Consider the following 57,671-nt stretch of genomic DNA (forward strand, 5'->3'; position numbering starts at 1 on the left):
CTCCCTGTTATCGATGCCGACATTATTGCAAGGGAAGTTGTTGAGCCCGGTGAGCCAGCATTAGACGAAATCGTCCATGTCTTTGGTGAAGAAATGAGAAATCATGATGGTAGTCTTGATCGGAAGAAATTGGGATCAGTTATATTTGGGGATGATGAAAAGAGATCGAAACTCAACAAAATCATCCATCCCGCTATACGGAAGCGTATGCTCAATGATGCAAAGACGTATAAAGAGAATGGACATAAGCATGTTGTTTTAGATATCCCACTTTTATTTGAAAGTGAGCTTGAATACCTTGTTGATCGTATCCTGCTTGTTTACGTAGATTCCGAAACACAATTAAAGCGATTGGTCGAACGTGACAGTAGTTCAAGAGAAGAAGCGGCTCAGAGAATACGTTCACAGATTCCGATTGAGGAGAAAAAGAAATTGGCCGATGAAGTACTTGATAACACGGGTTCTCGAGAAGATACTGAGGAACAATTGAAAGTAATCCTGGAAAAATGGGATATAGAATAAGTCAAAACACGTCGAAATGACGTGTTTTTGTTTTAGGCTGAAAACCTTTAAGTTATTATTTTTGAGGGTTAATTACCTATATCTCCCCCTTTTTGGGTAAATGGTGTAAATAAATCTTTTAAAATGCATATTATATGTTATACTAATCGTGAGAAAAATAAAAAGAGTATAACACATAAATGGTGGGAGGAACGCTGGATGAAATCAAGAATAGCGATTAATGGCTTTGGACGAATAGGGCGTATGGTATTTAGAAAGGCGATTACTGAAGAGAGTTTGGAAGTAGTAGCAATTAACGCCAGTTATCCACCTGAAACGTTAAGTCATCTAATTAAATATGACAGTATTCATGGAACGTTTGATGGAGAGGTTACTCCTAGTGAAAACGGGATTAAAATAAACGGTAAAGAAATCAAAGTAATAAGTGATCGCGATCCTAGTAATCTCCCATGGAATGAACTCAATATAGATATTGTGATTGAAGCTACTGGAAAGTTTAATTCGCGCGACGGTGCAGGACTTCATCTAGATGCTGGAGCTAAGAAAGTTATTATTACCGCACCTGGTAAAAATGAAGATCTAACAATTGTTATGGGCATAAATGAAAGCGAATACAAACATGAAGAGCATCATGTATTATCAAATGCATCATGTACAACGAATTGTCTAGCTCCAGTTGTTAAAGTTCTAGACAAATCATTCGGCATCTTAACAGGGATGATGACAACAGTTCATGCTTATACAAATGATCAGAAAAATATTGACAACCCTCACAAAGATTTAAGAAGAGCGAGAGCGTGTGGGCAATCCATCATTCCTACAACAACTGGTGCGGCAAAGGCCATTTCCAAAGTTTTACCTCACCTTGATGGAAAGCTTAATGGTATGTCACTTCGAGTGCCGACACCAAATGTATCCCTAGTGGATTTAGTGGTCGATTTAAAGAAAGATGTAACTGTTGAAGAAGTAAACGATGCGCTAAAAGCAGCTTCAGAAGGTCCACTTCGTGGAATTTTAGGCTTCTCCGATGAGCCGCTTGTTTCGATCGATTACAATGGAAACGCTAATTCATCTATTGTTGATGGTCTTTCAACGATGGTGGTCGAGAATAATAAAGTTAAAGTATTAGCTTGGTACGATAACGAGTGGGGCTACTCATGTCGAGTTGTCGATATGGCGAAATATGTTGGCGAGAAAATACCCAGTCAATCCGAAGTAAGCGTTTAAGTAAGAAGCAGGGCTAAATTCCCTGCTTCTTTTTTTTGTATTATGACAAAATTTCAGCTATAGATAGAAGTAGAATACTATTCCTCTTATTGATGAAATTTTGTAGTTGCAAATCTATTTTAAAAGCATTATACTATTTTTCGTGAACTTCTTTTATAGCAAATTGGCGTTGAAAACTACTTAAAGGGTTAGGACCTCATCGGACTAACTTTCCCCCGTGGTGGATTTTCAATACCGCATGCTAATCGCATGAGTAAAATTAAAGGGGGATATTTAAAATGGAAACAATTGGACGACATGTTATTGCTGAATTATGGGGCTGTAACATCGAAAAGCTTAACGATATGAAACTTATTGAAGAAACGTTTGTAGAAGCAGCACTCAAGTCTGGAGCGGAAGTCAGAGAAGTGGCATTTCACAAATTTGCACCCCAAGGTGTAAGTGGTGTTGTTATTATTTCTGAATCACATTTAACGATTCATAGTTTTCCTGAGCACGGCTATGCAAGCATCGATGTATATACTTGTGGTGATCTTGATCCTAATGTCGCGGCTAACTATATTGCAGATGCACTTGGTGCCGATACTAGAGAGAACATTGAATTGCCACGTGGAATGGGACCTGTGAAACCAAGACTTAGAGAACAAGAATCAGCGTTTACTTCATAAACTATATTAGAATGACTAAAGGAGTGCTATTGCACTCCTTTTTCTTATGTTTTAAATCATTAAACGGATTTGTAGTGAATTGATTTCTTTCACTTTTCTTGCTATTCTAATAAAAAATAAAGGAGGAACACGGTGGGGATAAAAGACTTTTTTACTAATAGAGCGGAAACAGGAGAAATGCATCCGAACGAATCACTTAAAACACATTATTTTAAAACAACCAAGGAACAAGGCTATAAAGCAGCTAAGGAAATGTTGCAAAAGCAATATAAAGGCGAAGTAGTCACAGATTCTCTTGATCGAGGAGAATTTGTGTTTCAGATAAATGAAGGAAAGAAAGCTCTTATCGTTGTAACAGTCGTCTCAGTACGAGCGTACAGCACGGCGATAGACTTCTCTGTTTCTACAGAAACCCCTTTACCAGTTGATTTTGGCTATAGTAAGAGAGTTATAGAATCAGCTTATCAAGCGCTCCAAAAACAGCTTACTTTCTTAGGAACTGGACACTCAAATTAGTTTTAGGAATAGTGAACTTCTTTAATCTGTGCTAAAATAGGAAATAGAAATCTTGTTCGTTTGGTGGAGATGATCTGATGCGTTGTCCCAACTGTAATAATAATGGAACACGAGTGCTAGATTCCAGGCCTGTCCATGAAGGTAGGTCTATTCGTAGACGTCGTGAATGTGAATCTTGTACGTACCGTTTTACTACTTTTGAAACGGTTGAAGAAATTCCGCTTATTGTTGTTAAGAAAGAAGGAACAAGAGAGGAATTCAGTAGAGACAAAATTTTGCGTGGTTTAATCAAAGCATGTGAAAAAAGACCAGTTCCTTTAGAAACTCTTGAAAAAGTAGTGAATGAAATTGAACGTGAATTGCGAAATCAAGGGGCTTCCGAAATAAGCAGTGACGTTGTTGGTGAGCTTGTTATGGATCAACTCGCCAGGGTAGATGAAGTTGCCTATGTAAGGTTTGCTTCAGTATATCGTCAATTTAAAGATATCAATGTGTTCATTAAAGAACTGAAAGAATTGATAAACAGAGCAGAGTAAAGAAAGAGAGCTTAGACTAAGCTCTTTTTTTGTACGTAAAGAAGACTAATTATAGTAGTGAAGTACAATAATAAGAAAGAAAATAAAGGTGAAGCATATGCATTGGAAAGAACTGCTACCTGTTGATACGTTCCAAGTGGAGGCTGCGGGCCTTTTGCATGAATATGACAGGAAGATATTAACGCTTTTGTATCAGCCTCTTATTGGTGCTGAAGCCTACAGTTTATATATGACGCTTTGGAGCACGTATGAACATCAAGTCTCTAGCCCTTCTACTATGACTCATCATAGTTTAAAGGTTATGATGAGGTGGGATTTAAAGAAAGTTCTTGAAGAAAGAAAGAAGTTAGAGGGGATCGGTCTAATTAAAGTTTACTTGAAAAAAGGTGACGATCCGAGACATTTTGCATACGAATTACATCCTCCTCTAACACCAGAGCGCTTTTTTAATGATGGTGTATTAAATATATACCTTTATAATAGACTCGGAAAAAATCGCTATAATGAGCTAAAAAAACATTTCTCGAATCAGTACATCGATTTCGAAGAGTACACTGATGTGACTGCATCGTTTAATGACGTTTTCGATTCACTTCATCCATCGGAAATGGTATTAGCAGAAGAAAGTGAAGAGACAGATGTTTCTGCTGTTGGGCGCAGTGACAATAAAGGACTCGTGTTCAGTTCGCCTCAATTTGATTTTGAAGTGATGAAGCAGCATATTTCTGATATGATTGTATCAAATCAGATGCTCACTACATCTGTTAAACAGACAATTGAGCGTCTTGCTTTCGTCTACAAAATCGAGCCATATGAGATGGCCAGAATTGTTGAACAGGCTGCTATCCATCATGATCAGCTAACTGAAGATTTATTACGTAAGGAAGTTAGTAGCTGGTTTGCGCTAGAAAACAAAGGAAAAGTACCTGCGTTACAAATGAGGAAACAACCAACAGAATTACAAGAGTTCCATAAAAAAGAACCATCAACAAATGAAGAAAAAGCTGCTCAACGTTATGAACAGATGACACCATATGATATCTTGCAAAGAGCTGCTGCCGGAGGGAAACCTTCACAAGCTGATATGCGAATGGTTGAGCGAATTATGGATGAGCAAAACTTAAATCCAGGTGTGATGAATGTTCTCTTGGATTTTATTTTAGAAACACAGGACAAGAAGCTCTCTAAGAATTACGTCGAGAAGTTTGCGAGCCATTGGGCGAGAGCAAATGTGAAAACGGTTAGAGAAGCTATGAATTTAGCGATTAAAGAATTGGAACAACCTTCTCCTAAGAAAACTGGGAAGCAACCTTCGAACCGAAATAGACCTTCGACTAGAACTGATAAAGTACCGGAGTGGATTTCGAATCCAAAAGAGCCTGAAATGGACGAAGGAGAGCGTGCTGAAAAGCAGAAGCAGCTTCAGAAATTCTTAAGTAAATACAAAAAAGATTAGAATGAAATGATGAAAGCGGGTGAAATTTAGATGGAATCCATTCAAGAATCTTTTAATAAAATGCCTGCCAACAATAAAATTCAACAGCAATATAAAGAAATGAAGAAGGCGATTATGGCTGACTCTCATATCCGAGCTTTTTGTGAAGAACACGAAGAAGTCGATGATAAAATGATTGATCGAAGTCTCGCAAGACTCTATGAATTCACAACACAAACGAAGGGGTGTGAAGGATGCCCTGGACTTTCAGAGTGTATTAACATGATGGATGGATATGAGCCGGAATTATTTATAAACCGAACCGTGATTGATATTCGGTACAACCGATGTCCTACAAGAATTCAAGAGGAAGATAACAAGAAGCGTAATGAAATGGTGAAAAGCTATTATATTCCTAAAGAAATTCTTAATGCTACTTTCGCTGACATCGACGATGATGGTGGGAGAATTGAAGCATTTCAAGCAGCTGATCAGTATGTTGAAGATTTTGTTCCTGGTGAGACGTCGAAAGGACTTTATATCCATGGAGGCTTCGGAGTAGGAAAAACCTTTCTCCTTGGGGCGATTGCGAATCAGCTCGCGAAAGAAAAAGGGGTTCAATCTCAGTTTATTTATACCCCCGACTTCTTTAGACAAATGAAGAGTGCGATTCAAGATCAATCCATCGATGAAAAACTTAACTTTTTAAAAGAAACGCCGCTTCTTATATTAGATGATATTGGTGCAGAAAATATATCGACATGGGTGCGAGATGATATATTAGGAACCTTGCTTCAATATCGTATGACTGAGGGACTCCCTACACTGTATTCGTCCAATCTTGACTATGATTTGCTCGAGGAACACCTTGCTTATTCTAATAAAGCAGGTGTTGAATTAACGAAAGCAAAGAGAATTATGGAACGAATAAAACATTATACGACGCCTGTTTTTCTAGAAGGGAAAAACAGACGGAAGTAAGCCCTCCCTTTCGGAAGGCTTCTGGCTGTCGAGAAAGTCTCGGCAGCTTTTTTATGGACTGTTCCTGCTAAAAATTCTCTTCAAGTTGTAAACCTTCCACTACTGGTGGAAGTTTTTTTATTTTCTTTCATTCATCTTTTATGTAGTAAGACCATATAGTTGCTAATAAGAAGGTGGACAGGAGGGAGAAATGTTGATTTCACTGACGTTCAAAAATAAAGCAGACTTTGAATTTGTACATACAGCGTTAATTACTCGTCTTAAAAGAAGCAATAAAAGCACACTCATAGATGAAGGAGAATTGGTTTTATCGGTATCGGTCGAACCATATGATTCCAGAACGTGTTTTGAAATTGCTGATTGCCTCGCTCTCTGTATTAAGACCACCTATGAAAAGGCATGGATGCAGAATATATTAACTTCTGCCTATTACTTTAAAGATATGGAAGAAATAGATGAAATCTGCGCTTTAGCTAGAAGTATTGGAGATGGTGATCGTATCGACGTTCCGAGAACAGAAGCATATCGAGAGCGCTTCACTATTCTAAGAGATTCAGCTTTTTGTTGCGTCGAACAAGGTGGCACGATTTCGTTTGATTCCTTTCTAGTTTTTCGTACAAGACAGTATAAGAAACTCCTCTCAAGCTTGGTAGCAGAAGCAATTGATGAATATAAACTCGAGCAGGAATATCAAAATTTCATCGAAGATCTGAGACAATTGCTTCAGCTTCGATCATCTAAGAAAGAAAAAATGAACCTTCTGTACGACGGGAGTTATCACCTGATAGATGAGAATGGGAATAAGTTCAAAGTAAAACAATGTGAGATGTGTTTTGAGGAGCTTCCGAATGCATTAACAACCGATGAAATAGATCCCGAAATTTTGTTGCCGCTTTTATATTTTGCTCCTGAGAAAATCAATGTCTTTACAGATCAAATGGAAGAAGGTTTGACGCAAACAATTTGTAATGTCTTTCAAGAACGGCTGCGTTTTTTCCCATTTCATATGTCTAAAATATTTTTTTCGGGAAATCATTAGAAATAGGCTTGATTTTATGAAGGCGACTACTTATAATACCTACATAAACATATATTGAGAATCGTTATGATAAGGATACGAGATGCTTTGTCAACTTTCAGAGAGGGATGAAATGGTGCGATCATCCTAGTGTGAAGAGTATACTTACCACCTTTGAACTCCGCTCAGGAAATAGTGCGGCGTTTGTGCTACGTTACAGCAGTCTGAGCCGCCGCGGAGTATCTCCTGGCGGGAAGCAGGGTGGAACCACGAGATCAACACTCGTCCCTTTTGGGATGGGTGTTTTTTATATGCATAAAAAAAGGAGTGAAGAACATGGCTGAATTAGTAAATATTACATTTCCTGATGGTTCTGTTAAGGAATTTAATAAAGGAACGACTACTGAAGAGATTGCGAGTTCTATTAGCCCAGGTCTTAAAAAGAAAGCTGTTGCAGGTAAATTAAACGGTGAAACGATCGACTTAAGGCGTGAAATTGAGGAAGACGGCACAATCGAAATCGTAACTCCTGATAGCGAAGATGGACTAGAAGTTCTTCGCCATAGTACTGCACATTTGATGGCACAAGCGATCAAGCGTCTGTTTAAGGATGTAAAGCTTGGTGTTGGACCTGTAATCGATAGTGGTTTTTATTACGATATTGATTGCCCAGAGTCTATTACACCAGAGGATCTTCCGAAGATCGAAAAAGAAATGAAGAAGATCGTGAATGAAAATCTCGAAGTCCAACGTAAAGTTGTTACGCGTGATGAAGCAAAGAAAATGTACGAAGAAATCGGCGATGACCTTAAACTAGAGCTTCTTGAAGCTATTCCAGCTGATGATAAAGTTACAATTTATGAACAAGGTGAGTTCTTCGACCTTTGTCGTGGACCTCATGTTCCATCTACTAGTATGATTAAAGCCTTTAAACTGCTCTCTATAGCGGGTGCTTACTGGAGGGGCGATAGTGATAACCAGATGCTTCAACGTATTTATGGTACTGCTTTCCCGAAACAGTCCCAGGTGGAAGAATACCTTCAATTGTTAGAAGAAGCGAAAGAACGAGATCATCGTAAGCTAGGAAAAGAATTGAAGCTCTTCACAATTTCCCAAGAAGTAGGTCAAGGTTTGCCAATCTGGCTTCCAAGAGGAGCGACGATTCGCCGTACAATCGAGAGATACATCGTAGACCTTGAAGAACGTTTGGGATATAACCATGTGTATACACCTCACTTAGCAAACGTAGATCTATATAAAACAAGTGGACACTGGGAGCATTATCAAGAAGATATGTATCCACCTATGAAAATGGATGAAACAGAGGAATTGGTTTTACGTCCAATGAACTGCCCTCACCACATGATGATTTACAAAAATGATCTAAAGAGCTATCGTAGCCTTCCATATCGTGTGGCGGAACTAGGTACAATGCATCGTTATGAGATGTCTGGAGCACTAGCTGGTCTTCAGCGAGTACGTTCTATGACTCTTAATGATGCGCACATCTTCTGTCGTCCTGATCAAATCAAAGAAGAATTCATTCGCGTAGTTAAATTAGTTCAAGAAGTGTATGAAGACTTCCAAATTAACGATTACTATTTCCGACTTTCTTACAGAGATCCTGAAGATAAGAAGAAGTATATCGATAATGATGAAATGTGGAATAAAGCACAGGCGATGCTGAAAGACGCGATGGATGACCTTGACGTCGAGTATGTTGAAGCAGAAGGTGAAGCGGCATTCTACGGCCCGAAATTAGACGTACAAGTTAAAACTGCATTAGGTAAAGACGAGACGCTTTCAACAGTCCAGCTTGATTTCCTACTTCCAGAACGCTTTGACCTCTCTTACATCGGAGAGGATGGCGGTCAGCATCGTCCGGTTGTAATCCACCGTGGTGTTGTTTCAACAATGGAACGTTTCGTTGCTTTCCTAATTGAAGAATACAAAGGGGCATTCCCTACATGGCTAGCACCTATACAGGCAGAAATTATACCTGTGTCAGAAGTACATCTTGACTATGCGAAGAAAGTTCAAGAGAAACTTCAGCGCGAAGGTATCCGTGTAGAAGTTGATGAGAGAAATGAGAAGATTGGTTACAAAATCAGAGAAGCTCAAATGCAAAAGATTCCTTATATGCTTGTTGTAGGTGATAAAGAAGTCGAAGCTGAAGCGGTTAATGTTCGCCGTTATGGACAGCAGGATTCTGAAACAGTTGCCCTTAGCGAATTCACTTCGAATATAGAAAAAGAAATCAAAGATAAAAAATAATTATAAAAGTCGGCTTCTTGCCGGCTTTTTTATGTTATGCTAGGATAGTCATCTGGTAATTCCCTTAGACAATATCAATTTTCAAAAAACCCTTGTCAGCGTCAGGAAAATCAGATATGATAATCAAGTGCGCTTCAAATGAATTCTTTCATGTCGCCTTGACATAGTTTGAAACAGCATGGTATACTGTCTTAGGTAATTAAATATCGGGAAACAAAGCAAGCAGAAGCGCCCGCTTCTCACCTGATTGACGCCATTACGGTAGTTTGCAGGTACCATTGTTTATGTACTATGTAGAGAATGTGTGGGTGTCGTATGCGCCGACGCTTTTTTTTATGCTTTGAACCGAATAGATAATTTAAGGACATCTTGTTAGATGATCACATCGAACAATTAACCATGGAGGTGGCTGATTATTAGTAGAGACATGAACGTCAATGAGGGCATCCGTGCCCGGGAAGTACGTCTCGTTGGTGCAGACGGAAACCAAATTGGTGTGAAATCAAAAAATGAGGCATTAGATATGGCTCGAAACGCAAATCTTGATCTGGTTATGGTTGCTCCAACCGCAAAACCTCCAGTATGTCGTATTATGGACTACGGAAAGTTTCGCTATGAGCAGCAAAAAAAGGAAAAAGAAGCGCGTAAGAAACAAAAGATTATTACCGTTAAAGAAGTTCGCTTAAGCCCGAATATCGAGGAACATGACTTCAATACGAAACTTCGTAATGCTCGTAAGTTTCTTGATAAAGGCGACAAAGTGAAGGCATCGATCCGTTTCCGCGGTCGTATGATCACACACTCTGATATCGGTAAAAAGGTGCTTGAGCGCCTTGCAGAAGATTGCAAAGATATCGCAACTGTTGAGTCCAAACCAAAAATGGAAGGGCGCAGCATGTTCCTTATCTTAGCACCAATCAGCGAAAAGTAATTCTTTAAGGAGGAACTCACTCATGCCAAAAATGAAATCTCACAGTGGAGCTTCAAAGCGTTTTAAGAAAACTGGATCAGGTAAACTTAAGCGCAGCCGTGCTTTCACTAGCCACATGTTCGGTAATAAGACTCAAAAGCAGAAGCGTAAGCTTCGTAAAGCTTCTCTTGTGTCTGCTGGTGACTTCAAGCGTATCAAAGCGCTAATCTACAACAAAAAGTAATCGTTTAAAATCATACATTGATACACAATTAGGAGGGGTTTAGTATGCCAAGAGTAAAAGGTGGCTACGTAACACGTCGCAGACGTAAAAGAACGTTAAAACTTGCAAAAGGATATTTCGGATCTAAGTCTTTGCTTTTCAAAGTTGCTAATCAGCAAGTTATGAAATCAAACATGTACGCTTATCGTGACCGTCGTCAGAAAAAGCGCGACTTCCGTAAGCTTTGGATCACTCGTATTAATGCTGCTGCTCGCATGAACGGTCTTTCTTACAGCCGTCTAATGTTCGGTCTTAAGACAGCTGGTATCGACATTAACCGTAAAATGCTTGCTGAGCTTGCAATTAGCGATGAAAAAGCATTCGCACAACTTGCATCTAAAGCAAAAGAAAACTTGAAGTAAGTAGAAAAGCCATCCTCATCATGTGAGGATGGCTTTTTATGTGAGGAGATAAAATTGATGAATCTATTAATACTATACATCCTACTTATGAATGTATGTAGTTACATAATGATGGGAGTAGATAAAAGAAAGGCAAAAAAGCGTAAATCGAGAATATCGGAAAGAACGTTATGGACATCTTTTCTTGTAGGAGGGGCCATAGGCGGTTACGTTGGTATGAAGCGTTTCAAACACAAAACAAAGCACGCTACGTTTGTTTATGGGTTACCTTTTGCAATTCTTTTAAATATAGCATCCTTCGTAGGTTTTTATTATTTAGGGTAGTGTTTTGAAAACATAGGAGTAGAAATCATAATTCCCAAAATATAACTATTTCGTGATTCTGTTCTGCGAGCAACTATAATAGCGTAATATTTGTATTTAGTACATCAGTTTAGCCAACATGACGATGAGAGATAGACCAACACTTACGGCGGCATAGATAAGATGTCTCCCATTGTCATACCAAAAAGTGATCATAGTGGTGACAAGCTTATCCATTCCAGTTGTCTCCTTTTCCCGACTTTGTCTACGTATGACTAAGAAATATTCCAATAGCTTACCGCGGGTTTTGACATAACTGCTCGTCTCATGTCATAAAAGTAAAGGAGAAGGGGGGAACATCATGAATGAGCTTGTCCTGCCTCTCGTTGAAGTTGTTTCGAACAGTGGAGTCTATGCCCCGCTTTATTTTATTGTTCTTCATTTTCTACGACAGTTTATATTTGTGCCAGTAAGTGTGATTTGCATGGCAGGAGGCGTCATGTTTGGCGCGGTGTATGGAACGATATATTCTGTAATCGGGATCACGGTCGTAAGTATCGCTTTTTACTTCGTTATCAAGCGCTCTCCATTTTTGTTTAAAAAAATAACTAAAATAAAGAAAAAATGGATGAAAAAACGAATGCCGATGTCGGTTGGTCAAATAGCAATTTTACGATTAGTACCTTTTGTGCATTTTCATTTTATTTCACTTTGTCTAATCGAAGTTTCGAAGGATTTTCAGGGGTATTTAAAATCATCTTTTCTTACTAATATACCGCTTGCGTTACTTTATTCTTTTTTTGGAACGGCCATCAGAGGGCTTGAACCTCAGTTAATTGTTTTATTAATGCTAGGATTAGCGATCTTATTTCATTTATTAAGAAGAAGAGAGTGGATTATGAAGTGGGAGGAATTTTTTCAGCCAGTAAGATAAAAAAACGTCCTTGCCACTAGTGGCGAGAACGTTTTTTTACTATGAGTTTTCTCGATGACGAAGAAATTCTTTTACTGGACTCTTCCATTTAATTTCAGCACATGGATACCGCAGGTCCATTTCTTTTTCAAGGAAATAAAAATCTTCTTTTTCGAGCAAATATAGTTCAGAGGCATTTTTTACGCTCACTGAAATGGTAATGATGTCAAAGGAGTTATCTGTTGTACCAAGGTATTTCTCACCTTCGAATAAAGCACCTTTGTACGTGACTAGAAAGTTCTTTCTTGCGTTAGTCGTGTCATCTAAGAAATAATACTGTTTATGATCGTGGGCTTTTTCAAGTTTCCTTTTTGGATCAGCAAAAAAACGGATTACTGAATACGCAATAAGTACCATTGCAGCAAGAATAACTAAACGAAACAGAACAATAATCATTTGGCAGCACCTCGTTTTCACTATGCTTCATTACTATTTACGTTTATGATTAAGAAAGGTTTCAAAAAAACTATTATTATTATATGGAGAGGACGATAAACTTGAACTTTGAACGCTTACTTGAACTTCAAAAAACATTAGATGATCGAATCTTAGATGAGCATCATCTTCATACTAGCGATCTCTTTAGTAGAAAACTTCTTGCTCTACAGGTCGAAGTGGGGGAGCTAGCTAATGAAACAAGGTGCTTTAAGTTTTGGAGTACTAAATCCCCTGCTCCAAAAGAAATCATTCTAGAAGAATATGTAGATGGTATTCACTTTATCCTATCGTTAGGTCTTGAACTTGGTATCTCAGAAGTCTCGTCATATGAGCAAAAGGACGTTAGTCAATCGCCAGTTATAGCGTTCCAAGAAGTATACCATGCAATCGACATTCTTAGGGAAAATCAGAATGTAGAATCATTTCATGTATTGCTAGAGAAATATTTGCAACTTGCGATAGCAATCGATCTTAACATCGATGCAATCGAACGTGCATACTTAAAGAAGAACGAAATAAACCATCAAAGACAAAATCAAGGGTATTAGATGTAAAAACGTTCTCAATTGTGTAACATTTCCAAAAACGTTATAATGAACAGTGAATGTATACATATTAAGGAGGAACTACATATGACGAAGCTAGATGAAACATTACAGATGCTTAAAGAATTAACGGATGCAAATGGTGTGCCAGGTAACGAACGCGAACCTCGTGACGTTATGAGAAAGTACATTGAACCACTTGCTGATGAAATGATGACTGATAATCTTGGCAGTTTGATCGCTATGAAAAAAGGAAGTGCGCAAGGACCTAAAATCATGGTAGCTGGTCACCTTGATGAAATTGGCTTCATGGTAACTCGCATTGATGACAAAGGTTTCTTGTGGTTCCAAACAGTTGGTGGCTGGTGGGAGCAAGTAATGCTTGCACAGCGTGTTAACGTTATGACAAGAAAAGGAAATATTATGGGAGTCATCGGTTCAAAGCCTCCTCATATTCTTCCTGCCGAGCAGCGCAAGAAATCGATCGACAAGAAAGACATGTTTATCGATATTGGCGCATCAAGTAGAGAAGAAGCGATGGAATGGGGAGTAAAGCCAGGTGATTCGGTAGTTCCTGTTTGCGAATTCACTGTCATGAACAATGAGAAAATGCTAATGGCTAAAGCGTGGGACAACCGTATTGGCTGTGCGATCGCAATTGAAGTTCTTCGCAAACTACAAGGAGAAGACCATCCTAACACAGTATATGGTGTAGGAACGGTACAAGAAGAAGTCGGTCTTCGCGGAGCAACGACTGCTGCAAACATGATTAAACCGGATATCGGCTTTGCTGTCGATGTAGGTATTGCTGGAGATACTCCAGGGGTATCAGATAAAGACGCTCAATCCAAAATGGGTAAAGGACCTCAAATCATTATGTACGATGCATCAATGGTTAGTCACAAAGGGTTACGTGACTTCGTTACAGATACAGCTGACGAAAATAACATCCCTTACCAATTCGACGCGATTGCAGGTGGTGGAACAGATTCAGGTAAGATTCACCTAACAGCAAACGGTGTACCAGCACTTTCCATCACAATCGCAACACGCTACATCCACACACACGCAGCCATCCTGCACCGTGACGACTTCGAAAACGCAGTTAACCTAATCGTAGAAGTTATTAAGAAAATGGATGATGAGAAAGTTAAGGAAATTACGTTTAACTAAGAAAAGCGAAGACGAGCGTTTAGAAACGGAGATATTGGAACTCTTGAAATAGAACACGCTTTTTGTGTTCTGTTGAAAGAGTGAAATATCGTAGTTTCTGCGAGTCGTAGCTGGACAAAAGAAAAGCGAAGTTTCGCGTTTAGACACGAAGTCATTGGAGCGCTCACAAAAGAACACGTTTTTTGTGTTCATTTGTGAGAGCGAAATGGCGTAGTGTCTGCGAAACGCAGCTGGACAAAGAGAAAAACGAAAGCCCATCTCTGCTCTGAGGCGATGTCTAGCTCCAGGAACCAGGTCCTCGGGTCGCTTCAGCTTTTCAAATGAACACAAAGAACGTGTTCATTTGAAAAGCCTCCAGCGCCTTTCGGACCTAACCGGTTCCTTCCGCCTTTCGATGTCTAGCTGCAGTGGGCCAAATCCTCCGGTCGTTTCACCCTTGCGATTGAGACACAAATCGTCTCATTCGCAAGGGCTCCAACGCCCTGCGGATTTAAACGGCCCCCTTCCGCCTTTCAATGTCTAGCTGCAGGAACCAGGTCCTCGATCGCTTCACCTTTCAACCTGAACACAAAAAGCGTGTTCAAATTGAAAGGTTCCAGCGCTTGTCGGACCTAAACGGTTCCTTCCGCTTTTCAAACACAAAATCCGGTGGCATTTGCCACCGGATTTTGCTTATTGTACGCCTTGAGCCATATAAGTGAGCATTTGCTGACGCTCTTCTTCTGGTGCTTCTTTCCAAAGAATTTCGAAAAGGACACCAAGACCTGGTAACATTTTTTCTTCTCCGCTTTGCATCGCATCGAGAATCGTCGCCTCTATCTGATCCTCATCGTTACCAGATACGTTAGCAAGGATGGCTTTTCTTAAGTTAAGGTCCATGCTTTCCACCTCACCTTTCTCATTCGCTTGGAAACCAAGCAACCTTAGTATGAACGAAAGAGTCATTTTTCATGAATTGTATTGGAAACTTCTTGTTGATGCGTCTATAATGGAATCATTGAAAAATGAAGGAGAGCACTATGCTTATTGAATCTGTTAAAAACCAAAAAGTGAAAGACTGGAAGAAACTCCAGACAAAAAAAGGGCGAGAGAAAGCTTCTGCGTTTCTAATTGAAGGACCTCATATTGTTGAAGAGGCAGCAAAAGCAAACGCACTTGTGAAGGAAATCATTTTATCGGAAGGTACGGACTTTGAAGTTGATTTGTTTAATAATCAACCAACAGTCTATACTGTTACTGAGAAAGTGATGAAGGAAATAACAGCGACTGAAACGCCGCAAGGTATTATTGCTGTATGTGAAATGACTGAATCAGTTATAGCGGATAAAGGCAAATTTATTCTGTTAGATGCCATTCAAGACCCAGGTAATCTTGGAACGATAATACGGACTGCTCATAGTGCTGGATACGATGGTGTTTTGCTTGGAAATGGAACGGTCGATCTTTATAACAGCAAGGTTTTACGTTCTACCCAAGGATCACTTTTTCATATACCAATCAAAAAAGTTGATCTGCAAGAAGCAGTACAAGGCTTTAATCACGCAGGGCTTTCCATTTATGCAACTGAAGTAAGTGGAGGTACACCGTATAATCAGCTTCAAGGTCCTGAGCACTACGCAATCATTATGGGAAATGAAGCGAACGGTGTTTCGAAAGATCTTCAAGAACTCGCACATGAGAACGTATATATCCCCATTTACGGTGGAGCAGAGTCATTAAATGTTGCTGTTGCAGCTGGAATCTTGATGTATGGATTGTTACCGTCATAATCAGGCTTGCAGACTTTGCGTTTTTTTTCTATAATTATAAAGAACTTCATTATATAAAAAACTATGATAGAGAGTAGTAAACTGCCTCTTCCTATGCAGGGAAGAAATGCCTTGACTGAAAGCATTTCTATAGGAACGCTTTTGAATTCACTCTGGAGTTGCCGCTTGATAACCAAGAGCGGACCGGTTACGAACCGTTATCGTTTACCAAGGCTGATGTTACATATCAGTGAATTAGGGTGGTACCGCGAACTCAAATCTTCGCCCCTTTCCAGTGGGGTGAGGATTTTTTTATTTCCTTAAAACCCGAAGGATGGGGTCGAGCATTTATAAGATATTGTTTTTACACTACCTTAGTGGCTAAGAAGAACAAACATTGAAACGGAGGTAAAAAGTTATGCAAGAACGGTTACAAACACTAAAGGAAGAAGCACTAACTCAAATCGAAGCAGCTTCCTCTATGAAAGAATTGCAAGACATTCGTGTCGCATACCTGGGTAAAAAAGGTCCAATAACAGAAATTTTGAGAGGCATGGGGAAACTTTCTGCTGAAGAACGTCCGAAAATGGGACAATTAGCAAACGATATTCGTGCTGCAATCTCAGAAAAGCTAGATGAGAAAACACAGGTGATGGAAAAAGCAGCAGTTGAAGAAAAGTTAAAAAAAGAGACGATCGATATTACGTTACCAGGTCGACCTGTTAAGAAAGGGAATCATCATCCTTTAACAAGAGTGATTGAAGAAATTGAAGATCTTTTCCTTGGGATGGGCTTCTCAATAGCTGAAGGCCCTGAAGTTGAAACAGATTATTATAATTTCGAAGCGTTAAATTTACCTAAAGATCATCCAGCACGCGATATGCAAGATTCCTTCTATGTGACAGAAGAAACGTTACTTCGTACTCACACGTCTCCAATGCAGGCAAGAACGATGGAAAAGCTGAATGGCGAAGGTCCTGTTAAGATCATCGTTCCAGGAAAAGTTTATCGTAGAGATACAGACGATGCTACGCATTCACACCAATTCATGCAGATCGAAGGACTTATGGTTGGCGAAGATGTGCGCATGAGTGACCTGAAAGGTGTACTTCAATCCTTTGCTAAAAAGATGTTTGGAGAAGAAAGAGAAATTCGTCTACGTCCAAGTTTCTTCCCATTTACTGAACCTTCCGTGGAAATGGACATTTCATGCTTTAACTGTGGAGGAAGTGGTTGCTCTGTTTGTAAAGGAACAGGCTGGATCGAAATACTAGGCGGTGGAATGGTACATCCAAATGTGCTTCGTATGTCTGGTTTTGACCCTGAGAAAGTGACCGGTTTTGCATTTGGAATGGGACCTGAAAGAATTGCAATGCTTAAATATGGCATCGATGATATTCGCCATTTCTATACAAATGACAGTAGATTTATTAAGCAATTTAACCATATATAAGCGTAAGGAGGAGAAATCATGCTCGTATCATTGAACTGGCTAAGTCAGTATGTAGACCTTGAAGGGTATTCAGCTGATGAATTAGCAGAACTGATTACTAAAGGCGGTATTGAAGTCGAAACAGTAGAGAGTTTGAACAAAGGGATCAAAGGCGTAGTCATTGGGCACGTGCTTGAATGCGTCGGGCATCCAGATGCAGACAAACTTTCTGTATGTAAAGTAGACATAGGGGAAGATGAACCCGTACAAATTATTTGTGGTGCAGCTAACATAGCTAAAGGACAGTATGTAGCTGTTGCAAAGGTTGGAGCAGTACTTCCTGGTAACTTTAAGATCAAAAAGGCAAAACTTCGTGGAGAACCTTCTCATGGAATGATTTGCTCTCTACAAGAACTTGGAATCGAATCCAAACTTGTTCAGAAGGAATATGCTGAAGGAATCTTTGTATTTAGTGATGAGGTTACCCCTGGTGAAGATGCATTAGAATACTTGAATTTGAATGACAACGTTCTTGAACTTGGTCTTACTCCAAACCGTGCAGATGCTATGAATATGATTGGCGTAGCTTATGAGGTTGGTGCTGTCTTAAATCGTCCGATCTCTCTACCTTCCCCAGAGCTTGTTCGTTCTGAAGAGAATGCTGAAGACTATGTATCAGTTCGAGTTGAAAACGAAGAAGATACCCCATATTATGGCGCTACTATGATAAAAGACATTACTGTAAAGCCTTCTCCACAGTGGCTTGCAAACAGACTTGTCTCTGCTGGTATACGCCCGATTAACAATGTGGTAGACATAACGAATTTCGTACTTCTTGAATATGGTCAGCCATTACATGCATTCGACTTTGACCGTTTTGGCTCAAAAGAAGTGGTTGTCAGGCGAGCTAATCAAGGAGAAAAAATAGTAACGCTCGATGATACAGAGCGCACGCTTTCAAGTGACCATCTTGTTATTACAAACGGAACGAACCCAGTTGCGGTTGCAGGTGTTATGGGTGGAGCTGATTCAGAGGTTCAACAGGATACCACCACTGTATTGCTTGAGGCAGCTTATTTTAATAGTAAGCTCGTTCGTCAATCATCAAAAGATCTTGGGCTACGAAGTGATTCTAGTGCGCGGTTCGAGAAGGGAATCGATCGCAATCGCGTATTACCAGCAAGTGAAAGAGCAGCACAGCTCATGCAAGAACTTGCGGGTGGAACTGTCTTAAGAGGCGTTTCTGAACAGGGCGCTCGTCACGTTGAAGCGAAAGATGTGACTGTAGAAGTTTCTAGAATCAATCAAGTGCTTGGAACTGAGATTTCCGAATCCGACGTTGCAGCAATCTTTGATCGTCTGCAGTTTTCTTATAAAAACTTCGGCGGAACGTTTACTGTACAGGTTCCTCCAAGACGTCCGGATATTACGATTACAGAAGACTTGATTGAGGAAGTTGGTCGTCTTTATGGATATGATAATGTTCCTGCTACGCTTCCTATTACAGAAAGCACGCCAGGTCAATTAACTGACTTTCAATTAAAACGACGCCGCGTTAGGCGCTTACTTGAAGGAGCTGGGCTTTATCAAGCTGTGACGTATTCATTGACTTCTCCTGCAAAGCGTGTGTTCTTCTCAGATGAGTCATCTGAAGCCATTCGTCTTGCAATGCCGATGAGTGAAGAACGTAGTGAACTTCGTACAAGTTTACTTCCTCATCTTCTTGAAGCTGCACAATACAATATTAATCGTCAGCTTGAGAACCTTGCTTTTTATGAAACAGCTTCAGTATTCCTACCTTCTGGATCTGATCTTCCTGATGAACAGGAGCATCTTGCAGGAGTAATGACAGGATTATGGCAAGAGCACCCATGGCAAAAAGAAAAGAAACCAGCTGATTTCTTTGTGATCAAAGGTATTGTAGAAGAGATAGCTGAGGATCTTGGTTTAGAAGATCGCTTAACGTTTGTTCGTGCCGAAGAGCCTAAGCTACACCCAGGAAGAACAGCAGCAATTCAACTTGATGGTGAATCGATCGGTTATATTGGTCAGCTACATCCAGAAGTAGAAAAAGAGCTAGATTTACCAGAAACGTATGTGTTTGAACTTAACCTTGAAAAGGTGCTTAAGGCTAACGTAGCTCACCTGAAATACGCAAAGCTCCCTCGTTTCCCTTCAGTTACACGAGATGTAGCGTTGGTGGTAGATGAAACACTTGAAGCAGCGGAAGTTAAGCGCGTGATTAAAGAAGTAGGCGGAGATAAGCTCGTTGATATTAACCTCTTCGATGTTTATCAAGGAGAGCATCTAGAAGATGGTAAGAAGTCGCTTGCCTTCTCGTTACGATATTACAATCCTGAACAAACATTAACTGAAGAAGAAGTGAAGAATGCACATGGTCGCGTACTACAAGCTGTAGAAGAACAGTTTGGAGCAGCGTTACGTAGCTAAATCAAAAATCCCGCAGAAATGCGGGATTTTTGATTGTAGAGAAGTTAATGGTTTTGTTCTCCCTATGCCGTAGGTGTACGAATACTATCCGCCTCGCGGAAAGCGAGCGTTTGGAGCGGAAATCCACCACTACTCTCAGAGAAAAGGATTTAGAAAGACTGAAGTCCTTGATAGGTTTTATTTTTTTGAAGTTGGTTTGATATTTGATAGTACATTGATTGCAAACAAAATGACTGATATATACAACACAAAACTTCCTATGATTACGAGAAGAATCAATGAATCGTTTCCGTATAGTAAGAATCCAAGCCCAAGCATAAAAACAGGAAGAGATAGGTTATATAACCAGAAATGAAGTTTAGCGAAAAGGTTATCAGAGATGTCAAAATGGTGATAAATCAGTCCAAATATAGCCATTGATACCCAGCCAACAAGGTTAATATGTGCATGCAAACCGGATAAGGAATGGTCGTGTGCCATCTCCATAGATATGCCAATGCTTAATCCAATAAAAAGGTAAATAACAGCTAATTTAATAAACGTAATCCCCATCTTGTTTCTCCCCCATTCTTTTCACACTAACGCTATTATATTTACGAATACTCCTGTTAGTACTGTGAAATTGACCATGGTAGGAAAGAGGGGGATAAATGCAAAAAAGCTGGCATTACGCGCCAGCTTTCTTAGTTATCGCCGTTTGTTAGCTTTCTCAGCAAGGTCTTTTGCTTTCTTACTATTAGCGAAATGCACTTTTGCAACTTTATTTAAAACATCTTCTCCATGCTTTTGAATTAATTTTGCCGCAGCTTGATCAACGATTGGACCAGCTCCTTTTGGCAGTTCTACCTTGTTTTCTTTGCCAAGGCGATTCATTTCCATTACGAAGGAGTACCTTGCGATGATCGATGCTGCCGCAACCGCTAGATGAAGTTCTTCGGCTTTTGTTGCAAAATATACCGAGTCCTTAACAATTGTAGGCTGGCCTTTTAAGTAGTTGAAGTATATCTCTGGTTTAGCAAATTGATCGATGAGAATCGCGTCATATGAAGGTACTTTTTTCTGCACATTTTGAATGGCCTGATTATGCAGTAAAGCTTTCATTTTCCCCTGGTTCATTCCTTTTTGTTGCATAGAATTATATTTCTCATTCGGGAGAACAAGTAGACTATATGGAATTGTTTTGATTAAGTTTTTTGCTATTTCAATAATCTCAGGGTCTTTCATCCCTTTTGAGTCTCTTACGCCTAACTCTTTTAATAGCGGCATTTGCTTCGCATCGACAAATGCAGCCACCACGGTCATAGGTCCGAAGAAATCTCCGGTGCCTACTTCATCACTACCGATCGCTGATAATGTTGAAATAGTGGGCGGTGGGGCGAATTGGTGATCGCCGACTTTCTTACTTGATTTCTTCTTGGGAGAAGGGGTGACTGCGCCTGGTTGCCAGGGTTTCGCTTCTGTTTCAGCGCCAGACCCTTGAAACAGAACTTTACCTGAACGGTATGCTGTAATAGTACAGGAAGGTAATTTGGCTACAAAAACGCTTCCTGGCGGTTGTTTATCGCTTAACCTGCTGTTGTAATTATTTCTCATTTCCGTCATAATGGATGGTGATACAGTTATTACTACCTGTGACATAATAAAACTCCCTTAGTTAGCTATACTGCAACCTATTATAGCAGACTGTACCTACAACAAGAATTGTCCAATATATTTTTCAACAACATACTTTCGTGATATGATACAAGTTAGGATTCTTTCTCATGATAGGAGGCTTATTGGGTGACAGATAGTCATGAAAAAGTTCGCACTACCGTGGAAATCTATGGTGAACAATATAAAATAGTTGGCGATAAAAGTCATCAACATATTCAAGAAGTCTCTACTATAGTCGATGAGAAAATGCGTGAAATAAAGGGCATGAATCCCTATCTCGATACGAAACGGCTAGCAGTATTGACTGCAGTAAATATAGTTAACGAATATGTGATGATCAAAAAGGAACTTGAAGAACTGAAGAAAAAACTTAGAGAAGAGGAATAACGTAAGATGGTTGATCTAATTCTTTTGATTATACTAGTTAGTGGATTTATAGTTGGCTTGCGAAGAGGGTTAATCTTGCAAGTGGTCCACCTAACTGGCTTTATTGTATCGTTTATCGTTGCGTATGCATATTTCCGTGATCTTGCACCTCATTTAAAGCTTTGGATACCATATCCTTCATTAGGTGGAGAAGCTTCTGCTTCAGCAATGGTATTCGATGCAATAAATCTGGAAGCTACATATTACAGCGGTATAGCTTTCGCACTATTGTTCTTTGCAACCAAAATTATTATGCAGATCATTGGATCGATGCTGGATTTCTTAGCAGAACTTCCTATATTAAAAACAGTGAATGGTTGGTTAGGGGGATTGCTCGGATTTGTGGAGGTCTATATCGTCGTTTTTCTCTTCCTTTTTCTAGCAGCTCTGTTCCCGAATGAAACTGTTCAGACAGCGATATCCGATTCGGTGATTGCCGAGAGTATTGTAAAGCATACACCAGTGCTAACAGAACAAATAAAAGATTTATGGAGTACACACGTCGCATAACCCTTCACCATGAAGGGTTATTTGTTTGTGATAGAATAAGATAGGAAAAAACCTTTAATTGACGATTCCTTATGAAGGGTGAGATCGAAGTGAATAAAAAGAATGTTATTAACTACCTTGAAGAAATAGCTGTGTATATGGAATTAAAGGGTGAAAATCCATTTAAAATATCTGCATTTAGAAAAGCCGCTCGAGCTCTTGAAACGGATGATCGAAGTATGGATCAGATCAGTGATCCTGCTGAGCTTAATGGAATTGGTAAAGGGACAGCAGCAGTTATTAATGAAATCATAGCAAATGGAGAATCCGAAACCCTAGAATCGTTAAAGAAAGAAGTGCCAGAAGGTTTAGTGCCACTTCTTAAATTACCAGGGCTAGGTGGCAAGAAAATTGCTAAGCTTTATCATGAACTTGGTGTTGTCGATATGAAAACCCTAGAAGAGGCATGTAAACAGGAGAAAATACAAGAATTGCCTGGGTTCGGGAAGAAGAGTGAAGAGAAGATTTTAGCAGCGATTGATGAAGCAGGAAAGAGACCAGAAAGGTTATCGATCGCTTATATGTTACCTCTTGCAGAAAAAATTGAAAAGCAGCTAGAAAAGATAGATGGAATAGAGCGATTTGCAAGAGCAGGAAGCCTTAGAAGGGTTCGAGAAACGATTAAAGATCTTGATTTTATTATCGCTACGACCAAAACAGCAGATGTTTCCGATGCACTCGTTTCCTTAGAAGGCGTTTCGAAAATCGTAGTACAGGGAGATACGAAAATCACTTTGGAAATGGATGATGAATTTTCAGTTTCAGTTGATTTTAGACTCGTTAAACCAGAAGAATTCGCTTCAACTCTCCATCATTTCACAGGTTCAAAAGACCACAATGTTAAGATGCGTCAAATTGCAAAGTTAAAGGGCGAGAAAATAAGTGAATATGGTGTTGAATCTATTGAAACAGGTGAAGTATTAACGTTTGAAAATGAAAAAGAATTTTATCAACATTTTGGGTTGGCGTTTATTCCACCAGAAATACGTGAAGATAGTGGTGAAATTGAAGCAGCAGAGGAATCTGAAAGTCAACTTGTCACTTTGAGTGATATTAAGGGCGACCTTCATATGCACTCTACATGGAGTGATGGTGCTTATACAATAGAAGAAATGGCCGAGAGAGCAAGAGAGAAAGGGTATTCTTACATCGCGATTACAGATCACTCAGAGTTTCTTAAAGTTGCAAATGGTTTGACGCCAGATCGATTACGTCAGCAACGACTTGAGATAGACCGATTGAATAAGAAGTGGAGCAATTTCAAAATCTTTGCAGGAGTAGAGATGGACATCCTCCCTGATGGCACACTAGATTATGATGATGACCTTTTAGAAAAGATGGACTTCGTCATCGCTTCGATTCATTCTTCATTTAATCAAGACGAAGAAACGATTATGGCTAGACTTGAAACAGCATTAAGAAGTCATCATGTAGATTTGATCGCACATCCTTCAGGAAGAATACTAGGAAGAAGAAAAGGGTATGCGCTTAACCATGAGAAGCTAATTGCTCTTGCTAAAGAAACAAATACGGCTCTTGAATTGAATGCAAATCCGAACCGTCTAGATTTAGCAGCAACATGGCTGAGAAAAGCACAGGAAGAAGATGTTAAAATAATGATCAATACCGATGCGCATCACATGGATATGCTCGAACATATGGAAATTGGCGTATCAGCAGGAAGAAGAGGCTGGTTACGAAAAGAAAGTGTAATAAATACATTTACGGTAGATGAACTGGAAGCATTTTTCGACCGTCATAAATAAATTTCTGCTTCGTAGGAGGAACGGACCATTGAACAGTAGAGTGTTGCGACTGCTTGAATTTGAGAAAGTTAAAGAGAGGCTTGGGAAGCATGTATCCTCTTCTCTAGGGAAGCAAAAGACCGAACAGCTAGTTCCATTCTATAATCTAGAAGAGGTGAACGGTCACCTAAATGAAACGGATGAAGGGCGAACCGTCCTTCGCCTACGTGGCCAAGCTCCCCTTGGTGGAATTAGAGATATTCGCCCGAGTTTGAAGAGAGCTGAAATTGGTGGAGTTCTGAATCCATCAGAATTATTGGATATTTCGAGTACGATCTATGGAGGAAAAAGATTTAAGACCTTCTTAGAAAACATGATTGAGGATGGAATAGAGCTTCCTCTATTAGGTGGTCTAGTAAGCCAGATCATGAGTGAGACAGAGCTTGAGCGTGAAATTAATGCTTGTGTTGACCAAGATGGCGACTTGCTTGATTCTGCAAGTGATGCCTTAAGGCGTCTCCGCACGCAGTTAAGAAGTTATGAATCGAGAGTAAGAGAAAAGTTGGAAAGTTTAATCCGTTCTTCAAGCACAAGAAAAATGTTGTCTGATGCACTGGTAACGATTAGAAATGAACGATATGTAATTCCGGTGAAACAGGAGTACAGAAGCTCGTTTGGAGGAATGGTTCATGATCAATCTTCTTCAGGCGCTACTCTTTTCATTGAGCCTCAATCTGTCGTTTCTATTAATAACCAACTCAAAGAGGTAAAAGTAAAAGAAAAGCAAGAAATTGAGCGCATACTTACAGAGTTGACTGCCAAAGTGGCTGAATCAGCAGAAACTCTAAGACATAATGTTGAAATGCTCGCAGAAATCGATTTTATATTTGCTAGAGCCCTTTACGCGAATGAATTGAGAGCAACGAAACCTACGATGAACGATGAAGGTGCCTTTGAAATACGAAAGGGTCGACATCCGCTTCTTCCTCAAGAGGAAGTTGTTCCAATCTCTATAAAGCTTGGAGAGGATTACTCATCACTAGTCATTACTGGTCCTAACACAGGGGGAAAAACCGTTACGCTAAAAACAGCGGGCTTACTAACTCTGATGGCGCAATCAGGACTTCATATTCCTGCTGATGATGATTCTTCTATGTCGATCTTCCAACATATTTTCGCAGATATTGGAGATGAACAATCGATTGAACAAAGCTTAAGTACGTTTTCTTCTCATATGACGAATATCGTTGGCATTCTTGACAACCTTGATCATAATAGCCTTGTATTGTTTGATGAGCTTGGAGCGGGTACAGATCCCCAAGAGGGAGCGGCGCTAGCCATCTCTATTTTAGATTATGTTTACAATAGTGGAGCAAAAGTAATTGCTACTACCCACTATAGTGAGCTTAAGGCGTATGCTTATAATCGAGAAGGTGTCATGAATGCTAGTGTAGAATTTGATGTTGAAACACTACGTCCTACATATCGATTATTGATCGGAGTGCCTGGGCGAAGTAATGCTTTTGAAATTTCTAGAAGGCTCGGATTAATGGAAGTCATTATAGATGACGCTAGGTCTCAAATCTCTAGTGAAAGTAATAAAGTAGATAAAATGATTTCATCACTTGAAGATAGTCAGAAGAAAGCAGAGTCTGATCGAGAAAGTGCTGAAGTCATTCGAAAAGAAGCAGAGACATTAAAAAAAGACTTGGAAGCACAGCTTGCAAAGTTTGAAAATCAAAGAGAACGCATGTTAGAAGAGGCTGAAAAGCTTGCAGCGGAAGAAGTTGAAAAAGCAAAAGAAAAAGCCCAAAAGATTATCCATAACCTCCGTACATTCCAAAAAGGATCGGTAAAGGAACACCAGCTTATCGATGCTCAAAAACAGCTAGATGACTCGAAACCAGAACTGAAAGCTAGTAAGCAACCATCGAAAAAGGCGCAGGTTAATTCTTACCAGCCAGGTGATGAGGTTAAAGTAATCAGCTTTAATCAAAAGGGGCATATCATTGAACAGGTTGGAAAGAACGAATATCAAGTACAGCTTGGGATTATGAAAATGAACGTTAAGGCGAACGATCTTGAGAAAATCAAGTCCAAACCTGTTGTTGAAACGAAGCCGCTTGTATCCGTCCGTGGACGTGATAGCTCCGTAAAAACGGAGTTAGATTTAAGAGGAAAACGGTATGAAGACGCTCAAATGGAAGTAGAGCGCTATATTGATGATGCGTTATTAGCAGGGTATCATCAAGTTTCTATTATACATGGTAAAGGAACTGGCGCTCTACGAAAAGGCGTACATGAATGGCTGAAACGTCACTCTAGGGTGAAAACCCTAAGAATGGGTGGAATGAATGAAGGCGGTGGCGGGGTAACCGTCGTCGAATTGAAATAAGAAAGGAAGCTCAGTGATGGAACGACTTTGGGACAGTATAGCTTTTCAAACGGCAGCCAACTATAGTGTTGTCATCGTATGTATGATTGTATTTCTCGCAGTCTTTGAATTTGTTACTTCGTACCGTAACTGGGATGAAATCAAGAAAGGGAACCTGGCCGTCGCATTAGCGACGGGCGGGAAAATCTTTGGTATTGCTAATATATTTCGTTTCTCAATTGAACATAATGATTCTCTTGTTACGATGATGGGCTGGGGAGTATTTGGATTTGTATTATTATTGATCGGATATTTCACTTTCGAATTTCTAACTCCCAAATTTCGGATTGATGAAGAAATAAAGCAAGATAACCGTGCCGTCGGATTTATTTCAATGGTCATTTCAGTAGGCCTTTCATTTGTAATTGGAGCAGGGATCAGTTAAGGAGAGAGTTTGATGGAGACTTTATGGAAAGTACTCATGGTCGTTTCAGGTATATTTTTTATTGCTGGAATCGTATACTTACTTTATTTTGTTTAGAAAAGACAGGTGAAAACCTGTCTTTTCAGGTTGTCGAGAAAGTCTCGACAACCTATTTTTTTTGCCTTTTTTTATTTCACCCTTTTGTTAAGCTAGAGATAGATTCTTTTTAGGCGGTGATGTAATGTTTCAATCTAAGAAAGATCGGCAGAATGAATTAGAAATGGTAACGATTGATGAACTTGTCCCTGATAACCACTTATTACGTAAGATCGACCACTACATAGATTTCTCCTTTATCCCTGAAAAAGTCCGTCCTTATTATTGTGAAGACAACGGCCGTCCATCCCTTGATCCCCTAGTATTATTTAAGATGATGTTTATTGGATATATTTACGGCATTCGCTCTGAACGCGAATTAGAGCGTCAAATTCAAACGAATGTCGCGTACCGGTGGTTCCTCGGATTGAATTTAACCGACGCCGTACCCCATCACTCTACGATCAGCTGGAATCGCAGAATGCGTTTTAATGAAACAGATATTTTCCAAGAGGTTTTTGATGAGGTCGTCCACCAGGCTATGAACCATCGAATGGTGTCAGGACGAGTTCTCTACACCGATTCCACACATCTAAAAGCGAGCGCGAATAAGAAAAAGTTCTCCAGGAAAGACGTTCATGTAGAAACGGCCGACTATATAGATGAACTCAATGAAGCAGTGGAACAGGACAGGTCTGATCATGGAAAAAAGCCTCTAAAAGAAAAGAAGGAGGTGAATAAGACGAAGGAAATCAAAGTCAGTCATACTGATCCTGAGAGTGGTTATTTATATCGAGAACATAAACCTGAAGGTTTCTTTTACTTAGATCATCGCACCACAGATATGAAATTCAACATCATTACCGACGTCCATATTACTCCAGGTAATATTCACGACTCCAAACCTTATTTACAACGGTTAGACCGCCAGGTAAAACGCTTCGGTTTTAAAGTAGAAGCAGTCGGTCTAGATGCAGGATACTTAACAGCCCCTATTTGTCACGGACTCGAACAACGAAACGTATTTGGCGTTATCGCTCATCGTCGCTACCAAAGTAAAAAAGGATTTCTTCCGAAATGGAAATACAAATATGATGAAAACCTCGATCGATATGTTTGTCCTCAGGGTGAGGCACTGGCGTACGCGACGACGGACCGAGAAGGGTATCGTCACTATAAGTCGGACCCCACGAAATGTAAGACTTGTCCTCTTCTGGCACATTGCACTGAGAACCAGAAGCACCAGAAAACCATCACACGCCATGTGTGGGAAGGGGCAAAAGAAAAGGTTCGTCAGAACCGACTTTCCAATGAGGGAAAGTGGATTTATCGCATGAGAAAAGAGAAGGTTGAGCGTAGCTTCGCAGATTCAAAAGAACTGCATGGGCTGCGTTATTGTCGCTTGCGTGGAAAACAAAAAGTAAGAGAACAAGCGTTACTGACTGCCGCCTGTCAGAATATGAAGAAGATTGCCCTTCACTTAGACCGGGTGAGCTAGGTGAAGGAGAGTTTTTTTCATAGTACTAACATTAAAATTTAAAAAAACGACCTCAAAATACAAACCAACAAAAAAAGCTTGTAGAAGAACCTGGGGTTCCTCTACAAGCTGAAAAGACAGGTGAAAACCTGTCTTTTTTTATATATTTATAAGACAAGTTGTGACGTGAATTGCCAATCTATTCAAAAAAATCAAAAAAAGATAGGATATTTTCTTGTTTTTCATTATAATTATTTTATAGAGAGAATAGGGTTTGAAAGGAGAGTTGAAAGGGAGGTTGAAAAAATAATGAAGAATAGTAGCGAAAAACCATGGTTTTCGCATTATGATGAGGGTGTACCACCAACGATTGATTATGATAACAAGCCTCTTCATCAGTACTTGTTAGATGCGGCACGAAACTATCCAAATAAGAAGGCAGTCCATTTTTTAGGAAAAGAGCTAACGTATAACGAGCTTTACGATCGAGCGAACCGACTAGCAAATTCCTTGAAAGATCATGGGCTTGAGAAGGGCGAAAGGGTATCGATCATGCTTCCTAACTGTCCTCAAGCAGTTATTAGTTACTATGCAGTACTAATGGCAGGCGGAATTGTTGTACAAACAAACCCACTGTATATGGAAAGGGAGCTTGAACATCAGTTAACCGACTCAGAGGCGTCTATCATTATTTGCCTCGATCTCGTATTACCAAAAGTGTTGAATGTGAAAAACAAGACCGTGCTACAGCATGTTGTCGTTACAAAAATAAATGAGTACTTGCCATTTCCAAAGAACTTTCTTTATCCACTTGTTCAAAAGAAGAATAAGCAGGGGCCAATCGTAGAAATTCCTCTGAACGAGGAAATCCATACATTTCAAAGTTGGGTTAAAGATGGAAGGTCAGAGGAAATTGAATTAGAAATAAATCCTAAAGAGGATTTGGCTTTGCTTCAATATACTGGTGGGACAACAGGTCTAGCAAAAGGTGTCATGCTAACACACTATAATCTTGTCGTAAACACGATGCAAATGATTGTATGGAATCGCGATATTACTTACGGCGAGGAGAGAATCTTAGGCGTTCTTCCTTTCTTTCACGTATATGGGATGACTTGTGTGATGAATTTCTCTATTATGTATGCTTCCAAAATGATTATATTGCCTAAATTTGAACCTAGAGACACATTAAAAACGATCGATAAACAGAAACCAACGTTATTCCCTGGTGCACCCACGATCTATATATCTTTATTAAATGAACCTGATTTTGATAGCTATGATTTATCATCGATCAAGTCATGTATTAGCGGATCAGCTCCACTGCCGATCGAAGTACAGCAGAAATTTCAGGAGAAAATTAGTGGAAGACTTGTAGAAGGATACGGATTGACAGAATCTTCTCCTGTTACTCATGCGAATCCAATTTCAGATGGAAATATCATCGGGAGTGTAGGGATGCCGTGGCCAGACACCGATGCCGAAATTGTAAATCCTGAGGGCGAGGTTGCAGAAGTTAAAGAGATAGGTGAACTTATTGTAAAAGGCCCTCAAGTTATGAAGGGGTACTGGAATCGACCTGATGAAACTGAAGCGGTTCTAAAAGATGGCTGGCTCTTTACAGGTGATATGGCGTACCGTGATGAAAAAGGTTATTTTTATATTGTTGATCGTAAAAAAGATATGATTATTGCAGGTGGTTTTAATATCTATCCTCGTGAAGTAGAAGAGGTTTTATATGAACATCCTTCTGTTCAAGAAGCAGTTGTAATAGGGGTGCCTGATCCTTATCGTGGTGAGACAGTAAAAGCATTCGTAGTGCTTAAGAGTAATAAGCCATGTACGGAAGAAGATTTAAATCACTATTGTAGGCGCTTTCTTGCAGCCTACAAAGTTCCGCATTTATATGAATTTCGTGAAGAGCTTCCTAAAACGACGGTGGGGAAAATTCTTCGTCGCGTACTTGTTGATGAAGAAAAGGAAAAGGAAAGTCAATCGCTTTAGCGATTGGCTTTTTTTCTTTGTTGTATGAGAAATAGTTATTGGAAAATTAATTAGAAAAATTCGCACATTTCAGCTTATTATGATATGATTAACTTGCAATTGTCCTTGAATTCAAATTGAGCGCTCGCTCAGAAATCCGATATTGACAGCTACTGAGGTGTACCGCTACAATATAAACATGAATGAATGCTCATTCATTTTATTGGGTGAGGTGTCGGATAAAGAATAAAGGAGAACTTGCTATGGTGGAAAAAGGGAAAAAGCGTGGCCCAAAGTATGACAAAATAATTGATGCTGCTGTAGTAGTAATTGCACAAAACGGCTACCATCAAGCGCAAGTTTCAAAAATAGCGCGTGAAGCCGGTGTGGCAGACGGTACAATTTATTTGTACTTCAAGAATAAAGAAGATCTACTCATATCATTGTTTCAAAAAAAGATGGGAAGCTTCATTGATAAAATAGAATTACAGATTGCTGAAAAAAGAAATGCAGAAGATAAGCTGTTAACGCTGATCGATATGCATTTTAAGCATCTTTCTTCTGATTATGAGCTAGCTATCGTTACTCAGTTAGAGTTAAGACAAACGAACAAAGAGTTACGTGCTCAAATCGGTGAAGTGCTCAAAAAATATTTAACTCTAGTGGATCAGATCTTGTTCGATGGCGTGAAATCAGGACTATTCATGGAAGAATTAGATGTCCGACTCGCTAGACAAATGATTTTTGGCACCATGGATGAAACAGTGACCAACTGGGTTATGAAAGATCATAAGTTTGACTTAGAATCACTTGCAAAGCCTATTCATCATTTGCTGATCAACGGCTTGAGCAAATAAATGTGTCCCGGACCTCCGGGACCACTATGATGCAGGAAGGAGTGGGAAAGTGGAGTTTATTAGCGTAACAAAAGAGAAGAAAGTAGCAAACGTTTCATTGAGAAGACCCCCGGCCAATGCAGTTGCTACAGATGTACTTAAAGAATTAACGCATATACTTAGTGATTTAGAGAACGATTCAGAAACAAAAGTAATCTTGTTAACTGGAGAGGGCAGGTTCTTCTCGGCAGGAGCAGATATTAAAGAGTTTACCACTGTTGATAATGAAGAAGGGTTCGCAGACCTTGGAGGTCTTGGTCAAACGCTTTTCGATAAAATGGAAGCGTTCCCAAAACCAATCATCGCTGCTATTCATGGAGCGGCGTTAGGCGGAGGACTCGAACTTGCTATGGCCTGTCATATCCGCCTTGTAACTGAAGATGCGAAACTTGGTTTGCCAGAACTTCAATTAGGTCTTGTTCCAGGGTTTGCAGGTTCGCAGCGATTGCCTGAGCTTGTAGGTAAAGCAAAAGCTACAGAAATGTTGCTAACGAGCGATCCGATCACCGGACGTGAAGCTGCGAATCTAGGGTTGGCGAATCAGGTTTACTCCGAGGATGAGCTCCTTCCTAAAGCAAAAGAACTGGCAGAGAAAATCTCTCAAAAGAGTGCAGTTTCAATGAAGTATGCATTAGAACTTTTGAATTATTCAAAACCTGCTAAGTTTGATGAAGGCGTAGCGAAAGAAAAAGAGTATTTCGGTAAGGCTTTCGTATCAGAAGATGGGCAAGAGGGCATTCGTGCTTTCATAGAAAAGCGTAAGCCAAACTTTACTGATAAATAAAGATAACTATCTCAGGGAGGGTAAAAAGAAATGAACATATTCGTAATTATGAAAAGAACATTTGATACAGAAGAAAAAATTGTTATCGAGAATGGCAAGATCAGCGAAGAAGGCGTTGAGTTTATTATCAACCCTTACGACGAGTATGCAATTGAGGAAGCGATTCAACTTCGTGACGACCACGGTGGAGAAGTAACAGTAATTAGTATAGGAAGTGAAGAAGTCGAGAAGGAACTTAGAACGGCACTCGCTATGGGCGCAGACAAAGCTGTTCTAATTAATAATGAAGAGCTCGAAGATAGTGATCAATATACTACGACTGCTCTATTAGCTGCTTATTTCGAGGGTAAAGAGTACGATATTATCCTTGGTGGAAATGTTTCGAACGACAACAGTACTGGACAAATAGGACCACGTTTAGCTGAGAAAATCGGTATCCCTTACGTAACAACAATTACTAAGTTGGATATTGACGGAAGTACAGCTACGATTGAACGAGATGTTGAGGGTGATGTAGAGATTGTTGAAGCTCAACTGCCCCTACTTGTAACAGCGCAGCAAGGACTAAATGAACCTCGTTATCCTTCTCTTCCTGGGATTATGAAGGCAAAGAAAAAGCCATTAGAAGAAATCGATTACGATGAATTAGACGTTGAGGACGACGAAATAGAAGCAAAAACAGAAACGATCGAACGTTATTTACCACCTAAAAAAGAAGCTGGAAAAGTGCTTGATGGTGAAGTTGATGATCAAGTACAAGAGCTAGTGAAATTACTTCGTCAGGAAGCGAAAGTTATATAGGAGGGGTTTATTATGGCCAAAAAAGTACTCGTATTTGCAGAAAGTCGTGAAAGTGAACTACGTAATGTTTCGTTTGAAGCAATCGCTGCTGGAAAAGAAATAGCGGCAGGTGGAGAAGTCATCGCTGCAATTGCAGGTGAAAATGTAAGCGCATTAACGGATGCGTTGTTCCACTATGGTGCAGATCGTGTCGTTAAAGCAGAGAATGAAAAACTTTCAACATATACAAGTGATGGGTATGGACAGGTGTTCTTACAAATCATTCAATCGATCGAACCGGATGCTATTCTTTTACCACACACATCAATGGGTAAAGATATTGCACCGAAACTTGCAAGTAAGCTTGATGCAGGATTGATATCAGACGCTACAGCGATTGAATTAGACGGTGAGGATATTGTATTCACTCGTCCAATTTACTCCGGTAAAGCTTTTGAAAAGAAAAAAGTGAAATCAGGAGTTACAATTGCAACAATCCGCCCTAACAATATTTCCGCACTTGAGAAAGATGATTCTCGTTCAGGAGAGGTCTTTTCTGAGGATGTAGAAATTAAGGATCTGCGAACAATCGTTAAGGAAGTCGTTCGCAAGTCAACTTCTGGTGTAGATCTATCTGAAGCTAAGGTTATTATCGCTGGTGGCCGAGGTGTTAAGAGCGAGGATGGTTTCGAACCACTTCAAGAACTTGCAGATGTTCTTGGTGCTGCAGTAGGGGCTTCTCGAGGAGCTTGTGATGCGGACTATTGCGATTACTCATTACAGATCGGGCAGACAGGGAAAGTTGTTACACCAGACCTCTACATCGCTTGTGGTATTTCAGGTGCGATTCAGCATTTGGCTGGTATGTCCAACTCTAAAGTAATTGTAGCGATTAACAAAGATCCTGAAGCGAATATTTTCAATGTCGCAGATTATGGAATTGTCGGAGATTTGTTTGAAGTAGTTCCATTATTAACTCAAGAATTTAAAAAAGTATTACAAACAAATTAAAGGATAAAGCGAGCTTATCGTAGCTCGCTTTTCCCACGTTTTTTTCTCTTCAAAATAGGGAAGAATGTGTGTGAGTCAAAAAAATGGAAACGAAAAGAGTATTAATGATATACTCAGTCTGAGCCATTTTAAAACATGGCAGAAAACACATTGAGTCAACCGGCCTTAACCTGGTATCTCAAGTGATAATTGTTTAAGGAGGACGATATATATGGCTATCGTACACGCGACAGATCAAAACTTTAATCAAGAAACAAGCGAAGGTCTAGTACTTGCAGACTTTTGGGCACCTTGGTGTGGACCTTGTAAGATGATTGCACCAGTTCTAGAAGAGCTTGATGCTGAAATGGCTGATGTGAAAGTTGTTAAGCTTGATGTTGATGAAAACCAAGAAACAGCTAGCAAGTTCGGTGTAATGAGCATTCCAACACTTCTTGTTTTCAAAAACGGAGAAGTTGTTGACCAAGTAGTTGGTTTCCAACCGAAAGAAGCTCTAGCACAAACGCTTTCTAAGCATCAGTAAATGAATAACGAAAAACCCCCAACTCTTTGGTTGGGGGTTTTTATAGTAGAAAAAGATGGAATGTTGACTCTGATAATCGTTCTCGATATACTCTTGATGACTATAGCGGATGTCTAGCGTGTTAGGAATCACACGAGAATTACATTTTGTCTCTATTCTTGAGTATAGTAGAATAGAATTAGATAATCATGGCCGCTCATAAAGCGGCCATTTCTCTTGTGTTATGTTTGTTCAATCAGTAGGTAGGGGTGCAACATATGAAAGTGTTAATTACTGGAGGTGCTGGTTTTATTGGCAGTCACCTTGCGAAATATTTACTAGAAGAAAATCATCATATTACGATCATCGATACTTTTTCAGACTATTATGATGTGACGAGAAAGAAGGAACACCTTGAACAAATTCAAACGATTGGTGAGTTCTACTTAGAGACTTTTGATTTAAGAGATGAAGTAAAAACGCTTCGGCATTTTAGAGAGAACTCGTATGATGCTGTTATCCATCTTGCTGCTCTTCCAGGAGTGCAATATTCCATTACGCATCCACATGAGTATATTGACCATGATATTAAAGCGGTAGTTAATGTCCTGAGAGCTGCTGGAGAAACAGGCGTCCCTCATGTTGTTTTCGGTTCTTCTTCTTCCGTTTATGGTGACGTTGAGGGGCCTGTTCGTGAAGATCAAGCTGAAGGAAAAGTGAAATCACCTTATGCTGCAGCGAAGTCAGGAGCAGAATCTTTCTGCCATGCATACAGTTCCCTTTATGGATTTAAACTTTCCATTCTTCGTTTTTTCACGGTGTATGGTCCATGGGGTAGGCCGGATATGGCGATCCCATTATTCATAAAAAAAATATTGAATGGAGAAAAAATTGAGATTTATGGTAGGGATCAATCCAGGGATTTCACATATATTGATGATATTGTAAGAGGGATATTCCTTTCACTACATCAACAAACAGAGTCAGAGGTATTTAATCTAGGAAATGGACAACCAATAGAGCTTCAACGCTTAATTGATCTATTGGTTGACCATTTCCCAGATGCGAAAATTGTAGACCGTCCATTTCGAAAAGGAGATGTTAAGCATACATGGAGCGATATTCATAAAGCTCAAGAACAGCTTGGATATCATCCCGAAATTGACATTAATGAAGGATTACGGAGAACGATTGCATGGGCAAAAAAATATTACGAGTGATAAAAGTTTCTATCGGTCTTTCTCTCTTAATACTTTTCTTATGGTTTCTAATCCCTCTGGTTAATATTGAGTCACTGTCCAAGCATTCTAGTGGTATGTTCAATCATCCAGTTTGGCTCATCATCATGTTTGTAGGGTATACCATTGCTTTTCTTTTGCGAGCTTTAAGTTGGAAACTCGTTATTAATCGCAAGGTTAGCTATAAAGTATTTCTTTCAGGTGTTTTCTATAGCTTGTTTTTCAATCATATTCTCCCGTTCAAAGGTGGAGAAGCGATTAGAATCGGCACACTTGCACAACATCCAGAAGTAAGGGTGAGTCATTCTCTTAAGACTGTCGTATCACTAAGGTCTCTGGATTTAATATGGATTGGATTATTTGCAATAATTGGAGCGACGCTAATTGGTATAAACCTAAACTATCGCGTCGTTATTATTTCCTCTATTGTGGGAATTGTGACTCTGGCTATTCTTTTTATCATACATAAATTAAGAAAACTTCCAACTATTGTGGTTAGGCAGTTTCATAACTTTAAAAAGTTACTCTCATCAAAAACGGGACTCATGATTGTGCTTTTATCAGGAGCAAGTTGGATAGCAGAAGGAGTAGTCGTATACGGGGTAGCAAGGTTTTCTGCATCTACTTTTTCCTATATTGATGCAATCTGGGTAACCTCTTTGTCAGTGGGAGCAGGTGTGTTTCAGCTTGCACCTGGGGGTCTAGCTACTTATGAGAGTGTTATGAGTTTCTCACTATATCAGTATGGCTTCAATATGGAGGATGCCCTTTCAGTCGCACTTATTACTCATGGGTTTAAATACTTGTATTCATTTGCAGCAGGTGCGCTCGCATTTTATATGTACCCATTGAGACTTCACAAACTGAAGTCGTTTTTATCTAAGAAAGGAGAAACACAATGAAACAAGCGTCTGGATTTGAAAAGGTTGCAGCAAGGTGCTGGAACTTACTTAATGAGGGGAAGCCCTTTACACCAATATTCGTGACAGGTACCGTTTTACTTTTTTATATTACTCAATGGTCATCTTTGGTTTTTTGGAGTAGTTTTCTTATAGGATTTGGTGCAATTCTTCCCTTGCTCGTTCTCTATTACAATTACGACTATCCACTTTTTTTACGGAATTACTTGTGGATTCCTTTAATAGGTTATTTGTTATTATTCGATCATTTTTCGCTAACAGCTACTTTGCTAGCTGTATCTTTATACTTCTTCTTTACAGTGTTTTTCTGGGGGACGTTTTATTATCATTTGAGAATTGGGACAAGTTGGCTTAACTTCACTCGTTTCTGGAAACTAGTACTTAAGAATAGTGACTCCACAAGTGGAAATGCTCAAGAACAGCTTCCGAAATTCCTTTTAATCATTCCGATTTGGGTTATGGTGGTTGATTCTGCTTCGAGTTCAGCTATTTCGATAGATTGGAGCAGGCTTTTATTGTTTTATGCAGGGATATGGCTGTTTAGCTTTATTCTCCATCGTCATTTATTCGATTGGAAGCCTGAAATCAAAACAAGCTACACTGAAACTGTTGATCAACCAATTACACATAATGAAAGAGTCATCATGATTGTGATTGATGGGATGAGAAAGGAACGTTTCCAAGAAGCGAACACCCCTTTCTTGGATTCGTTAAAGAAGAATGGAACAGAATACAGTCAAATGGAAACAGTCTATCCAGCTCGAACGGTAGTATGTTTTTCTTCCATGATGACAGGTACTTATCCATTCGAGCATGGGATTAAGTCGAATATGGTTTGGAACCAGGGTGTAAAAGTAGAAACGATTTTTGATTCTTTAAGAAAAATGGATAAAACAGGGAGATTACTAGGAATCGCTCACCTTGTGGATGCTATGGGTGACGATGTTGATACAGTAACTGCGGTCATGAATAATGATGTTGCTGACACAAATATTATGGGAAGAGCAAGACAGGTTATGAAAGAAAAGGACCCCTCCTTCTTTACGCTTCAATTAATCGGTACTGATCAAACTGGGCATGCAAGAGGCGTGCTTTATGATGAGTATATTCAAAAGATAGAAGAAGCTGATCGCTTGATAGAAGAATATGTGAAGTGGTTAGAAGAGAATGGTTATATGAAAAATACAACGTTGATCGTTTGTGCTGACCATGGACAAGCCGATGGAATAGGAGGTCACGGCCACCTCGATGAAGGTGAGCGTTTTGTCCCATTTTTCATGAATGGTCCTACGATCGCTTCAGGAAAGGTTATTGAAGATAAGCATAGTTTAACTTCAGTTGCACCAACTGTGTCCTATTTGATCGGCGCTCCGATTCCAACACATAGTAGGGGTTCTATTTTGACAGATGCTTTTGATAATAGGAAGAAAGAGGGAAGTCAATGAAGCAACATGTGATTGTATTCCTCCCTGCTCACAATGAAGAGCGAGCGATAGGAGAAGTAATTAGAAAGATACCAAGAAATTTCCTGAGTAATATTACCGTTAGTGTTCTTGTTATTGATGATGGTTCAACTGATCGAACGGTTGAAGTTGCTAAAGAAGCAGGAGCAGATTATATTTATTCCTTTGAAGAAAATCAGGGTTTGGGAGCAGCCGTCCGTAAAGGTCTCTCACACTCTGTAGAGCTAGGTGCTGACATCGGAGTTATGCTCGATGCCGATAATGAATATCCAGCCTGGCAGCTACCAGAGCTAATCGAGCCACTCTTAAGAGGAGAGTCTGATTACGTCATGGGATCGCGGTTCAAAGGTACGATAGATGGAATGAGGATTCATAGACGACTAGGCAACTATTGCTTCACGTTCCTTCAATCCTTGCTTTTACAAACATGGATACGTGATGGACAGTCAGGTATGAGAGCATTTTCAAAGCAAGCGATGATACATGGGGAAATCATACATGACTATAATTATGCCCAAGTACTAACTTTGAATCTTGTTCGTAAAGGGTTTCGGGTAAGAGAGATTCCTATTACGTATCAGGTGAGGTCGTCAGGAGAATCATACATCAAATTCAAAGCATATTTAACATCAGTTATACCAGCAATTATTAAAGAAATGTCCCGCCCTGTTAAGAAAGTAAAAATCGACTACAAAGCTCATCGCTACCCTAAAGATGAATGGCAATATACCTATCCAGAAAAGTCGATATAAATGCATTTCAGTTATTGACTTAAGCGGTGATAATCATTATCATTATCAATGAGGAGGATTTTCAATGAAAAAACACTTGTCTATTGTAGTCATTTTGATAATGATTGCTAATTTTTCATTACCGCAAATGGCTCAAGCTTATTCATACGGTGATCCAACAGAAGAGAAGGTTGCAGAAGCATATAGCGAAATGTCTTCTAAACTTAGCGATTCTCCTCCTAAATATGATGAAGCAGCGACCATTTTTGCTTCAGTTGAAGATGAAATCAAATTACATATGGGTGCAGACGCCGTCTCAGCGGTTAAATCTGAACTCGAAAATAAAGATAAAGAAGCTATTATTACAAATATGCAAAAGGTTTTAGTACTCAACATAGCCAGACGTCTTGAGAACGTGGAAGGTAATTTTGAGGAATATGACTCTACAAGAAAATTGGTTGGTAAAGCTGATGCCACATATAAAAAGTTGTCTCCAATCGTACAACAAAATGACCCAGATCTTGATTCAACGATTAAAACCGAATTTGAAACGATGCTCGATTCTCTTGGGAATCCAGGACTTTTCGGGGTCGGTGAAAAGGAATCAGATAAAGATCAATATATTGAAAGTAAAGAGACCGTCCTTAACGCTCTAAAAGGTCAATTCAACATGAAGACCGTAGAGGTTGGTCACTTTGGCGAAAGTGCAACGGATGATACGAATGATAACGGGAAGACAGAATGGACTGATTTAGGTCAGCTTTCAAACTGGTTACCGATTTTATTAATTCTTATTGTGATAGCAGGTGTAGTTGTCTACACAACGAAAAAACGCCGTCGATCCTAGAGGCTTATTTTAGAAAGGGGAAAGTGAAATGGAATTTCAGGCATTGCTGATTATGTTCAGAGAAGTACTTGAAGCCCTCCTCATCATAGGCATCATAACCACATATATGAAAAGGGTCGGACAGTGTCAGTACAATAAATTTGTCTGGCTAGGTGCAGGACTCGCAGTGGTTGCGAGTGTTGGAGTCGCCATGTTGTTCCAGGTAGTTTTTACAGGCTTTGCAGCAATGGGAAGTGAAATGTACCTGAAAATCTCCATTATGCTAATCTCTTCTGTACTATTAACACAAATGGTCTTTTGGATGGCATCTCACAGTAAGAATCTTAAAGGCAAGGCAGAAGATAAGATGTCTCATCTCATCACAACAGGAAATGTAGTGGGAATGGTGATTCACTCTTTCCTAGTTGTATTACGTGAAGGTGTCGAAACAGTTTTCTTCTTCGCTGCTATTACAGGTGGAGATATTGGAAAAGGATTTGAAGGCTGGGGTGCTCTAACGGGTGTCCTAATTGCGGCAGTGATCTCTTATCTATTCTTCAAAGGGACAATGCGTATACCGCTTAAATCTTTTTTCAAAGTAACTGGAATCTTTATTGTCCTAATAGCCGGTGGTCTTCTTGTCCAGGGAATTTCAATGATGCAAGATATTAAGATGATCGGAAGTGTCATTCCTCATGTGTATGATCTTACATGGTTCCTTCCTGAACACCCGATCGATTATGCTCATTATCTTCGTGATAATGGCGTAGCACCTCTTCTTTCTGGTGATATCGGGATCTTCTTTAAAGCATTGTTTGGTTATTCATCCATGCCATCGATTGAAGAGATTGTAGCGTACCTTGGTTACTTTGCTGTCATTTATCTTCTTGTAAATACGAACAATGAACCAAAGAAGAAAGCGGTAAAGGAAGAAAAACAAGCTGTTTTTAAATCTACGAATAAAATGAATGAATCAGCAGTGAAATGAATTTATCAGTACAAGGCGATTAGTCGCCTTGTATTTTTTGTAGTTACACTTCTTGAACGATGTGGAAAACAAAGGATGATGTAGAGTGAAGGGTAGAAGAGATCGTATTGATATCAATTACTATTTCAAAGGAATAGTATTAGTGATTTCATTGCTTTGTATGGTTCTAATTGTTGGGTGGAGGGCGGTATATGCGTTGGACATGCCCAGATCGTGGGATCAAGTTGATTTTTCTCTTGCTCTCTCAAGATTTGATCTTTTTTCGATGCAGCCTCATTTCCCAGGTTATCCCTACTTCATTCTAGGTGGTATGCTTTTAAACAATTGGATTGAGAACCCGTCTATTGCATTGTCATTTGTGAATTCTATACTCTTGTTTTCTGCAATGTACCCTCTTTATTCAATCAGTAGGTCTGTTCTATCAAAAAGTTTAAGCGTGCTTACTGTTGCTGTTATCCAATCGATGGTATTCATGAATGTGATGACGATTCAGCCAATGAGTGAAGTTTCCGCTCTTTCGATCTTATGGTGGTATATTTGGAGTCTGAAAGTAGCGTTTTATAAGAAGGACTCCAGGCTTATTGTTTTATTACCGTCCTTTTTATTAAGTGTATTGTTCGGAATCAGGTTGTCGTACCTCCCATTTGGAGTAGGACTTCTTTTGCTCCTTGTCGAAAGGAAAAGGCAATACCTCTACAAGAAGAAATATCTTGCCTTTATAGGGGGGCAATTTGCTCTTGCAATCTTATTTCAACTCATTTGGGTTGGTGGTCTTGCTGCATCAGAAGGAGGAGTAGCTGCATTTCTTCAACTAGCAGTAGGATTTTCAGCGGGGCATTTTCAAGAATGGGGAGGTACTGTCGTTTCCGGTGCAGCTTCACCCATTTGGAATCGATTCATTGAACTTATTGGATATAACATAGGATGGACAGGATTGTCTGGTCAATACGGACTGATTCTTTTTTTAATTTTGATTATTATGGCATACGCTACCTTACGATTATTTAGTAGAAAAGGGTCTTGGTTTGTCTGGACATACTTTCTCATGTTTGTATGCTATTTCTTTTGGGCGCTTTTCGCTCAAAATATAGAGAAGCCGAGACACATTTTGCCGTTACCGAGTATGTTGCTATTTGTTTGTCTGTTATCCTTTATGAGTTTAAGAAAGGTTCATTTAAAAGTAGGAATTGTAATAGTTCTCTTGCTTTCACAAACGGTCGGAACCTACTACATGATGGAAGAAGGAGAAAAACCTGCTGCTGTGCATAAATTAATAGGGTATTTGTCTACTATAGAGGAACCGATTATGGTATATACGTGGGAAGAAACGCGAGTTATGGAATATACAAACGTTTCCTTTAATCATGACCGTGTTTATACTTATGCTACCTTTTTATCGGAACTACCTTATTATGAAGGTCGTAGGATCTTTCTAACTGATGAAGTCGTTAATGGATTCTCAAAACAAGGGGTCCCTATAAACGGATCGATCCAAAAAGTGAAACCATTTTATTCAAATCGTATGTATGATCCTGTTTATCATAAGATCGTATTGTACGAGTATAAACCATAGTATGTGATACAATTGAAGGGGAACATAGATACCCCTTTAAGAGTATAAAGAGAGGAGAGGCAGCATGCAGGAACATTTGAAAAATAAATTAGCTGTCCTTCCAGATCAACCTGGTTGTTATTTAATGAAGGATCGCCAGGGAACAATCATTTATGTTGGGAAGGCAAAAGTATTAAAGAATCGAGTGCGTTCTTATTTTTCAGGAGCACATGACGGTAAAACACAGAGGCTTGTGGGTGAAATTCGCGATTTCGAGTATATCGTTACTTCAACAGATTTAGAAGCACTTATCCTCGAACTCAATTTGATAAAGAAACATGATCCTAAGTATAATGTGATGCTTAAAGACGATAAAAGTTATCCATATATAAAAATAACGGCTGAAGAACAGCCTCGACTAATTACTACTAGGAAGATAAAGAAAGATAAGGGTAAGTACTTTGGACCATACCCTAACGCTTATGCTGCGAGCGCAACAAAGAAGCTATTAGACCGTATTTATCCCTTGCGCAAGTGCAGAAAGATGCCAGATCGTGTATGTTTGTATTATCATATTGGGCAATGTCTTGCTCCTTGTGTTAAGGAAGTTACGAAAGAGCAAAACAAGGAAATGATTGAAGGAATAACAAGGTTTTTGAATGGTGGCCATCAAGAAGTTAAACAGGACCTAGAACGTAAGATGGTAACCGCTTCAGAAAACCTTGATTTTGAACGTGCGAAAGAATACCGAGATCTTATGTTCCATATCGAAAAGGTGATGGAAGCGCAAACGATTCAAACGAATGATGGTCTCGACCGTGATATATTTGGATATAGCTTCGATAAAGGCTGGATGTGTGTGCAGGTCTTTTTCGTGCGGCAGGGGAAACTAATCGAACGGGATGTATCCTTATTTCCATTTTACAATGAACCGGAGGAAGATTTCTTAACATACTTAGGTCAGTTCTATCTGCAAAAGAACCATCCAAAGCCAAAAGAAATCCTATTACCGAATAATATAAACGCTGAAATAGCTGAAGAACTTCTTCACGTTTCAGTACATCAACCAAAAAGAGGAAAGAAAAAAGAGCTAGTCGAGTTAACGATCAAAAATGCGACCATCGCTCTCAATGAGAAGTTTTCCCTTATAGAGCGAGATGAGAAGAGGACGATCGATGCGGTTGAAAACCTTGGAGAGCAGTTAGGTATTCACGCCCCTCTTCGCATAGAAGCATTCGATAACTCGAATATCCAAGGAACGAATCCAGTTTCAGCAATGGTAGTGTTTCTAGACGGTAAACCTAAGAAGAATGAATACCGAAAGTACAAGATCAAAACGGTAGAAGGACCAAACGATGTTGGTTCGATGAAAGAAGTCGTAAGAAGAAGATATACGAGGTTGCTTAAGGAGGATGGCCCTTTACCGGATTTAATTATTATTGATGGTGGTATAGCCCAAATCCAAGCTTCAAAAGATGTATTAGAAAATGAACTTGGACTGGATATCCCTGTTTGTTCTTTAACGAAAGACGAAAAGCACCGTACTTCGCATCTTTTGATAGGAGATCCTCCTGAGGACGTGTACCTTCCTAGAAACAGCCAGGAGTTTTATCTACTACAGCGCATACAAGATGAAGTCCATCGTTTTGCGATTTCATTTCATCGTCAGCTTCGAGGTAAATCGATGTTGAAATCAAGCCTAGACGAGGTTCCTGGCATCGGCCAAAAGCGTAAGAAGAAGCTTTTAAATCACTTTGGTTCTATAAAAAAAATGAAAGAAGCAGATGTGGAGGGTTTACTAGAAGCAGGATTACCGAAGAATGTTGCTGAAGAATTAATGGCGCGATTTAAACAAAAAGAAAATTAATTCACAAATTGTATTGCGGCATATCATATAGTTCGTTATAATAGTGAAAATTTAATAGTTCCACACTTCGATAAATTGAAGTGATGGTAGAGGCGCAAAAACCATCAGTAAACTCAAGCGAGAGTGATAAGACTCGTAGACGTGAGTTGAAAGGGGAATTTGCCGAAGCGATAAGGTGCTTATTCACCTTAAGCTGGATCTGTATTGAAGAAATGCAGAGCTGTCATTCAATGCCTTCCCGGGGATTGAATGGAGGACTATCTCACACAGGGACGTTTTCTTGAATGCTTTATGAAAACAACAGTGAGGTTTTTCTCATTGTTGTTTTTTTGTATATTTAGGACCTTTCGTAACCTATTCAAGAAGCTATTTGTGAATGAGAAATACAGTTATAGAGTGGAAAGGATGGAGAGAGTGGGACTTCGAGTAATGAAATTTGGCGGAACATCTGTCGGAGATGTAGAAAAAGTGAAAAACGTAGCATCTAGGCTTGCAGAAGCAGTGGATGCAGGAGATGAAGTTGTAGCAGTCGTATCCGCTATGGGGAAAACCACCGACGAACTAGTGGGGTTATCGAAAAGTATCACAACAAAGCCTTCCCCAAGAGAACTAGATATGTTGCTAACAACAGGGGAACAAGTAACAACTGCTCTTCTTGCTATGGCGCTTCAAGAGAATGGGTACGACGCAATCTCACTTACGGGCTGGCAAGCAGGATTAAAGACAGAATCCGTACATGGAAACGCTAGAATTTTGGACATTGATGCGAAAAGAATGAATCAACATCTTGCAGAAGGAAAAATCGTTATCGTTGCTGGATTCCAGGGGCTATCTGAAACAGATGACATCGCAACATTGGGTAGGGGAGGATCTGATACGACTGCTGTTGCGATTGGAGCTGCACTTAAAGCAGACAAATGTGAGATCTATACTGATGTAGATGGAGTCTATACGACGGACCCAAGATACGTAAAAGGTGCCCGTAAATTGGCTACGATATCATATGATGAAATGCTTGAATTAGCTAACCTCGGTGCGGGAGTCCTTCATCCGAGAGCGGTGGAATTCGCGAAGAATTTCAATATACCACTTGAAGTACGTTCGAGTTTTACAAATGACACAGGAACCATTATTGAGGAGGTCGCATCAATGGAACAGAATTTGGTAGTGAGAGGACTTGCATTTGAAAGCAATGTCACGAAAATAACGATATCAGGTCTTCCAAATGAGATTACAACACTTCCTTCATTATTTTCTTCACTAGCATCTAATGGAATAAATGTTGATATCATCATACAAAGTACTAGCGAGAAGAATACCACGAGCATTTCGTTCTCTATCGAAACTGCTTCGCTTGATTTAACTCTAGATGTCCTTCGTCGTCTAGAGGTGAAACTGCCATATGAAAATATTTTCTATGAATCAGAACTTGCAAAAGTTTCGATCGTTGGCTCAGGTATGATTTCAAATCCTGGTGTTGCTGCACAAATGTTTGAAGTGCTAGCTGATCACGATGTGGAAATTAAGATGGTAAGTACCTCTGAAATTAAAGTGTCTACGATTGTCCCAGAGAATAAAATGATCTATGCGATTGAAACGCTTCACGATCAATTCCAGTTAGATGAAAGAACGCCGGTTAAGCAGGTATAAAAAAATAGGAGGCCAAGACGGCCTCCCTTTATCTAACCTACATCAATGCTATCTTTTGGATCCCACTTGATTGTGATTTGGACTTCATTCTTCTTGCTCGTTTCATAGGCTTCAGTTATGCATTGGAGCATGTATTGAAATTGTTCAGCAAGAAAACCAGCTTCTAGCTGATAACAATCATCACGACTAGTTTTTTTTCTTTCTTCTATTAAAGGTGATTGAAGCAAGTAGGATATTTCGTTCTTTTTCTCTTGTGCGATGGTTAAAGCACCCCATCCAGCCTCCTTGAAGAATTGCTCGATTTCCTCTTTTGTCGAAAGCGGGAACTTCCTTGCGATTTCTTTACCGGTCCAGTAAAGAATATTACCTTGCTCATTACCTAATAGCTCAGGAAGAAGAACTTCTCTAAAAAGCTCATATCCAAAAGCTGTTGTGGTTACTTCATGACTATAATCGATGGTATTCGTACGCTTTTTAAACATAAACTCCTCCAATTCGTCTCATATTATTATAACGGTTTGGAAGGAATTCCTCCATACATACATGAAAAGTGGGGAATAATATCCTAGCATATTTAATATACACATCGACGCAAATGAATTTAGAAAACTCAAAATGTACGCGTTTTCTTGACGCTCCTAAATGAGGGGAGTACAATGGTTATGTCACAATAAAATCGACAGAAAGCGATGATTTCTGTGCATGCAAAGGCTTTTATAGTAGAATATGCAGTGGCAGATGGTAGCTTAACAACTTAAAAGGGGGACACACAAAACATGGCCGCAAGTCGAGACTTTGTCAGCCGAAAATTGCATTCGCTTCTAGGAGTAATTCCACTGGGACTCTATGTTACGCAACATCTAACAGTAAACCACTTTGCAACAAGAGGGCCCGAGGCATTTAATGATGCTGCACATTTCATGGAATCTTTACCTTACAGGTATATCCTTGAAATCTTTATTATTTTTTTACCGCTATTATTTCATGCGATTTATGGAGTATATATCGCATTTCAATCCAAGAATAACGTAAGTAGATACGGGTATCTACGAAATTGGATGTTTTATATGCAGCGGATCTCAGGTGTAATTGTCTTAATTTTCGTAACCTGGCATGTATGGCAAACCAGGATACAGGCTGCGATGGGAGCAGAAGTTAACTATCAGATGATGGTCGATATTCTGTCCAATCCAGGGATGATGATCTTCTATATCGTTGGTGTAATTGGTACAGTATTCCACTTTGCTAATGGTCTCTGGTCCTTCTTCGTAAGCTGGGGCTTTACAGTAACACCGAAATCTCAGCGTGCAATGACATACGTAACCATGGCTATTTTCCTTGCTCTTTCAGTCGTTGGTATACGCGCGCTTTTCGCATTTGTTTAAGTAACAAACGAACTGTCTTCACCACGAATTCTGAAAGGGTACATATCCTTCAGACAGAGCTAGCAATTAAGGGGGAACCGTTCTTATGAGTAAAGGTAAAATTATTGTAGTTGGAGGCGGACTAGCCGGTTTAATGGCGACTATTAAAGCCGCCGAAGCCGGAGTTAGTGTCGATCTAATTTCTATCGTTCCGGTTAAACGATCTCACTCTGTTTGTGCACAGGGTGGTATTAACGGAGCTGTTAATACAAAAGGAGAGGGAGACTCTCCTTGGGAACATTTTGATGATACGGTTTATGGAGGAGACTTCCTTGCAAACCAACCACCAGTTAAGGCGATGTGTGATGCAGCGCCAGGAATTATCCACTTGATGGACCGTATGGGTGTAATGTTCAACAGAACACCTGAAGGCCTTCTTGACTTTCGTCGCTTTGGTGGTACACAGCATCACCGTACTGCTTTTGCGGGTGCAACAACGGGTCAGCAATTACTTTATGCACTTGACGAGCAAGTGCGTCGCCACGAGGTAGCTGGTCTTGTAAACAAATATGAAGGCTGGGAATTCTTATCTGCTATTATTGATGATAGTGGCGTATGTCGTGGTATGGTCGGTGAAAACCTGACTACTTCTGAAATAAGAAGCTTCGAAGCTGATGCGGTCATTATGGCAACAGGTGGACCAGGAATCATATTTGGAAAGAGTACAAACTCTGTTATCAACACAGGCTCAGCTGCTGGTGCTCTTTATCAACAAGGGGCTATCTATTCGAATGGTGAATTTATTCAAATTCATCCAACGGCAATACCAGGAGACGACAAACTTCGTCTTATGAGTGAATCGGCTCGAGGTGAAGGTGGAAGAGTTTGGACTTATAAAGATGGAAAACCATGGTATTTCCTTGAAGAAAAGTATCCTGCATATGGTAACCTCGTTCCTCGAGACATTGCTACTAGAGAAATTTTTGACGTTTGTGTACGTCAGAAGCTAGGAATTAATGGAGAGAACATGGTTTATCTAGATCTTTCTCATAAAGATTCGAAAGAACTAGATATTAAACTTGGAGGAATCATTGAAATTTATGAGAAATTCATGGGTGATGATCCTAGAAAAGTTCCAATGAAAATTTTCCCAGCAGTACACTATTCAATGGGTGGACTATGGGTAGATTTCAATCAACAAACAAACATTCCTGGACTATTTGCTGCCGGCGAGTGTGATTATTCGCAGCACGGTGGAAACCGTCTTGGAGCGAACTCATTGCTTTCCTCAATTTATGGAGGAATGGTAGCAGGACCGAATGCTGTTGATTATATCAATAGTCTTGAAAACACAGTTGAAGATATGCCATCTTCGTTATTTGAAAGTCATCAACAAGAAGAACAGGCGAAGCAAGACGCTATCCTGAAAATGGATGGAACTGAAAATGCTTACCAGATTCACAAAGAGCTTGGTGAATGGATGACTGCTAACGTAACGGTAGTTAGAGATAACGATAAGCTTCTAGAGACGGACAATAAGATTCAAGAATTGATGGAACGTTACGAGAACATCAATATTAATGATACATCCAAATGGAGTAACCAGGGTGCCTCTTTCACTCGTCAGCTTTCAAACATGCTTCAGCTTGCACGTGTTATTACACAAGGTGCATATAACCGTAATGAGAGCCGTGGAGCGCACTATAAACCAGACTTTCCGGATCGTAATGATGAAGACTGGTTGAAGACAACGATGGCTAAATACGACGCAGCTAACAACAAACCAGAATTCTACTATGAAGAAGTTGATACATCATTAATTAAACCTCGTAAACGTGATTATTCGAAGAAGAAAGCGGGGACTAAATAATGAGTGAAGAACTAATTACCCTAAAAATAAAAAGGCAAGATGGACCTGAATCTGCACCATATGAAGAAACATTCACGATTCCATATCGTCAAAATATGAATGTTATCTCAGCCCTTATGGAGATTAGACGTAACCCGATTAATGCAAAGGGTGAGAAAACAACACCTGTTATTTGGGAAATGGGCTGTCTTGAAGAGGTTTGTGGAGCATGTTCGATGGTTATAAATGGAAAGCCTCGTCAATCATGTACGGCTCTTGTTGATCGTCTGGAACAGCCGATTCGCCTTGAACCTATGACGACTTTCCCGGTAGTTCGAGACTTGGCAGTTGATCGTAGTAGAATGTTCGATGCTTTGAAGAAAGTGAAAGCATGGATTCCAATCGATGGTACTCATGATCTTGGTCCTGGACCACGTATGCCAGAGAATAAAAGACAGTGGGCATATGAACTGTCAAAATGTATGACTTGTGGTGTTTGCTTAGAGGCTTGTCCGAATGTAAACAGCCGTTCTGAATTTATTGGACCAGCTGCAGTTTCCCAAGTGCGTTTGTTCAATTCTCATCCAACAGGTGAGATGAACAAAGAAGAGCGACTAGAGGGATTAATGGATGAAGGCGGATTGGCCAACTGTGGTAACTCGCAAAACTGTGTTCAATCTTGTCCGAAGGGAATTCCTTTGACGACATCCATTGCTGCTATGAACAGAGCGACTTCTCTTCAAACTTTTAAAAACTTCTTCGGAAGTGATCGTTAAATTGATTCGTTACAAGAAAGACCCTAAAAGTGGGGTCTTTTTTGTTCGTATTTGAAATAAAGCAAAATATTTCTCAGGAAATGACAGAGAATGAAGAAACATGTCGGTAGAATATTGTCCTTCACACCAAGAAAGTCTTCTAAATTATGTAACACGTCTGTTGAAAAAACATATAGTGTATGGACTATATTAATTTTGAATGAAGTTGCTTTGTTGCCCTATCGAGGAGGGTGGAATGTTGAAAGGGAACCACTACCGACCGAAGCCGCTTTTAACTAAACGAGAAAGAGAAGTATTTGAACTGCTTGTTCAAGACAAAACAACAAGGGAAATTGCAGAAGAATTGTTTATTAGTGAAAAAACAGTTCGGAACCATATTTCAAACACGATGCAAAAGCTTGGGGTAAAGGGGCGTTCCCAGGCAGTAGTCGAATTACTGCGTCTGGGAGAATTAGAAATATAGAAAAGCCGGCTTGTAATGAGCCGGTCTTTTTTATTGAAATTGCAAACGAGATAGATGGTTTCAAAGCCTTGTGGAAGGTTTTCTCATTGACGTTCTATTAGTTATTTACTATTATGAATACGTTCATGGTTATAAAATGAAACCGGTTTAATGAGGGGAACTTGAACATGAGGGGTCCATTTAAAATAAAAAAAGTGTTGAATAATAACGTTGTTATTGCTTTTACAGAGCAAAATGAAGAAGTTGTGCTGACAGGTAAAGGAATTGGCTTTAACCAGAAGCATGGTGAAAAACTTGATGAGACGAAAGTAGATAAGTTTTTTGTGCTTGCGAACGAAACTGAGCAGGAACAGTACAAGCTCCTTCTAACAGATGTGCCAGAAGATTTCATCGGCGTGATGAATGATGCAATCTCGCTCATTGAAGATAAACTAGGAGCAGATTTAGACGAGCACATTCACGTCTCGTTAACCGATCACCTATCTTTTGCGATTAAGCGACTTCGTCAGGGATTAGATGTGAAATATCCTTTTTTGGTTGAAACTCAAACGATGTATCCAAAAGAATATACTGTTGCTGAAAGCGTTATTCAACTTTTGAAGAACAAGCTTAATATGGAATTGCCAGATGGTGAAATTGGTTTTGTTGCCCTTCATATTCATAGCGCAATTACAAATAGAAGCCTTTCTACATTGAATAGATATTCAGCTTTGATAAACCTACTTGTTTCAGTAATTGAAGAATCGCTTTCACTTCGTATCAGCAGGACTGGGATCGATTATTTACGACTCGTTAGACATCTGAGGCACGCGATTGATCGAAGTGAACAGGATCTTCCTGTAGAAGCGCATGAAAGACTTGAAAAAGTGTTGAAGGAAGAATATCCATTATGTTATAATCTTGCATGGAAGTTGATTAAAATTATGCAACGGGAATTAGCTACAACATTTCCTGAAGCAGAAGCAGTATACTTAACGATGCACTTGCAAAGGCTTTCTCCAAAATAAATGAATAACGGTACGCGTGTTACTGATACGATCAGGCATGAGTGGAACCGGTATGACAGCAACCGATTGGGGTATAGTATATCCTGATTGACTTGTTATACCTTCTACTCATGTCTTTTTTAGTTTTATACATTATTTATTTAGGGGATTAAAAAGGAGGAAAACATATGTTTAAACAAGCGTTTGGTGTTCTACAGCGCGTTGGTAAAGCGCTTATGTTACCGGTTGCAATATTACCTGCTGCTGGTTTGTTGCTCGGTTTTGGTAACGCATTCCAAAACCCAACTTTGCTTGAAAAACTGCCATTTCTTTCGGCAGAATGGTTCCAGCTTCTCGCTACTGTAATGGAAGAAGCGGGTGGAATCGTGTTTGCTAACCTCGCACTATTGTTTGCGGTAGGTGTAGCAATCGGTTTGTCAGATGGAGACGGGGTTGCAGGATTAGCTGCAATCGTTGGTTTCTTAGTAATGAATATTACGATGGGTGTTCTAGAAGGTGTATCTGCTGATCAAGTTGCAGACAGTGCATCATATGCAAACGTTCTAGGAATACCTACTCTTCAAACCGGGGTGTTTGGAGGAATTATCGTCGGTATTCTTGCCTCATTTATGTATAAACGGTATTATAATATTCAACTTCCGCAATACCTTGGCTTCTTTGCCGGTAAACGATTTGTTCCAATTGCTACAGCTGTATCAGCGTTAATTCTTGGAATTGTTATGTTGTTTATCTGGCCGCCAATTCAATCAGGATTAAATGCATTCTCACATAATATGCTAGATGCAAATCCAGCTCTTGCTGCATTTGTATTTGGTGTAATCGAGCGTTCTCTCATTCCTTTCGGATTGCATCACATCTTCTATTCGCCATTCTGGTTTGAGTTTGGTCAATATGTAAACGATGCTGGTGACATAATCCGAGGCGACCAAAAGATTTTCTTTGAACAATTAAAAGATGGGGCTGAACTTACTGCAGGTACATTTATGACTGGTAAGTTTCCATTTATGATGTTTGGACTCCCGGCTGCTGCACTTGCGATTTATCATGAAGCACGCCCGGAAAAGAAAGCGGTTGTCGCTGGGATTATGGGTTCTGCCGCGTTAACATCATTCCTTACAGGTATCACAGAACCAATTGAGTTTTCATTCTTATTTGTTGCACCGGTGCTGTTTGGGATCCATGCCATTTTTGCAGGTCTTTCCTTTATGACAATGGAGTTACTTAATGTTAAAATTGGTATGACCTTCTCTGGAGGTGTAATTGATTACTTGCTATTCGGTGTTTTACAAGGTAGAACTGCATGGTGGCTCGTTATACCTGTAGGTCTAGTCTTTGCGGTTATCTATTACGTTGGGTTTAGGTTTGCGATCCGTAAATTTAACCTTATGACCCCAGGACGAGAAGAAGATGAAGAAGATGAGGTTGCTGATGACGGTCAAGAGAATACTGCACTTGCTTATAACGTGCTTACTGCTCTTGGTGGTGAAAGCAATATTACAAATCTTGATGCATGTATTACTCGACTTCGTGTATCTGTTGCCGATAAAGGTGAAGTTGATAAAACTCGCTTAAAACGTCTTGGAGCTTCTGGTGTCATGGAAATTGGTAACAACATACAGGCGATCTTCGGTACGCAGTCTGATGGACTGAAAGGACAAATCCAAGATATTATCAGTGGGAAAACGCCAAAACCTATTCAGGATGAGCAAAAAGAAGAAAAGCCTAAGACTGTGAAGTCAGGTGCCGATCATCTAATTGCTCCAATCGATGGGAAGATTCTCCCGATTACTGAGGTTCCTGATCAGGTATTCTCAGGTAAAATGATGGGTGATGGCTTCGCAATCGAACCGACTGATGGATTGATTGTTGCCCCAGTTGATGGCAAGATTATCAATGTCTTTCCAACAAAGCATGCAATTGGAATCGAATCGACGAACGGTCGTGAAATTTTAATTCATGTAGGAATAGATACTGTTAATCTTAAAGGAGAAGGATTTGAGGTATTCGTTAGCGAAGGTGATGAGATTAAGCAAGGTCAAAAGCTTATGAAAGTTGATCTTGGTTATATTAAAGAACATGCAACATCAACGATTACCCCGGTCGTCTTCACTAACCTAGAAGAGGGAGAAAAAATCGACCTTTCCAAAGAAGGAACGATTTCTCGTGAAGATAAAGACATCATTACAATTTCTAAATAACATCATATTAATTTGAAAGAGGGATTTTATTATGGCAGAGAAAAATTTTACAGTAACTAGTGAATCAGGAATTCATGCTCGTCCAGCTACAGCTCTAGTAAACAAAGCGGGTCAATACAGCTCAGATATCACTCTTGAGTACAACGGAAAATCTGTAAACCTTAAGTCTATCATGGGCGTTATGAGCCTTGGAATTCAGCAAAACTCAGAAATTGCAATCAAAGCAGAAGGATCAGATGCTGACGAAGCAATCTCTGGATTAACTGAAGTTATGGAAACAGAAGGTCTAGGCAACTAATGTCTAAACAATTAACTGGAATTGGCGCTTCAGCAGGAATTGCAATTGCTAAAGCATTCGTTCTTGAAAATCCAGCTCTTGAAATTGAAGAGAAAAAAATCAATGATGTAGACGCTGAGATCGATCGCTTTAACGGTGCTGTTAGTATTGCGAAAGAAGAGCTAGAAGCAATTAAAAACCACGCCAATGAACAGCTTGGAGAAGATAAAGCAGCAATTTTTGCTGCTCATCTTCTCGTTTTATCTGATCCTGAGTTGTTGAATGCTGTTAAAGACAAGGTAACAAATGAAAACGTTAATGCCGAAAGCGCAATGAACGAAGTATCGAATATGTTTATCTCCATGTTTGAAAACATGGATAATGAATATATGAAAGAACGTGCAGCTGATATTCGTGACGTTTCAAAACGTGTGCTTGCTCATTTGCTAGGTGTAACATTTACAACACCGGCGAGCATCACGGAAGAAGTGATCGTACTTGCTGAAGATTTAACTCCTTCAGATACGGCACAGCTGAATAAGCAATATGTGAAAGGTTTCGCTACTGATATTGGTGGTAGAACATCTCACTCTGCTATTATGGCTCGTTCAATGGAAATTCCTGCAGTAGTTGGAACGAAAACAGTTACTTCTGAAGAAATCGAAGGTAAAACTGTTATCATCGATGGTATCGACGGGAAAGTGATCATCGGAGCAACTGAAGAAGAAGTTGCTTCATATACAAAGAAACAAGAAGAATTTGAAACGAAGAAACTAGAGTGGGCAAAGCTTGTTAACGACCCAACAACTACCAAAGATGGCAAGCACGTTGAATTGGCTGCTAACATTGGCACACCTGAAGATGTAAAAGGTGTTCTTGAAAATGGCGGAGAAGGCGTTGGCCTTTACCGTACAGAGTTTCTTTATATGGGAAGAAACGAACTTCCAACTGAAGAAGAACAGTTTAAGGCGTATAAAAAAGTCCTTGAAAAAATGGACGGTAAGCCGGTTGTTATTCGCACACTAGATATTGGTGGCGATAAAGAACTTCCATATCTTAATCTACCAAAGGAAATGAATCCTTTCCTAGGTTTCCGTGCGATTCGACTTTGTCTTGAAGAAACGGAGATTTTCCGTACACAGCTCCGTGCGCTACTTCGTGCAAGTGTTTACGGTAATCTAAAGGTTATGTTCCCTATGATTGCTTCCGTTGATGAATTCCGTCAAGCAAAAGCAATGTTACTAGATGTGAAAGAGGAGCTTATTGGAGAAGGTATCGACGTTTCTGATAGCATTGAAATCGGAATGATGGTTGAAATTCCAGCAACAGCTGCAATGGCAGATGTATTTGCTAAGGAAGTTGACTTCTTTAGTGTTGGCACAAACGACCTCATTCAATACACAATGGCTGCTGACCGTATGAATGAAAAGGTTTCGTACCTTTATCAACCATACAACCCAGCTATTTTGCGCCTAGTCAAAATGGTAATCGACGCAGCTCATAAAGAAGGTAAGTGGGCTGGTATGTGCGGTGAGATGGCAGGAGATCAAATCGCTATTCCAATTCTACTTGGTCTTGGACTAGATGAATTTAGTATGAGTGCTACATCCATTCTGCCTGCAAGAAGCCAGATGACTAAGTTATCAAAAGAAGAAATTTCTTCTCATATCGATCACATACTTACTCTTGCTACAAATCAGGAAGTTGTTGACTATGTGCAAGAACATTTTGCTACAGAAGAGCTATAGTTCCCTATAGCTCTTCTTTTTATATAGTTATTTATCTATAAGTCTACATAGAATACCTGTTGATGCGCTCTCCTTGCAATTGTAGAGGGTTACAATCAAAATAGACATATGATACAGAGATTGGGGGATGAACGATGCCTGAAGAATTAACAAAAGCACCAGCATCAATCGTTGATATAGAGAAGTCACTCCGGATGGTTGCGGGAATTATCAAACAGCATGGACGTGAATTATTAGGCGAATTCTCACTAACACCACCACAATTCCTAGCGTTGCAGTGGCTTTCAGATAATGGAGACCTGACTATTGGAGAACTATCCAATAAGATGTATCTTGCATGTAGTACAACAACCGATCTCGTTGATCGTATGGAGAAAACTGAGCTAGTTAAACGTGTGAAGGACCCTCATGATAGAAGAGTCGTTCGAATTCACATACTAGAAAAAGGGCATGACATCATTCGAAAAGTCATACAAAAAAGGCAAGCATACCTAGAAGAAAAAACAAAACATTTTTCTGAAGACCAAATGAAAGGTCTTGAAGAGAGTCTTGCTTTGCTTTTTAGCGAGATGGAGAATAAATAACGTTAAGCAGATCTGAGAGGCGAACTACATTGAACAAACCAATAGGCATTATTGATTCTGGGGTTGGTGGATTGACAGTTGCAAAAGAAGTAATGAGGCAATTGCCAAAAGAGGAAATTGTTTATCTTGGCGATACTGCGAGGTGCCCTTATGGCCCGAGAACTTCAGATGAAGTACGACAATATACTTGGGAAATGACCAATTATTTATTGGAACAATACCAAATAAAGATGCTGATTATCGCATGTAACACGGCGACCGCAGTTGTTCTCAAAGAGTTGCAGGAGCAACTGACTATTCCGGTCCGGGGTGTTATTAATCCAGGAGCTCGAAGTGCAATTAAAGTAACGACGAATTCCCATATTGGTGTCATCGGTACTTCTGGGACGATTGCAAGTGGTGCTTATAAAGATGCGTTGAAGGCGATCAATAACGAAATCAAGGTAGAGAGTCTTGCTTGTCCACCGTTTGTTCCTCTTGTGGAAGCAGGTAATCTTGATAGCAAAGAAACCTTTGAAATAGTTAACACCACGTTGAAACCACTGAAAGACAAAGGAATCGACTCAATTATCTTAGGCTGTACCCATTATCCTTTATTAGAGAAGGTGATCCAAACGGTAATGGGAGATGAGATATCAATTATATGTTCTGGTGATGAAACGGCTTATGAAGTTAGTGGAATTCTAGAGTATAGCTCTCTTTTATATACGGGTGATGAAAAACCATCACACACCTTTTTAACCACTGGTTCAATAGGTAATTTCACAAAAATAGCAACTCATTGGCTTGAACACCCTGTCAAAACAGTAAAAAAAATCGACCTCCATTCAGTTTAGAGAATGGAGGTTTTTTTATGTATTTTATAAGTTTTTCATTCCTCAGGTCTAATTTAATTTGAAGCTCGTATAAATGATAGTACAAACCATCTGAGGAGGGATAGCTATGCGTTTACGTGGGGCTATATTCACGATGTTGTTGCTTTTATGTATGATAATCATATCTGGTTGCGGATTTGGATTCGAAAAATCGTTGAAGGAAATTGATCCACCTAAGGTTGATTATGCGAATGAGGGAGAAGCGTTAGATGACAGTGAAGCTGAGGCTCCTGATACGACTGAAGAATCAAAAGATGGAGATTCGGAAGCTTCAACAACTATGTCGAGCAGAGAACTATATTTGTTAGATTCTAATGGAATGGTTGTTCCACAAACAGTGCAACTCCCGGCTGTTGAAGGGGCTGCGAAGCAGGCGCTTGAATACTTAGTCATTGACGGGCCTGTGACAGAGATGCTTCCTAATGGTTTTCAAGCTGTACTACCTGCTGGAACTGTGGTGAAAGGGATCAACCAGGTAGGTGATACGCTAGTAGTGGATTTCTCAGAAGAATTTAAGGATTATGCAGCTGACCACGAAAAGCAACTATTAGAAGCAGTAACGTGGACACTTACTCAATTTGAAGGCGTGAAAAATGTTAAGATTCAAATAAACGGATTCGACCAGACTGAAATGCCAGTGAATGGTACCCCGATTGGTGAGAACGTTAGCAGATCAAATGGTATCAATAATGAAATGGGTAACGTCGTAGATGTTTCGAATAGTTCTGCAGTTACAGTGTATTTCATGGCTCAAAACAATGACTATACGTATTATGTTCCAGTTACAAAGCGTTTAG

Annotated in this window: 56 protein-coding genes, 1 riboswitch and 2 other annotated features (2 of these 59 running past the window's edge); of the genes, 51 read left to right on the forward strand and 5 right to left on the reverse strand. The window is 39.7% G+C overall.

Features of this window, described 5'->3' with window-relative positions; translation table 11 throughout:
• The 14 genes from coaE to SJY16_RS06160 all read left to right on the forward strand — a co-directional run.
• On the forward strand, positions 1 to 522 hold the 3' portion of the coding sequence (coaE, locus tag SJY16_RS06095) for a dephospho-CoA kinase (protein WP_377888210.1). Its footprint begins 72 nt before the window's first position; 522 of the gene's 594 nt are visible here — the last part of the coding sequence; its start codon lies off the left edge, out of view; it ends in the stop codon at positions 520 to 522.
• 198 nt (positions 523 to 720) lie between these two features.
• Positions 721 to 1,749: a glyceraldehyde-3-phosphate dehydrogenase gene (locus SJY16_RS06100; protein WP_377888211.1), complete on the forward strand. Its 1,029-nt coding sequence runs from the start codon at positions 721 to 723 to the stop codon at positions 1,747 to 1,749.
• Between the two features lie 278 nt (positions 1,750 to 2,027).
• Positions 2,028 to 2,417, forward strand: a complete 390-nt coding sequence (gene speD, locus SJY16_RS06105; RefSeq protein ID WP_224878703.1) for an adenosylmethionine decarboxylase — start codon at positions 2,028 to 2,030, stop codon at positions 2,415 to 2,417.
• 132 nt (positions 2,418 to 2,549) lie between these two features.
• On the forward strand, positions 2,550 to 2,933 hold the full coding sequence (locus SJY16_RS06110; RefSeq protein ID WP_377888212.1) for a cytosolic protein: 384 nt from the start codon (positions 2,550 to 2,552) through the stop codon (positions 2,931 to 2,933).
• A 77-nt stretch (positions 2,934 to 3,010) separates the two neighbouring features.
• Entirely contained in the window at positions 3,011 to 3,469 is a 459-nt protein-coding gene (gene nrdR, locus SJY16_RS06115; RefSeq protein ID WP_377888213.1) for a transcriptional regulator NrdR, read from the forward strand.
• Positions 3,470 to 3,566: 97 nt separating this feature from the next.
• Complete coding sequence (locus SJY16_RS06120; protein ID WP_377888215.1) at positions 3,567 to 4,925, forward strand: replication initiation and membrane attachment family protein; 1,359 nt, start codon at positions 3,567 to 3,569, stop codon at positions 4,923 to 4,925.
• A 30-nt stretch (positions 4,926 to 4,955) separates the two neighbouring features.
• Complete coding sequence (dnaI, locus tag SJY16_RS06125) at positions 4,956 to 5,885, forward strand: primosomal protein DnaI (RefSeq protein ID WP_377888216.1); 930 nt, start codon at positions 4,956 to 4,958, stop codon at positions 5,883 to 5,885.
• 190 nt (positions 5,886 to 6,075) lie between these two features.
• Positions 6,076 to 6,924: a putative sporulation protein YtxC gene (locus SJY16_RS06130; RefSeq protein ID WP_377888217.1), complete on the forward strand. Its 849-nt coding sequence runs from the start codon at positions 6,076 to 6,078 to the stop codon at positions 6,922 to 6,924.
• Positions 6,925 to 7,239: 315 nt separating this feature from the next.
• Positions 7,240 to 9,177: a threonine--tRNA ligase gene (thrS, locus tag SJY16_RS06135; protein WP_377888218.1), complete on the forward strand. Its 1,938-nt coding sequence runs from the start codon at positions 7,240 to 7,242 to the stop codon at positions 9,175 to 9,177.
• Between the two features lie 214 nt (positions 9,178 to 9,391).
• Positions 9,392 to 9,516, forward strand: a sequence feature (ribosomal protein L20 leader region).
• Positions 9,517 to 9,604: 88 nt separating this feature from the next.
• On the forward strand, positions 9,605 to 10,108 hold the full coding sequence (gene infC / locus SJY16_RS06140) for a translation initiation factor IF-3 (protein ID WP_377888219.1): 504 nt from the start codon (positions 9,605 to 9,607) through the stop codon (positions 10,106 to 10,108).
• A 22-nt stretch (positions 10,109 to 10,130) separates the two neighbouring features.
• On the forward strand, positions 10,131 to 10,331 hold the full coding sequence (gene rpmI / locus SJY16_RS06145; RefSeq protein WP_377888220.1) for a 50S ribosomal protein L35: 201 nt from the start codon (positions 10,131 to 10,133) through the stop codon (positions 10,329 to 10,331).
• 44 nt (positions 10,332 to 10,375) lie between these two features.
• The gene (rplT, locus tag SJY16_RS06150) at positions 10,376 to 10,732 is read left to right on the forward strand and encodes a 50S ribosomal protein L20 (protein WP_377888221.1); all 357 of its coding nucleotides are present in this window, start codon (positions 10,376 to 10,378) and stop codon (positions 10,730 to 10,732) included.
• A gap of 57 nt (positions 10,733 to 10,789) precedes the next feature.
• A complete protein-coding gene (locus SJY16_RS06155) occupies positions 10,790 to 11,056 on the forward strand; it encodes a DUF1294 domain-containing protein (RefSeq protein WP_377888222.1) in 267 nt (88 codons plus the stop codon).
• Positions 11,057 to 11,396: 340 nt separating this feature from the next.
• The gene (locus tag SJY16_RS06160; protein ID WP_377888224.1) at positions 11,397 to 11,969 is read left to right on the forward strand and encodes a TVP38/TMEM64 family protein; all 573 of its coding nucleotides are present in this window, start codon (positions 11,397 to 11,399) and stop codon (positions 11,967 to 11,969) included.
• 39 nt (positions 11,970 to 12,008) lie between these two features.
• Here the strand turns inward: SJY16_RS06160 and SJY16_RS06165 are convergent, their stop codons facing one another.
• A complete protein-coding gene (locus SJY16_RS06165) occupies positions 12,009 to 12,404 on the reverse strand; it encodes a sigma-w pathway protein ysdB (protein WP_224878689.1) in 396 nt (131 codons plus the stop codon).
• A gap of 101 nt (positions 12,405 to 12,505) precedes the next feature.
• Between SJY16_RS06165 and SJY16_RS06170 the strand changes: the two genes are divergently transcribed.
• Together SJY16_RS06170 and SJY16_RS06175 are read left to right on the forward strand one after the other, a co-directional pair.
• Positions 12,506 to 12,994, forward strand: coding sequence for a dUTP diphosphatase (locus SJY16_RS06170; RefSeq protein WP_377888225.1), 489 nt, complete (start codon positions 12,506 to 12,508; stop codon positions 12,992 to 12,994).
• An 84-nt stretch (positions 12,995 to 13,078) separates the two neighbouring features.
• On the forward strand, positions 13,079 to 14,164 hold the full coding sequence (locus SJY16_RS06175) for a M42 family metallopeptidase (protein ID WP_377888226.1): 1,086 nt from the start codon (positions 13,079 to 13,081) through the stop codon (positions 14,162 to 14,164).
• A 672-nt stretch (positions 14,165 to 14,836) separates the two neighbouring features.
• Here the strand turns inward: SJY16_RS06175 and sspI are convergent.
• Positions 14,837 to 15,043, reverse strand: coding sequence for a small acid-soluble spore protein SspI (sspI, locus tag SJY16_RS06180; RefSeq protein WP_224878686.1), 207 nt, complete (start codon positions 15,041 to 15,043; stop codon positions 14,837 to 14,839).
• Positions 15,044 to 15,183: 140 nt separating this feature from the next.
• Between sspI and SJY16_RS06185 the strand changes: the two genes are divergently transcribed.
• From SJY16_RS06185 to pheT, 3 genes are all read left to right on the forward strand, one after another.
• Entirely contained in the window at positions 15,184 to 15,933 is a 750-nt protein-coding gene (locus SJY16_RS06185; protein WP_377888227.1) for a TrmH family RNA methyltransferase, read from the forward strand.
• A gap of 54 nt (positions 15,934 to 15,987) precedes the next feature.
• Positions 15,988 to 16,205, forward strand: a binding site (T-box leader).
• Positions 16,206 to 16,330: 125 nt separating this feature from the next.
• Positions 16,331 to 17,365: a phenylalanine--tRNA ligase subunit alpha gene (gene pheS / locus SJY16_RS06190; RefSeq protein ID WP_377888229.1), complete on the forward strand. Its 1,035-nt coding sequence runs from the start codon at positions 16,331 to 16,333 to the stop codon at positions 17,363 to 17,365.
• Between the two features lie 18 nt (positions 17,366 to 17,383).
• Entirely contained in the window at positions 17,384 to 19,795 is a 2,412-nt protein-coding gene (gene pheT, locus SJY16_RS06195) for a phenylalanine--tRNA ligase subunit beta (RefSeq protein ID WP_377888230.1), read from the forward strand.
• Positions 19,796 to 19,972: 177 nt separating this feature from the next.
• Here the strand turns inward: pheT and SJY16_RS06200 are convergent, their stop codons facing one another.
• Together SJY16_RS06200 and rnhC are read right to left on the reverse strand one after the other, a co-directional pair.
• On the reverse strand, positions 19,973 to 20,347 hold the full coding sequence (locus SJY16_RS06200) for a cytochrome-c oxidase (protein ID WP_377888231.1): 375 nt from the start codon (positions 20,345 to 20,347) through the stop codon (positions 19,973 to 19,975).
• Between the two features lie 135 nt (positions 20,348 to 20,482).
• A complete protein-coding gene (gene rnhC, locus SJY16_RS06205) occupies positions 20,483 to 21,433 on the reverse strand; it encodes a ribonuclease HIII (RefSeq protein ID WP_377888232.1) in 951 nt (316 codons plus the stop codon).
• A gap of 144 nt (positions 21,434 to 21,577) precedes the next feature.
• On the opposite strand from rnhC, the gene zapA reads away from it, so the two are divergent.
• The 21 genes from zapA (at position 21,578) to SJY16_RS06310 (ending at position 45,733) form a co-directional block, all read left to right on the forward strand.
• Positions 21,578 to 21,838 (forward strand): cell division protein ZapA, encoded by a 261-nt coding sequence (gene zapA, locus SJY16_RS06210; RefSeq protein WP_377888233.1) that lies wholly within the window; start codon positions 21,578 to 21,580, stop codon positions 21,836 to 21,838.
• A 6-nt stretch (positions 21,839 to 21,844) separates the two neighbouring features.
• Positions 21,845 to 22,387, forward strand: coding sequence for a CvpA family protein (locus SJY16_RS06215; protein WP_377888234.1), 543 nt, complete (start codon positions 21,845 to 21,847; stop codon positions 22,385 to 22,387).
• 89 nt (positions 22,388 to 22,476) lie between these two features.
• A complete protein-coding gene (gene polX, locus SJY16_RS06220) occupies positions 22,477 to 24,192 on the forward strand; it encodes a DNA polymerase/3'-5' exonuclease PolX (RefSeq protein WP_377888235.1) in 1,716 nt (571 codons plus the stop codon).
• Between the two features lie 28 nt (positions 24,193 to 24,220).
• The gene (locus SJY16_RS06225; protein ID WP_377888236.1) at positions 24,221 to 26,566 is read left to right on the forward strand and encodes an endonuclease MutS2; all 2,346 of its coding nucleotides are present in this window, start codon (positions 24,221 to 24,223) and stop codon (positions 26,564 to 26,566) included.
• Positions 26,567 to 26,582: 16 nt separating this feature from the next.
• Complete coding sequence (locus SJY16_RS06230; protein ID WP_377888237.1) at positions 26,583 to 26,990, forward strand: DUF350 domain-containing protein; 408 nt, start codon at positions 26,583 to 26,585, stop codon at positions 26,988 to 26,990.
• Between the two features lie 220 nt (positions 26,991 to 27,210).
• A complete protein-coding gene (locus SJY16_RS06235; protein WP_377888055.1) occupies positions 27,211 to 28,563 on the forward strand; it encodes an IS1182 family transposase in 1,353 nt (450 codons plus the stop codon).
• A 288-nt stretch (positions 28,564 to 28,851) separates the two neighbouring features.
• Positions 28,852 to 30,546, forward strand: a complete 1,695-nt coding sequence (locus SJY16_RS06240) for a long-chain-fatty-acid--CoA ligase (protein ID WP_377888239.1) — start codon at positions 28,852 to 28,854, stop codon at positions 30,544 to 30,546.
• 242 nt (positions 30,547 to 30,788) lie between these two features.
• The gene (locus SJY16_RS06245) at positions 30,789 to 31,382 is read left to right on the forward strand and encodes a fatty acid metabolism transcriptional regulator FadR (protein ID WP_377888240.1); all 594 of its coding nucleotides are present in this window, start codon (positions 30,789 to 30,791) and stop codon (positions 31,380 to 31,382) included.
• Between the two features lie 49 nt (positions 31,383 to 31,431).
• Positions 31,432 to 32,205 carry an enoyl-CoA hydratase gene (locus SJY16_RS06250; protein ID WP_377888241.1) on the forward strand — a complete coding sequence of 258 codons (774 nt, stop codon included), beginning with the start codon at positions 31,432 to 31,434 and terminating at the stop codon, positions 32,203 to 32,205.
• 30 nt (positions 32,206 to 32,235) lie between these two features.
• The gene (locus SJY16_RS06255) at positions 32,236 to 33,006 is read left to right on the forward strand and encodes an electron transfer flavoprotein subunit beta/FixA family protein (RefSeq protein WP_377888242.1); all 771 of its coding nucleotides are present in this window, start codon (positions 32,236 to 32,238) and stop codon (positions 33,004 to 33,006) included.
• 12 nt (positions 33,007 to 33,018) lie between these two features.
• A complete protein-coding gene (locus SJY16_RS06260) occupies positions 33,019 to 33,996 on the forward strand; it encodes an electron transfer flavoprotein subunit alpha/FixB family protein (RefSeq protein ID WP_377888243.1) in 978 nt (325 codons plus the stop codon).
• Positions 33,997 to 34,207: 211 nt separating this feature from the next.
• Positions 34,208 to 34,519, forward strand: a complete 312-nt coding sequence (gene trxA / locus SJY16_RS06265; protein WP_224878670.1) for a thioredoxin — start codon at positions 34,208 to 34,210, stop codon at positions 34,517 to 34,519.
• Between the two features lie 257 nt (positions 34,520 to 34,776).
• Positions 34,777 to 35,718: an NAD-dependent epimerase/dehydratase family protein gene (locus SJY16_RS06270; protein ID WP_377888244.1), complete on the forward strand. Its 942-nt coding sequence runs from the start codon at positions 34,777 to 34,779 to the stop codon at positions 35,716 to 35,718.
• Positions 35,694 to 36,638, forward strand: a complete 945-nt coding sequence (locus tag SJY16_RS06275; protein ID WP_377888245.1) for a lysylphosphatidylglycerol synthase transmembrane domain-containing protein — start codon at positions 35,694 to 35,696, stop codon at positions 36,636 to 36,638. The genes SJY16_RS06270 and SJY16_RS06275 overlap by 25 nt, the downstream gene beginning before the upstream one ends.
• Positions 36,635 to 38,101, forward strand: coding sequence for an alkaline phosphatase family protein (locus tag SJY16_RS06280; RefSeq protein WP_377888246.1), 1,467 nt, complete (start codon positions 36,635 to 36,637; stop codon positions 38,099 to 38,101). Before SJY16_RS06275 ends, SJY16_RS06280 begins: the two co-directional genes overlap by 4 nt.
• Complete coding sequence (locus SJY16_RS06285) at positions 38,098 to 38,871, forward strand: glycosyltransferase family 2 protein (protein WP_377888247.1); 774 nt, start codon at positions 38,098 to 38,100, stop codon at positions 38,869 to 38,871. The genes SJY16_RS06280 and SJY16_RS06285 overlap by 4 nt, the downstream gene beginning before the upstream one ends.
• A gap of 64 nt (positions 38,872 to 38,935) precedes the next feature.
• Positions 38,936 to 39,697 (forward strand): hypothetical protein, encoded by a 762-nt coding sequence (locus tag SJY16_RS06290; RefSeq protein WP_377888248.1) that lies wholly within the window; start codon positions 38,936 to 38,938, stop codon positions 39,695 to 39,697.
• A gap of 28 nt (positions 39,698 to 39,725) precedes the next feature.
• Positions 39,726 to 40,664 carry an FTR1 family iron permease gene (locus tag SJY16_RS06295; RefSeq protein ID WP_377888249.1) on the forward strand — a complete coding sequence of 313 codons (939 nt, stop codon included), beginning with the start codon at positions 39,726 to 39,728 and terminating at the stop codon, positions 40,662 to 40,664.
• An 85-nt stretch (positions 40,665 to 40,749) separates the two neighbouring features.
• Positions 40,750 to 42,237: a hypothetical protein gene (locus tag SJY16_RS06300; RefSeq protein WP_377888250.1), complete on the forward strand. Its 1,488-nt coding sequence runs from the start codon at positions 40,750 to 40,752 to the stop codon at positions 42,235 to 42,237.
• 64 nt (positions 42,238 to 42,301) lie between these two features.
• A complete protein-coding gene (gene uvrC / locus SJY16_RS06305; protein ID WP_377888251.1) occupies positions 42,302 to 44,083 on the forward strand; it encodes an excinuclease ABC subunit UvrC in 1,782 nt (593 codons plus the stop codon).
• Positions 44,084 to 44,162: 79 nt separating this feature from the next.
• A riboswitch (Lysine riboswitch) is annotated at positions 44,163 to 44,351 on the forward strand.
• Between the two features lie 146 nt (positions 44,352 to 44,497).
• The gene (locus tag SJY16_RS06310) at positions 44,498 to 45,733 is read left to right on the forward strand and encodes an aspartate kinase (RefSeq protein WP_377888252.1); all 1,236 of its coding nucleotides are present in this window, start codon (positions 44,498 to 44,500) and stop codon (positions 45,731 to 45,733) included.
• Positions 45,734 to 45,765: 32 nt separating this feature from the next.
• Here SJY16_RS06310 and SJY16_RS06315 read toward each other — a convergent pair whose 3' ends face one another.
• Positions 45,766 to 46,215 carry a YslB family protein gene (locus tag SJY16_RS06315; RefSeq protein WP_377888253.1) on the reverse strand — a complete coding sequence of 150 codons (450 nt, stop codon included), beginning with the start codon at positions 46,213 to 46,215 and terminating at the stop codon, positions 45,766 to 45,768.
• Positions 46,216 to 46,509: 294 nt separating this feature from the next.
• Here SJY16_RS06315 and SJY16_RS06320 point away from each other — a divergent pair, with 294 nt between their 5' ends.
• The 11 genes from SJY16_RS06320 to SJY16_RS06370 form a co-directional block, all read left to right on the forward strand.
• Positions 46,510 to 47,118: a succinate dehydrogenase cytochrome b558 subunit gene (locus tag SJY16_RS06320; protein ID WP_377888254.1), complete on the forward strand. Its 609-nt coding sequence runs from the start codon at positions 46,510 to 46,512 to the stop codon at positions 47,116 to 47,118.
• Between the two features lie 85 nt (positions 47,119 to 47,203).
• Positions 47,204 to 48,967, forward strand: a complete 1,764-nt coding sequence (gene sdhA, locus SJY16_RS06325; RefSeq protein ID WP_377888256.1) for a succinate dehydrogenase flavoprotein subunit — start codon at positions 47,204 to 47,206, stop codon at positions 48,965 to 48,967.
• On the forward strand, positions 48,967 to 49,722 hold the full coding sequence (sdhB, locus tag SJY16_RS06330) for a succinate dehydrogenase iron-sulfur subunit (protein WP_377888257.1): 756 nt from the start codon (positions 48,967 to 48,969) through the stop codon (positions 49,720 to 49,722). Before sdhA ends, sdhB begins: the two co-directional genes overlap by 1 nt.
• A gap of 235 nt (positions 49,723 to 49,957) precedes the next feature.
• Complete coding sequence (locus SJY16_RS06335; protein WP_369810531.1) at positions 49,958 to 50,185, forward strand: helix-turn-helix domain-containing protein; 228 nt, start codon at positions 49,958 to 49,960, stop codon at positions 50,183 to 50,185.
• Positions 50,186 to 50,352: 167 nt separating this feature from the next.
• Complete coding sequence (glcT, locus tag SJY16_RS06340; RefSeq protein ID WP_377888259.1) at positions 50,353 to 51,192, forward strand: glucose PTS transporter transcription antiterminator GlcT; 840 nt, start codon at positions 50,353 to 50,355, stop codon at positions 51,190 to 51,192.
• Between the two features lie 167 nt (positions 51,193 to 51,359).
• A complete protein-coding gene (gene ptsG / locus SJY16_RS06345) occupies positions 51,360 to 53,390 on the forward strand; it encodes a glucose-specific PTS transporter subunit IIBC (RefSeq protein WP_377888260.1) in 2,031 nt (676 codons plus the stop codon).
• A 31-nt stretch (positions 53,391 to 53,421) separates the two neighbouring features.
• Complete coding sequence (locus SJY16_RS06350; protein ID WP_377888261.1) at positions 53,422 to 53,688, forward strand: phosphocarrier protein HPr; 267 nt, start codon at positions 53,422 to 53,424, stop codon at positions 53,686 to 53,688.
• Entirely contained in the window at positions 53,688 to 55,415 is a 1,728-nt protein-coding gene (ptsP, locus tag SJY16_RS06355) for a phosphoenolpyruvate--protein phosphotransferase (protein ID WP_377888262.1), read from the forward strand. The genes SJY16_RS06350 and ptsP overlap by 1 nt, the downstream gene beginning before the upstream one ends.
• Positions 55,416 to 55,549: 134 nt before the next feature.
• Positions 55,550 to 55,999, forward strand: a complete 450-nt coding sequence (locus tag SJY16_RS06360) for a MarR family winged helix-turn-helix transcriptional regulator (RefSeq protein ID WP_377888263.1) — start codon at positions 55,550 to 55,552, stop codon at positions 55,997 to 55,999.
• A gap of 29 nt (positions 56,000 to 56,028) precedes the next feature.
• Positions 56,029 to 56,835, forward strand: a complete 807-nt coding sequence (racE, locus tag SJY16_RS06365; protein ID WP_377888264.1) for a glutamate racemase — start codon at positions 56,029 to 56,031, stop codon at positions 56,833 to 56,835.
• A gap of 106 nt (positions 56,836 to 56,941) precedes the next feature.
• Positions 56,942 to 57,671, forward strand: the 5' portion of a protein-coding gene (locus tag SJY16_RS06370) for a GerMN domain-containing protein (protein WP_377888265.1). It continues 347 nt past the right edge of the window; the window shows 730 of its 1,077 coding nt (coding positions 1-730); the start codon lies at positions 56,942 to 56,944; its stop codon lies off the right edge, out of view.

It is taken from the genome of Alkalihalobacillus sp. R86527 (assembly GCF_042466185.1).
In the GTDB taxonomy this organism is placed as follows: domain Bacteria; phylum Bacillota; class Bacilli; order Bacillales; family Guptibacillaceae; genus Guptibacillus.

Excerpts from the sequence above, each read along its gene's own strand:
- SJY16_RS06100 (WP_377888211.1), top strand. The coding sequence starts at position 721 with ATGAAATCAAGAATAGCGATTAATGGCTTTGGACGAATAGGGCGTATG.
- speD (WP_224878703.1), top strand. The coding sequence starts at position 2,028 with ATGGAAACAATTGGACGACATGTTATTGCTGAATTATGGGGCTGTAAC.
- nrdR (WP_377888213.1), top strand. The coding sequence starts at position 3,011 with ATGCGTTGTCCCAACTGTAATAATAATGGAACACGAGTGCTAGATTCC.
- SJY16_RS06120 (WP_377888215.1), top strand. The coding sequence starts at position 3,567 with ATGCATTGGAAAGAACTGCTACCTGTTGATACGTTCCAAGTGGAGGCT.
- dnaI (WP_377888216.1), top strand. The coding sequence starts at position 4,956 with ATGGAATCCATTCAAGAATCTTTTAATAAAATGCCTGCCAACAATAAA.
- SJY16_RS06130 (WP_377888217.1), top strand. The coding sequence starts at position 6,076 with ATGTTGATTTCACTGACGTTCAAAAATAAAGCAGACTTTGAATTTGTA.
- thrS (WP_377888218.1), top strand. The coding sequence starts at position 7,240 with ATGGCTGAATTAGTAAATATTACATTTCCTGATGGTTCTGTTAAGGAA.
- infC (WP_377888219.1), top strand. The coding sequence starts at position 9,605 with ATGAACGTCAATGAGGGCATCCGTGCCCGGGAAGTACGTCTCGTTGGT.
- rpmI (WP_377888220.1), top strand. The coding sequence starts at position 10,131 with ATGCCAAAAATGAAATCTCACAGTGGAGCTTCAAAGCGTTTTAAGAAA.
- rplT (WP_377888221.1), top strand. The coding sequence starts at position 10,376 with ATGCCAAGAGTAAAAGGTGGCTACGTAACACGTCGCAGACGTAAAAGA.
- SJY16_RS06155 (WP_377888222.1), top strand. The coding sequence starts at position 10,790 with ATGAATCTATTAATACTATACATCCTACTTATGAATGTATGTAGTTAC.
- SJY16_RS06160 (WP_377888224.1), top strand. The coding sequence starts at position 11,397 with ATGAATGAGCTTGTCCTGCCTCTCGTTGAAGTTGTTTCGAACAGTGGA.
- SJY16_RS06165 (WP_224878689.1), bottom strand. The coding sequence starts at position 12,404 with ATGATTATTGTTCTGTTTCGTTTAGTTATTCTTGCTGCAATGGTACTT.
- SJY16_RS06175 (WP_377888226.1), top strand. The coding sequence starts at position 13,079 with ATGACGAAGCTAGATGAAACATTACAGATGCTTAAAGAATTAACGGAT.
- sspI (WP_224878686.1), bottom strand. The coding sequence starts at position 15,043 with ATGGACCTTAACTTAAGAAAAGCCATCCTTGCTAACGTATCTGGTAAC.
- SJY16_RS06185 (WP_377888227.1), top strand. The coding sequence starts at position 15,184 with ATGCTTATTGAATCTGTTAAAAACCAAAAAGTGAAAGACTGGAAGAAA.
- pheS (WP_377888229.1), top strand. The coding sequence starts at position 16,331 with ATGCAAGAACGGTTACAAACACTAAAGGAAGAAGCACTAACTCAAATC.
- pheT (WP_377888230.1), top strand. The coding sequence starts at position 17,384 with ATGCTCGTATCATTGAACTGGCTAAGTCAGTATGTAGACCTTGAAGGG.
- SJY16_RS06200 (WP_377888231.1), bottom strand. The coding sequence starts at position 20,347 with ATGGGGATTACGTTTATTAAATTAGCTGTTATTTACCTTTTTATTGGA.
- rnhC (WP_377888232.1), bottom strand. The coding sequence starts at position 21,433 with ATGTCACAGGTAGTAATAACTGTATCACCATCCATTATGACGGAAATG.
- SJY16_RS06215 (WP_377888234.1), top strand. The coding sequence starts at position 21,845 with ATGGTTGATCTAATTCTTTTGATTATACTAGTTAGTGGATTTATAGTT.
- SJY16_RS06230 (WP_377888237.1), top strand. The coding sequence starts at position 26,583 with ATGGAACGACTTTGGGACAGTATAGCTTTTCAAACGGCAGCCAACTAT.
- SJY16_RS06235 (WP_377888055.1), top strand. The coding sequence starts at position 27,211 with ATGTTTCAATCTAAGAAAGATCGGCAGAATGAATTAGAAATGGTAACG.
- SJY16_RS06240 (WP_377888239.1), top strand. The coding sequence starts at position 28,852 with ATGAAGAATAGTAGCGAAAAACCATGGTTTTCGCATTATGATGAGGGT.
- SJY16_RS06245 (WP_377888240.1), top strand. The coding sequence starts at position 30,789 with ATGGTGGAAAAAGGGAAAAAGCGTGGCCCAAAGTATGACAAAATAATT.
- SJY16_RS06255 (WP_377888242.1), top strand. The coding sequence starts at position 32,236 with ATGAACATATTCGTAATTATGAAAAGAACATTTGATACAGAAGAAAAA.
- SJY16_RS06260 (WP_377888243.1), top strand. The coding sequence starts at position 33,019 with ATGGCCAAAAAAGTACTCGTATTTGCAGAAAGTCGTGAAAGTGAACTA.
- trxA (WP_224878670.1), top strand. The coding sequence starts at position 34,208 with ATGGCTATCGTACACGCGACAGATCAAAACTTTAATCAAGAAACAAGC.
- SJY16_RS06270 (WP_377888244.1), top strand. The coding sequence starts at position 34,777 with ATGAAAGTGTTAATTACTGGAGGTGCTGGTTTTATTGGCAGTCACCTT.
- SJY16_RS06275 (WP_377888245.1), top strand. The coding sequence starts at position 35,694 with ATGGGCAAAAAAATATTACGAGTGATAAAAGTTTCTATCGGTCTTTCT.
- SJY16_RS06280 (WP_377888246.1), top strand. The coding sequence starts at position 36,635 with ATGAAACAAGCGTCTGGATTTGAAAAGGTTGCAGCAAGGTGCTGGAAC.
- SJY16_RS06285 (WP_377888247.1), top strand. The coding sequence starts at position 38,098 with ATGAAGCAACATGTGATTGTATTCCTCCCTGCTCACAATGAAGAGCGA.
- SJY16_RS06290 (WP_377888248.1), top strand. The coding sequence starts at position 38,936 with ATGAAAAAACACTTGTCTATTGTAGTCATTTTGATAATGATTGCTAAT.
- SJY16_RS06295 (WP_377888249.1), top strand. The coding sequence starts at position 39,726 with ATGGAATTTCAGGCATTGCTGATTATGTTCAGAGAAGTACTTGAAGCC.
- uvrC (WP_377888251.1), top strand. The coding sequence starts at position 42,302 with ATGCAGGAACATTTGAAAAATAAATTAGCTGTCCTTCCAGATCAACCT.
- SJY16_RS06315 (WP_377888253.1), bottom strand. The coding sequence starts at position 46,215 with ATGTTTAAAAAGCGTACGAATACCATCGATTATAGTCATGAAGTAACC.
- SJY16_RS06320 (WP_377888254.1), top strand. The coding sequence starts at position 46,510 with ATGGCCGCAAGTCGAGACTTTGTCAGCCGAAAATTGCATTCGCTTCTA.
- sdhA (WP_377888256.1), top strand. The coding sequence starts at position 47,204 with ATGAGTAAAGGTAAAATTATTGTAGTTGGAGGCGGACTAGCCGGTTTA.
- sdhB (WP_377888257.1), top strand. The coding sequence starts at position 48,967 with ATGAGTGAAGAACTAATTACCCTAAAAATAAAAAGGCAAGATGGACCT.
- SJY16_RS06335 (WP_369810531.1), top strand. The coding sequence starts at position 49,958 with ATGTTGAAAGGGAACCACTACCGACCGAAGCCGCTTTTAACTAAACGA.
- glcT (WP_377888259.1), top strand. The coding sequence starts at position 50,353 with ATGAGGGGTCCATTTAAAATAAAAAAAGTGTTGAATAATAACGTTGTT.
- ptsG (WP_377888260.1), top strand. The coding sequence starts at position 51,360 with ATGTTTAAACAAGCGTTTGGTGTTCTACAGCGCGTTGGTAAAGCGCTT.
- SJY16_RS06350 (WP_377888261.1), top strand. The coding sequence starts at position 53,422 with ATGGCAGAGAAAAATTTTACAGTAACTAGTGAATCAGGAATTCATGCT.
- ptsP (WP_377888262.1), top strand. The coding sequence starts at position 53,688 with ATGTCTAAACAATTAACTGGAATTGGCGCTTCAGCAGGAATTGCAATT.
- SJY16_RS06360 (WP_377888263.1), top strand. The coding sequence starts at position 55,550 with ATGCCTGAAGAATTAACAAAAGCACCAGCATCAATCGTTGATATAGAG.